This is a genomic window from Streptomyces sp. Y2F8-2 (assembly GCF_014905555.1).
GTDB classification, from domain to species: Bacteria; Actinomycetota; Actinomycetes; order Streptomycetales; family Streptomycetaceae; genus Streptomyces; species Streptomyces cynarae.
This window is the reverse complement of the sequence record NZ_BNGS01000012.1, coordinates 169554-227224: the sequence shown is the minus strand read 5'-3', so window position 1 is coordinate 227224 and position 57671 is coordinate 169554. Positions and strand designations below refer to the sequence as shown.

Annotated in this window: 42 protein-coding genes, 1 tRNA gene and 2 pseudogenes (1 of these 45 only partly in view); 20 read left to right on the top strand and 25 right to left on the bottom strand. The window is 72.8% G+C overall.

Annotated elements, in window-relative coordinates:
- The 3 genes from SY2F82_RS33405 to SY2F82_RS33395 form a co-directional block, all read right to left on the bottom strand.
- Positions 1 to 1870: the 5' portion of an AAA family ATPase gene (locus SY2F82_RS33405; RefSeq protein ID WP_200422814.1), read on the bottom strand. It extends 1049 nt beyond the left edge of the window; only the first 1870 of its 2919 coding nucleotides appear in the window; it begins with the start codon at positions 1868 to 1870; the stop codon falls past the left edge of the window.
- 237 nt (positions 1871 to 2107) lie between these two features.
- Positions 2108 to 3112: a (-)-alpha-amorphene synthase gene (locus SY2F82_RS33400; RefSeq protein WP_200422813.1), complete on the bottom strand. Its 1005-nt coding sequence runs from the start codon at positions 3110 to 3112 to the stop codon at positions 2108 to 2110.
- On the bottom strand, positions 3096 to 4661 hold the full coding sequence (locus tag SY2F82_RS33395; RefSeq protein WP_200422812.1) for a cytochrome P450: 1566 nt from the start codon (positions 4659 to 4661) through the stop codon (positions 3096 to 3098). Before SY2F82_RS33395 ends, SY2F82_RS33400 begins: the two co-directional genes overlap by 17 nt.
- 323 nt (positions 4662 to 4984) lie before the next feature.
- On the opposite strand from SY2F82_RS33395, the gene ftsH reads away from it, so the two are divergent.
- Positions 4985 to 7090, top strand: a complete 2106-nt coding sequence (ftsH, locus tag SY2F82_RS33390; protein WP_236041930.1) for an ATP-dependent zinc metalloprotease FtsH — start codon at positions 4985 to 4987, stop codon at positions 7088 to 7090.
- A 4-nt stretch (positions 7091 to 7094) separates the two neighbouring features.
- Here ftsH and SY2F82_RS33385 read toward each other — a convergent pair whose 3' ends face one another.
- The 3 genes from SY2F82_RS33385 to SY2F82_RS33375 form a co-directional block, all read right to left on the bottom strand.
- Positions 7095 to 7976 (bottom strand): universal stress protein, encoded by an 882-nt coding sequence (locus tag SY2F82_RS33385; protein ID WP_200422811.1) that lies wholly within the window; start codon positions 7974 to 7976, stop codon positions 7095 to 7097.
- 62 nt (positions 7977 to 8038) lie between these two features.
- Entirely contained in the window at positions 8039 to 9190 is a 1152-nt protein-coding gene (locus tag SY2F82_RS33380; RefSeq protein ID WP_200422810.1) for a glutathione-independent formaldehyde dehydrogenase, read from the bottom strand.
- 195 nt (positions 9191 to 9385) lie between these two features.
- Positions 9386 to 9796, bottom strand: a complete 411-nt coding sequence (locus SY2F82_RS33375; RefSeq protein WP_200422809.1) for a hypothetical protein — start codon at positions 9794 to 9796, stop codon at positions 9386 to 9388.
- A gap of 147 nt (positions 9797 to 9943) precedes the next feature.
- Here SY2F82_RS33375 and SY2F82_RS33370 point away from each other — a divergent pair, with 147 nt between their 5' ends.
- Positions 9944 to 10084, top strand: a complete 141-nt coding sequence (locus tag SY2F82_RS33370) for a hypothetical protein (RefSeq protein ID WP_200422808.1) — start codon at positions 9944 to 9946, stop codon at positions 10082 to 10084.
- A 25-nt stretch (positions 10085 to 10109) separates the two neighbouring features.
- Here SY2F82_RS33370 and SY2F82_RS39585 read toward each other — a convergent pair whose 3' ends face one another.
- Together SY2F82_RS39585 and SY2F82_RS33360 are read right to left on the bottom strand one after the other, a co-directional pair.
- Positions 10110 to 14675, bottom strand: coding sequence for a cation-translocating P-type ATPase (locus tag SY2F82_RS39585; protein ID WP_200422807.1), 4566 nt, complete (start codon positions 14673 to 14675; stop codon positions 10110 to 10112).
- 231 nt (positions 14676 to 14906) lie between these two features.
- A complete protein-coding gene (locus tag SY2F82_RS33360) occupies positions 14907 to 15302 on the bottom strand; it encodes a hypothetical protein (RefSeq protein WP_200422806.1) in 396 nt (131 codons plus the stop codon).
- Between the two features lie 103 nt (positions 15303 to 15405).
- Between SY2F82_RS33360 and SY2F82_RS33355 the strand changes: the two genes are divergently transcribed.
- From SY2F82_RS33355 to SY2F82_RS33345, 3 genes are all read left to right on the top strand, one after another.
- Positions 15406 to 15693, top strand: a complete 288-nt coding sequence (locus SY2F82_RS33355) for a hypothetical protein (protein ID WP_200422805.1) — start codon at positions 15406 to 15408, stop codon at positions 15691 to 15693.
- Positions 15694 to 15895: 202 nt separating this feature from the next.
- The gene (locus SY2F82_RS33350) at positions 15896 to 16891 is read left to right on the top strand and encodes a lysylphosphatidylglycerol synthase transmembrane domain-containing protein (protein ID WP_236041928.1); all 996 of its coding nucleotides are present in this window, start codon (positions 15896 to 15898) and stop codon (positions 16889 to 16891) included.
- 159 nt (positions 16892 to 17050) lie between these two features.
- Entirely contained in the window at positions 17051 to 17812 is a 762-nt protein-coding gene (locus SY2F82_RS33345) for a ribonuclease BN (RefSeq protein ID WP_200422888.1), read from the top strand.
- Positions 17813 to 17839: 27 nt separating this feature from the next.
- Here the strand turns inward: SY2F82_RS33345 and SY2F82_RS33340 are convergent, their stop codons facing one another.
- Positions 17840 to 19012, bottom strand: a complete 1173-nt coding sequence (locus tag SY2F82_RS33340) for an enolase C-terminal domain-like protein (RefSeq protein WP_200422803.1) — start codon at positions 19010 to 19012, stop codon at positions 17840 to 17842.
- Between the two features lie 133 nt (positions 19013 to 19145).
- Entirely contained in the window at positions 19146 to 20165 is a 1020-nt protein-coding gene (locus tag SY2F82_RS33335) for a YihY/virulence factor BrkB family protein (protein ID WP_200422802.1), read from the bottom strand.
- A 210-nt stretch (positions 20166 to 20375) separates the two neighbouring features.
- Between SY2F82_RS33335 and ctaD the strand changes: the two genes are divergently transcribed.
- The 3 genes from ctaD (at position 20376) to SY2F82_RS33320 (ending at position 23328) form a co-directional block, all read left to right on the top strand.
- Positions 20376 to 22088, top strand: coding sequence for a cytochrome c oxidase subunit I (ctaD, locus tag SY2F82_RS33330; RefSeq protein WP_200422801.1), 1713 nt, complete (start codon positions 20376 to 20378; stop codon positions 22086 to 22088).
- Complete coding sequence (locus tag SY2F82_RS33325; RefSeq protein ID WP_200422800.1) at positions 22085 to 22456, top strand: hypothetical protein; 372 nt, start codon at positions 22085 to 22087, stop codon at positions 22454 to 22456. The genes ctaD and SY2F82_RS33325 overlap by 4 nt, the downstream gene beginning before the upstream one ends.
- 131 nt (positions 22457 to 22587) lie before the next feature.
- Positions 22588 to 23328 (top strand): DUF4142 domain-containing protein, encoded by a 741-nt coding sequence (locus tag SY2F82_RS33320; protein ID WP_200422799.1) that lies wholly within the window; start codon positions 22588 to 22590, stop codon positions 23326 to 23328.
- Between the two features lie 85 nt (positions 23329 to 23413).
- Here SY2F82_RS33320 and SY2F82_RS33315 read toward each other — a convergent pair.
- Positions 23414 to 23572 (bottom strand): annotated as a pseudogene (locus tag SY2F82_RS33315) (MarR family transcriptional regulator); the annotation flags it as partial.
- Positions 23573 to 23743: 171 nt separating this feature from the next.
- Between SY2F82_RS33315 and SY2F82_RS33310 the strand changes: the two are divergent.
- The 4 genes from SY2F82_RS33310 to fdh all read left to right on the top strand — a co-directional run bounded on the left by SY2F82_RS33310 (position 23744) and on the right by fdh (position 29973).
- Complete coding sequence (locus tag SY2F82_RS33310) at positions 23744 to 24790, top strand: 4Fe-4S dicluster domain-containing protein (protein ID WP_200422798.1); 1047 nt, start codon at positions 23744 to 23746, stop codon at positions 24788 to 24790.
- The gene (nrfD, locus tag SY2F82_RS33305; RefSeq protein WP_200422797.1) at positions 24787 to 25806 is read left to right on the top strand and encodes an NrfD/PsrC family molybdoenzyme membrane anchor subunit; all 1020 of its coding nucleotides are present in this window, start codon (positions 24787 to 24789) and stop codon (positions 25804 to 25806) included. Before SY2F82_RS33310 ends, nrfD begins: the two co-directional genes overlap by 4 nt.
- A gap of 85 nt (positions 25807 to 25891) precedes the next feature.
- Positions 25892 to 26707, top strand: a complete 816-nt coding sequence (locus SY2F82_RS33300; RefSeq protein WP_200422796.1) for a hemerythrin domain-containing protein — start codon at positions 25892 to 25894, stop codon at positions 26705 to 26707.
- A gap of 5 nt (positions 26708 to 26712) precedes the next feature.
- Entirely contained in the window at positions 26713 to 29973 is a 3261-nt protein-coding gene (gene fdh / locus SY2F82_RS33295) for a formate dehydrogenase (protein WP_200422795.1), read from the top strand.
- A gap of 16 nt (positions 29974 to 29989) precedes the next feature.
- Here the strand turns inward: fdh and selD are convergent, their stop codons facing one another.
- A complete protein-coding gene (gene selD, locus SY2F82_RS33290) occupies positions 29990 to 30997 on the bottom strand; it encodes a selenide, water dikinase SelD (protein ID WP_200422794.1) in 1008 nt (335 codons plus the stop codon).
- Between the two features lie 34 nt (positions 30998 to 31031).
- Here selD and SY2F82_RS33285 point away from each other — a divergent pair.
- A tRNA-Sec gene (locus SY2F82_RS33285) sits at positions 31032 to 31124 on the top strand.
- Between the two features lie 35 nt (positions 31125 to 31159).
- On the opposite strand, the pseudogene SY2F82_RS33280 reads toward SY2F82_RS33285, so the two are convergent.
- Both SY2F82_RS33280 and selA read right to left on the bottom strand, forming a co-directional pair.
- A pseudogene (locus tag SY2F82_RS33280) lies at positions 31160 to 32908 on the bottom strand (SelB C-terminal domain-containing protein); the annotation flags it as partial.
- Between the two features lie 5 nt (positions 32909 to 32913).
- On the bottom strand, positions 32914 to 34296 hold the full coding sequence (selA, locus tag SY2F82_RS33275) for an L-seryl-tRNA(Sec) selenium transferase (protein ID WP_200422793.1): 1383 nt from the start codon (positions 34294 to 34296) through the stop codon (positions 32914 to 32916).
- 167 nt (positions 34297 to 34463) lie between these two features.
- On the opposite strand from selA, the gene SY2F82_RS33270 reads away from it, so the two are divergent.
- From SY2F82_RS33270 to SY2F82_RS33260, 3 genes are all read left to right on the top strand, one after another.
- Positions 34464 to 34682 (top strand): hypothetical protein, encoded by a 219-nt coding sequence (locus SY2F82_RS33270; protein WP_200422792.1) that lies wholly within the window; start codon positions 34464 to 34466, stop codon positions 34680 to 34682.
- 51 nt (positions 34683 to 34733) lie between these two features.
- Positions 34734 to 37535, top strand: a complete 2802-nt coding sequence (locus SY2F82_RS33265; protein WP_200422791.1) for a SpoIIE family protein phosphatase/ATP-binding protein — start codon at positions 34734 to 34736, stop codon at positions 37533 to 37535.
- 83 nt (positions 37536 to 37618) lie between these two features.
- Complete coding sequence (locus SY2F82_RS33260; protein WP_200422790.1) at positions 37619 to 38539, top strand: MBL fold metallo-hydrolase; 921 nt, start codon at positions 37619 to 37621, stop codon at positions 38537 to 38539.
- Between the two features lie 13 nt (positions 38540 to 38552).
- On the opposite strand, the gene SY2F82_RS33255 is transcribed toward SY2F82_RS33260, so the two are convergent.
- From SY2F82_RS33255 to SY2F82_RS33240, 4 genes are all read right to left on the bottom strand, one after another.
- Entirely contained in the window at positions 38553 to 39455 is a 903-nt protein-coding gene (locus SY2F82_RS33255) for a DMT family transporter (RefSeq protein WP_200422789.1), read from the bottom strand.
- Between the two features lie 290 nt (positions 39456 to 39745).
- Positions 39746 to 41125, bottom strand: coding sequence for a M1 family metallopeptidase (locus SY2F82_RS33250; RefSeq protein WP_236041926.1), 1380 nt, complete (start codon positions 41123 to 41125; stop codon positions 39746 to 39748).
- A gap of 68 nt (positions 41126 to 41193) precedes the next feature.
- Complete coding sequence (locus SY2F82_RS33245; RefSeq protein ID WP_200422787.1) at positions 41194 to 45078, bottom strand: Pls/PosA family non-ribosomal peptide synthetase; 3885 nt, start codon at positions 45076 to 45078, stop codon at positions 41194 to 41196.
- A gap of 339 nt (positions 45079 to 45417) precedes the next feature.
- Positions 45418 to 47019, bottom strand: a complete 1602-nt coding sequence (locus SY2F82_RS33240; RefSeq protein WP_200422786.1) for a phosphodiester glycosidase family protein — start codon at positions 47017 to 47019, stop codon at positions 45418 to 45420.
- A gap of 308 nt (positions 47020 to 47327) precedes the next feature.
- On the opposite strand from SY2F82_RS33240, the gene SY2F82_RS33235 reads away from it, so the two are divergent.
- Positions 47328 to 47489, top strand: a complete 162-nt coding sequence (locus SY2F82_RS33235; RefSeq protein ID WP_200422785.1) for a hypothetical protein — start codon at positions 47328 to 47330, stop codon at positions 47487 to 47489.
- A 25-nt stretch (positions 47490 to 47514) separates the two neighbouring features.
- On the opposite strand, the gene SY2F82_RS33230 is transcribed toward SY2F82_RS33235, so the two are convergent.
- The 3 genes from SY2F82_RS33230 to SY2F82_RS33220 all read right to left on the bottom strand — a co-directional run bounded on the left by SY2F82_RS33230 (position 47515) and on the right by SY2F82_RS33220 (position 49793).
- Positions 47515 to 48186, bottom strand: a complete 672-nt coding sequence (locus tag SY2F82_RS33230) for a hypothetical protein (protein ID WP_374707226.1) — start codon at positions 48184 to 48186, stop codon at positions 47515 to 47517.
- 3 nt (positions 48187 to 48189) lie between these two features.
- Complete coding sequence (locus SY2F82_RS33225) at positions 48190 to 48564, bottom strand: hypothetical protein (protein WP_200422784.1); 375 nt, start codon at positions 48562 to 48564, stop codon at positions 48190 to 48192.
- Between the two features lie 185 nt (positions 48565 to 48749).
- Positions 48750 to 49793: a DNA topoisomerase IB gene (locus tag SY2F82_RS33220; RefSeq protein WP_200422783.1), complete on the bottom strand. Its 1044-nt coding sequence runs from the start codon at positions 49791 to 49793 to the stop codon at positions 48750 to 48752.
- A 200-nt stretch (positions 49794 to 49993) separates the two neighbouring features.
- Between SY2F82_RS33220 and SY2F82_RS33215 the strand changes: the two genes are divergently transcribed.
- Positions 49994 to 50809 carry a maleylpyruvate isomerase family mycothiol-dependent enzyme gene (locus tag SY2F82_RS33215; protein ID WP_200422782.1) on the top strand — a complete coding sequence of 272 codons (816 nt, stop codon included), beginning with the start codon at positions 49994 to 49996 and terminating at the stop codon, positions 50807 to 50809.
- Positions 50810 to 50914: 105 nt separating this feature from the next.
- Here SY2F82_RS33215 and SY2F82_RS33210 read toward each other — a convergent pair whose 3' ends face one another.
- On the bottom strand, positions 50915 to 52309 hold the full coding sequence (locus SY2F82_RS33210) for a PepSY domain-containing protein (RefSeq protein ID WP_200422781.1): 1395 nt from the start codon (positions 52307 to 52309) through the stop codon (positions 50915 to 50917).
- 135 nt (positions 52310 to 52444) lie between these two features.
- On the opposite strand from SY2F82_RS33210, the gene SY2F82_RS33205 reads away from it, so the two are divergent.
- The gene (locus SY2F82_RS33205) at positions 52445 to 53092 is read left to right on the top strand and encodes a peptide deformylase (protein ID WP_200422780.1); all 648 of its coding nucleotides are present in this window, start codon (positions 52445 to 52447) and stop codon (positions 53090 to 53092) included.
- Between the two features lie 11 nt (positions 53093 to 53103).
- Here SY2F82_RS33205 and SY2F82_RS33200 read toward each other — a convergent pair whose 3' ends face one another.
- Entirely contained in the window at positions 53104 to 54534 is a 1431-nt protein-coding gene (locus SY2F82_RS33200; protein ID WP_200422779.1) for an NAD(P)/FAD-dependent oxidoreductase, read from the bottom strand.
- Positions 54535 to 54607: 73 nt separating this feature from the next.
- On the opposite strand from SY2F82_RS33200, the gene trxA reads away from it, so the two are divergent.
- Complete coding sequence (gene trxA, locus SY2F82_RS33195; RefSeq protein ID WP_374707225.1) at positions 54608 to 55039, top strand: thioredoxin; 432 nt, start codon at positions 54608 to 54610, stop codon at positions 55037 to 55039.
- 18 nt (positions 55040 to 55057) lie between these two features.
- Here the strand turns inward: trxA and SY2F82_RS33190 are convergent, their stop codons facing one another.
- Together SY2F82_RS33190 and SY2F82_RS33185 are read right to left on the bottom strand one after the other, a co-directional pair.
- Positions 55058 to 56491 (bottom strand): benzaldehyde dehydrogenase, encoded by a 1434-nt coding sequence (locus SY2F82_RS33190; RefSeq protein WP_200422777.1) that lies wholly within the window; start codon positions 56489 to 56491, stop codon positions 55058 to 55060.
- A gap of 65 nt (positions 56492 to 56556) precedes the next feature.
- Entirely contained in the window at positions 56557 to 57591 is a 1035-nt protein-coding gene (locus SY2F82_RS33185; RefSeq protein ID WP_200422776.1) for a LacI family DNA-binding transcriptional regulator, read from the bottom strand.
- Between the last annotated feature and the right edge of the window lie 80 nt (positions 57592 to 57671).

Sequence of the window (57671 nt, the reverse complement as noted above, 5' to 3'; positions counted from 1 at the left end):
ACATGTACGTGAGCGCGACCGATACGGGCACCTCGAAGCCGCGGTCCTCCTCGGTCCAGCTCAGTCCGCCACGCAGGGCCTTCTCGGCGTACTCCAGGACCGTGCTGCGCGGCTCGCCGCACAGGAGGGCGTCCCAGGCCCTCAGCCCGAGGATGCAGCGTTCCTCCAGGCTCCGGCCGGGCAGCCGGGCCGCCAGCCGGGCCAGTCGGCGGGAGCGGGCCCGTGGATCGGGTTCGTCGGTGCGGCAGGAACTCCACTGGAAGTGGTCGGCCCGCATCCTCAGGCGGGTGCGCGAGTGCGTGGCCCGGCGCGCCTCTTCGGCGGCCACGGCCGCGGCCTGAGCGACCTGGTCGGTGTGCGCGAGCGCCTGTGTCAGCCGGTAGACGATACGGGCGCGCAGCTCGTCGTCGATCACGGGCTCGGCGAGCGCCGCACGCAGATGGCCGACGGTCGCCACCGGGTCGATCAGGAACGTCGCACCGGCGAGTTCGTGGAGCAGCGCCGCACGCTCCTCCTCGGCGGGCGGTTCGCGCAGCGCCCGGGTCAGGAGGCGCCGGGCGGCCTCGGGGGCCCCGGCGCGCAGGTGCTCACGGGCGGCCTCGCGCAGGCACTCGACCGCGTCGGCGTTGCCCTCGCAGGGGACCTCCAGCAGATGCCGGGCGGCCGCGACGGCGCCGAGTCCGGCCGTGCGGACGGCCTCCGCGGCCGCGTTGTGCAGCCCGACCCGCACGCCCGGCGGGATCGCCCGGTAGACGGTGGTGGCGATCAGCGGGTGAACGAACTCCAGGGCGCCCTCGGGGCCCTCACCCTCGGGGCCCTCGCCCTCGGCCAGGATGCGGGCGGAGCGCAGCGTCTCGACCGCCTCGGCGGCCTGCTCGGTGCCGACCACCGCGATCGCGGCCGCGAGGTCCCGCGAGATGGAGCTGCCGAGCACGGCCGCGGCCCAGGCGAAGCGGACGGTGGGCGTACCGAGTTGCCGCAGGCGTGCGAGCAGTCCGGGACCCTTGACCGCGGAGGCCAGCTCCCGCATCACGGGAAGCTCCTGACGGGTGCCCTTCACCTGGCGCCGGCCGAGCCGGATCGCGAGCTCGACGGTCTCGAACGGGCTGCCACCGGTGATCTGCCGGCATTCGTCGCGGAACGCGTCCTCGGCTTCCTGTCCCAGTTCGTCCCGCAGGATTCGCGCGACGCCGTCACCGGTGAGCGGCGCCAGGGTGTAGGGACGTCCCCCGTGGCGTCCGGTGAGGGAGCCGAACGCGGTCGCTCCGGAGGGCAGTTCCTCCGGCCGGTAGGCGACGACGATGAGCAACGGCAGGTCGTGGGCCCGCGGCGCGAAGGAGACGAGCCAGCTCAGCGACTCGTCGTCGGCCCAGTGCATGTCGTCCAGGAGCAGGACGACGGGCGCCTTGAGCACCGTCAGGCGGGTCATGACCCAGTCCAGGCCGTCACGGACCACGGTCGGGTCCGGCACCGGCGCGGCGCACTCCGCCTCCAGACCGAGGGCGGCGGCGACAACGTCGTACCAACTGCCCAGCAGTTCCCGGCGGTTCGTGTCGTCCATCGTCGCGAGGACGGGCTGCAGGAGTTGCCGGACCACGCGGAACGCCAGGCCCTGTTCGTTCTCGCCGCCCTTGCCGGAGAGCACGGTGCATCCGTGGGTCACGGCGCGGGAGCGGACTTCCGCGAGGAGGGTGGTCTTGCCCATGCCGGCCGATCCGGTGAAGGCGAGCAGTCCGCACCGCCGGGCGGGCGGGGCGCCGTCGGCCGCGTCGCACAGATCCGCCAACTCGGAGTCGATCGCCTTCAGTTCCCGGTTCCGCTCGAGCAAGTGCCGGTGGCCGGTGATCGGTTGCCGTGGTCCGTGTGCCATGTGCCCCGCCGCTTCCTGCCGTCAGCTGTCGGAAGACAGCGCTGAGCGTACGCCCTGGTGGGCGCGGTCAGAGGGCTTTCGAGGGGTACGGCGTATGGAAAGAATGAATCATGAACGACGGCGGTTTGCCCGTCCTCACCTCGGGTATTGCCGCGAACTGGGCTCCTTGCGGGAGCCCAGTGGGCGGTGCCCGTCGAGGCGCCGCCGTCACGCGGGGCGGCGCTTGCCCGTCGTACGTCAGCCCACGGGGACGGTCGCGGTGTCCGCGTAGCGCGGCACGTCGCGGGACCAGTAGTAGCAGCCGCGGATCCAGCCGGCCATGCCGTCCACATAGCCGAGGGCGGCGGGACTCGACCGGGGCCTGATCTGCTCGGAGAGCCGCTGGAACTCCCTGATGGTGCGATTGATCCTTCCGATGGCGAGCCGGACGGCCTGCGGCAGGGTGCAGTGGTGCTCCCTGGCGTAGGCCAGGGCCAGGTTGATCACGCCGCCCTCCCGCTGCTCCTTCATGGCGGAGAACAGGTCGGGTATCCACACCGCGGCGTCGGCCGACAGTCTGCGCAGTCGGCGCATGGCCGGGTGCCAGAGCTCGTCGGGGGACAGTTGGTGGGGCTGTGCGGCCTCGCACAGCGGGTAGAAGGGTTCGACGCCCGCGGTGAGGGACCGTATCGAGCCGCACAGACCGATCCGTACACGGGGAGGGTCGGTCTGGGCCACCGCCTCGTACAGCAGGCCGTGCACGTACTCGCGGCCGTGCCATGCCCAGCGGGCCGCCTGGTCCGGGGTGCAGCGCTCTTCGACCTGCCGGTGCAGGTCGGCCAGGGCGGCCCCGAGAGGCGTGGTCGGCGGCCGGCCGTCGCGCAGGATGCCGATGCTCTCGCACAGCATGGGCAGCAGCCTGCTCGGCCGGCGCCGGCCGAGCTCTTCCGCCTGGTCGTCGAAGACGAACTGGTAGGCGATCTGGTTCGCCACGATCCGTAGGATGCCGGCGTCCATGGTCGGGCTGTTGTGGGAGGCCAGTTCCGCGGGACGGGTCCGGGCGATCATCGCCGCGACTGCGGGGTCGTCGGTCAGTCCCCAGCTCCGCAACCATTCCTCGACGCCGGCCGCGGCCTCGGATTCGTGCGGATTGCGCAGTGGGGGAAACGGCATGTAGAGCTCGGACTCGATCAGTTCCTTGAGGTTTCCCGACGGATTTCCGGCATGCGGTCGGGCTGTGATGTCCTCATGCTCCACCGACATGTTCGTCACCTTCCCTTCGGCGGTTCCGCGGCGAGGATGTCGCCGTTCCGTTTGCGGGGAATTCCTGGGGGGATCGCGTGGCGGTGCCGGGCGGAATGCGTCCGACCTCTGCCGGAGGCTCAAAGGGCTGCGCACCGTCTTTGTCCGGGGTGTCGGACGCTTGCGCCGGCGGTTTCCCCGACGGCGTCTGCGACCGGGATTCGCAGATCATCTCCAGCGCCCTCGGTCCGAGGGTCGCGGCGGGGCGCGGCTGCTCGACGTGCCCGGGCAGCGGCCGCAGACGCCAGCGGCGGGCGACCGTCGCCACTGCCAGGGTGGCCTCCGCCATGGCGAAGGTGTCCCCGACGCATTTGCGGCTGCCGGCGGCGAAGGGCAACAGGGCGCCGTTGCGTACGGCCGCGGACCGCCCGGGCAGCCAGCGCTCGGGCAGGAACCGGTCGGGGTCGGGGAACGACGCGGGATCATGGTGCAGGACGTAGGGGCTGTACAGCACGGTCGTCCCCCTGGGGAGCCGGACGCCTGCGAGGTCGGTCTCCTTGGTGGTGGTCCGGGTGAAGAGCCAGCCCGGCGGATACACCCGCAGCGTCTCCGTCACCACGCCGCGGGTGTACACCAGGCGCGTCAGGTCCTCCGGGCCGGGCGGCCGCCCCTCGGCGAGCACCTCGTCGACCTCCGCGTGCAGCCGGCGCTCGGCCTCCGGATGGCGGGGCAGCAGGGCGAACAGCGAGCCGAGGCACATCGCCGTGCTCTCGACGCCGGTGAGCAGGAGCGTGATCAGCTGGTCGTGGATCTCCCGACCGGTGACCGCCGCTCCCCCACGGCCGCGCTCGGCCTTCAGCAGGCTGCCCAGCAGATCGTCGCGGGGACGGCCCCGCCGCCGTTCGTCGATGACGGAGTCGACGATCGCGTGCAGGCGGTCGAAGGCACGGCGGTAGCGGCGGTTGGCGGGCGTGGGGATCCGGAACAGGGGGGCGAGCGGCACGACCGTACGGACGAACAGGCCCCGGACGAGGGCCGCGAGGCAGTCCCGCAGCTCGGCGACGGTCGCGGCGTCCAGGGCGTCGGAAAGCAGGAAGCGGCTGGTCACCCGGGTGGTCAGGGCCAGCATCGCCCCGCTCACGTCGACCTGCTCGCCGGGCCGCCACTTGCCTAGGACGGACTCGGCCTCCTCACCCATCACCCACGCGTAGTCGGCGACGCGGGCCGCGTGGAAGGCGGGCTGGATCAGCTTGCGCTGCCGTCGGTGGTCCTCGTGGGCGCAGGTGACCAGGCCGTCGCCCATCAGCGGCCGCAGCCTGTCGTACTGCGGACCGCCCTTGTCGAAGGTACGGGCGTCCATGAGGACCCGGTGCACCAGCTCCGGGTGGCACACCAGCCAGGCGCGCTGGGGACCGAGGCGTATCTCGACCAGATCCCCGTAACTGGAAACGGAATTCAGAAAGGGCAGTGGGTTCCGGAACAGGGTGATACCGTGACCGACGAATGGGAATATGCCCGGCGCAGTCGCCACCGTCCACACTCGCCGGGTCTCGGGCAGGGAACCGCTCATCGAATACCACCTTCCGCGGTCGACACAGGAAATCGGTGAACGTTCCTCGGACGTGGAGCATGAGTTCTGTCCTGCCCAGTCCAACCCGCCGCCCGCTTCCCGCGCGCTTTTCCCGGGGGGCGCACAGGAGCACGAAGGCGCATGGGACCGGCCACTGTTGATGCCGACTACACCGACCGGCAATTCCTGCTTCTCCGGATTCGCCGCCGACTTACCCCGGCCGGGCGCCGTTCCGGGGCTGGGCGAGAGACCATGAGAAGTGACCCGGGAATGCCCCGCCGCCGGGCGCCGGGTGACATCGCACTGGTGGGAGGAGGCGGTGGGTGGTGATCACGCGAGTGCGGATGCCGCACCGGCATCTCACGCCACCGGCCAAGTCCGGGCCGCCCCGGGACGCGCCGAGGCCGCCCGGGAACCAGCGGCCCACGCCGGGGGGTCGGCAGTGGTGGATCGTTCCGCTGCTGTGGGTGGCCTTCCTGGTCGTCATCATGCTGGTGCGCGCCCCGTCGGGGACCGCGCCGGCCCACCTGACGTACAGCGACTTCACCGCCAAGGTCGGTGCCGGGCAGGTCAAGACGGTCGACATCAACGACAAGGGGGCGGTCAGCGGCAGCCTGAAGAACGGCACCAAGTTCACCACCCAGCTGCCCACCGCGCTGGGGACCGGGTCGCTGCAGCAGCAGCTCCAGGCGAAGCACGTGCAGATCACCGCCTCGCAGAGCAAGAGCGGTGGCAACCCGTTCCTGTCGTTCTTCGTCGCCTTCCTCCCGCTGCTGCTCCTGGTCGGCGCCTTCTGGTGGTTCGGGCGCCGTGCCGCGCGCTCCGTCACCGGTGGGCTCAGCGCCATCGGCCGCTCCCGGGCGAAGATCATCGAGGCGGAGCGGCCCACCACCCGGTTCGACGACGTGGCCGGATACGACGGGGTCAAGCAGGAGATCAGCGAGGTCGTCGACTTCCTGCGCAACCCCATGCGCTATGCGGCGGCCGGCGCCAAGGGACCCCGCGGCGTGATCATGGTGGGCCCCCCCGGCACCGGCAAGACGCTCTTCGCGCGTGCCGTCGCCGGTGAGGCGGACGTGCCGTTCCTGTCGGTGACCGGGTCCGCGTTCGTCGAGATGTTCGTCGGCGTGGGCGCCTCCCGGGTGCGGGACCTGTTCGACGAGGCCCGCAAGCGCGCGCCGTCGATCATCTTCATCGACGAGCTGGACGCCGTGGGCGCGCGCCGCTCGGCCAGCGGCCACATCGGCGGCAACGACGAACGCGAGCAGACCCTCAACCAGCTGCTGGCCGAGATGGACGGCTTCGACCAGTCCACCGGCATCGTCGTGCTCGCCGCCACCAACCGGCCGGAGGCGCTGGACCCGGCCCTGTTGCGCCCGGGCAGGTTCGACCGGCAGGTCACCGTCCCCCTGCCCAACCAGGCCGAGCGCGCCGCGATCCTCACCGTCCACGCCCGGGGCAAGATCCTGTCGTCCGACGTCGACCTCGACACGGTGGCCCGAGCCACACCCGGCTTCTCCGGCGCCGACCTCGCCAACCTGGTCAACGAGGCCGCCATCAACGCCGTACGGGCCGACCGCGTGCTGATCGAGCCGCACGACCTGGACGCCGCCCGCGACCGGGTCCTGCTGGGCCGTCGCGAGGCGTCCAACGCCCTGCTGCCCGAGGAGCGCCACTCGGTCGCCGTCCACGAGTCGGGGCATGCCCTGGTCGCCGCGCTGTGCGAGCACGCCGACCCCGTCGCGAAGGTCACCGTCCTGCCGTCGGGCATGACGCTGGGGGTCACCGAGCAGCTTCCGGAGGCCGAACGCCATCTGTACAGCGAGGCTTATCTGACGGATCTGCTCACGGTGCGGCTCGGCGGCCGGTCGGCCGAGCTGGTGGTCTTCGGCGAGGGCTCCAGCGGCGCCGCCAACGACCTGGCCGGGGCCACCCAGATCGCCACCCGCATGGTGCGGGACTTCGGCCTGTCCCCGGCGCTCGGCCCGGTCGGTTACGCCGCCGCGAGCCCGCACTACCTGGGTGAGACCCCGGAGGAATCGATCCGGCAGCCGTACTCGGAACAGACCCAGCGGATCATCGACCAGGAGGCCGCACGCCTGCTGCGCGAGGCCGAGGAGCGGGCGACGGGGCTGCTGCGGGAGCACCGCCGTGCCCTGGACCGGCTCGCCGGCCTGCTCGTCACCCGCGAGACCATCGACGGCTCGGCCGTCCTGGACGTCCTGAGGCAGGAGCGTGAGCAGCGGCGGGAGGCGGACGGAAGCCTTCCGGAGAGCGCGGTCGAGGATCTGCGGGCCGCGACGCCACCGGTCCGCGTGCCCGGAGAGGTTCCGGGGCGGGAAGATCAGGGCAGCACGACCGGGACCGGTGCCACCACCGGCACAGGCACAGGCACAGGCACAGGCACAGGCACCGGAGCAGGCTCCTGACGGCTCATGCGTGGAGGTCGTGCGGCACGACGATGACGGGGCAGTGCGTGTGGTGCAGCACGCCCTGGCTCACCGAGCCGAGCAGCATGCCGGTGAAGCCGCCGTGCCCGCGGGTGCCCACCACCAGACCGAGCGCGTGGGCGGAGGCCTCGGTCAGCACCTTCACGGGATGACCGCCGACCAGCTCCTGATGCAGAGCGACGTCCGGGTATGCGGCGCCGCGGTCGGCCACCGTCTCGTGCAGCAGCCGCCGGCAGTCCTGACGGGCCGCGTGCTCGTCCAGCACCCCGAGCAGCCCCGGCTGCCAGACGTAGAGCGCGCGCAGCCCGGCCCCGCGCAGGGCGGCCTCCTGGAAGGCCACGTCGACGGCGGCAGCGGAACGCGCGCTGCCGTCCACGCCGACGACGACGTACGCATCCTGATGGACGGTGTCCTGCGGTTCGGGCACGACGACCACGGGGCAGCGGGCGTGCGCCATGACGTTCAGGACGACCGAGGCGGAGAAGACGTCACGGACCCGGCTCAGATGCCACGACCCGAGGACGACGGCCGCCGCGTCGTGTCCCTGCTCCCGCAGGACCCACGCCGGATCGCCCTCGGCCGGCAGGCCGGACACCTCGATCCCCGGCTGCCGGGCCTCCACGAACGACACCGCCGCCTTGAGCACCTGCTCCCCCGCCTCCCGCAGCGCCCGGGCGCAGGCCTCCCACGAGGGCGGCGGCTCCCATCTCCTGATCCCGGCGGTGGGCAGCGTCTCCGCGTGCACCAGACGCAGGGGCACCCGGCGCAGGGCGGCCTCGTCCGCCGCCCAGGCGAGCGCCCACCGCTTGGCGGGATCGGGGTCGACACCGGCCACGATCGGCCGGTGATCATCCGGTCGGGCCATCGTCGTCTCCGGCAACCAGAACCGACGGGGTCCGGGCGCCCGTTCGCGCCCGGACCCGTCGCTCAGGCCGCGAGGGCGTGACCGGGGTGCAGCACCACCTTGGTGTAGCCCTCGATCCTCTTGTCGAACTTCTCGTACGCCTGCGGCGCCTGGTCCAGCGGCAGTTCATGGGAGACCACGAAGCTGGGCTTGGCCCGCCCCGCGATGATCAGGTCGCGCAGCTGGCGGTTGTACCGCTTGACGTTGCACTGGCCGGTGCCCATCTGCTGACCCTTCTCGAACATCCGGCCGATGGAGACCAGCAACTGGCCCCGCTTGGCGTGCTCGTCGGGTCCGCCGGGGTCGGAGGGCACGTACAGGCCCGGTACACCGAGCATGCCGGTGGGCCGCACCGTCTCCACGAGCTCGTTGAGGACGATGGCGGGTTCCTCGTGGCTGGCGTCGTGCGCCTGGGCCTGGTAGCCGACGGCGTCCACGCCCTTGTCGGTGCCCTCTCCGTTGGTCTGTTCCTTGATCTGCTCGGCAGGGTCGCCCTTGGTGAAGTCGATGGGGATGGCCCCGATCTCCTCCGCCTTGGCGAGCCGCTCGGGCACCCGGTCGACGGAGAAAACCTTCGACGCCCCGCGCAGCAAGGCCGAGTAGGCGGCCATCAGACCCACCGGGCCGGCACCGTAGACGGCCACGCTCTCCCCGGGGGACACCTGGGCGAGTTCGCATCCGTGGTAACCGGTCGGGAAGATGTCGGCGAGCAGGACGAAATCGGTCTCGAACTCCTCACCGGGTGGCAGTTTCAGGCAGTTGAAATCGGCGTAGGGCACCCGCAGCCGCTCCGCCTGACCACCGATGAACGGGCCCATCGCCACATATCCATAGGCGCCGCCGGCGAATCCGGGATTCACCGTGAGGCAGAACCCGGTCTTTCCGACGAGGCAGTTCTTGCAGAATCCGCAGGCGACGTTGAAGGGCATCACGACCCGGTCGCCCTCGGACAGGGAGGTCACGCCGCTGCCGACCTCCTCGATGATGCCGAGGTTCTCGTGTCCGAAGACGATGCCCGACTCGGCCGCCGTGCGGCCCTCGTACATGTGCAGGTCCGAACCGCAGATCGCGGTCGACGTGACCCGTACGAGCACATCGTTCGGGTGCTCGATCCGGGGATCCTGGACATCCCTCACAGCCACGCTGAAGGGCTTTTCGTAGACGACGGCTTTCACCTGCGTCACCTCCGCGTCTAACGCCGGCTGACGGCGGCGGGACGGAGCCGCTACCGGGGGAGGCACTACAGGCGTGGGCCCTCGGGCTGTGCCGTGGCCCCGTTCGCGCTCTTTCACCGCCGGTCACTTCCAGAAAACGCCCGTACGACAGGGGCCGCAACCCACGTCGGCGCGGTCCGCCGCGGGGCCCTGCGGTCAGCTCTCCCCGGCGACGGGGACCGCTTCCCGCGCGCGGGTGGAGGAGTCGATCCCGGGTGCGAGCCGGCGCAGTCGTCGCGCCGTGGCCTCGGCGCCGTCCGGCACCGAGACGGCGAGGAGGCGGAAGGGGGCGCCGGGCCGCAGGGCGACGCACACGACGGGCGCGCCGGGCCGCACCACCACGAAGTCCTCTCCGCCGGGATGGCCCCGCGTCCCGATGCACAGCGTCCCGGGGATCCACAGCCCCCGCCGGTGGTCTCCCCGCAGAGCACGCCACCAGTCCGGTTCGACGGTCACCCGGCGTACCGCGTGGAGCGGCACCCGTACGTCGCCCCGGCGGGCGGCCGCCCTTTCCCGCCACCTCAGGCGTACGACGAGTTCTTCGCCGTCGACGAGTATTCGTGCCATAACGCTTCCTCCCTTCCATTGTGACGTCCGGGAGGAATCCGCACGTTTCTCGAAACGTCTCACCATGCGAACGCTCTCTTACTCCCCATCGCGGCATCTCGTTCAATGGCTTTTCCGTCGGCTTCCGTCAGCGAGAGGAGACGCGCCGTGGGTGAACATGTTCACGTGCGCATCGGACACGGTCTGAGTGTGAGCGAGAACGGCGAACTCATCGAGTCGTCACGCTGCCGCTGTGGCGCCACCTGGACCAAGACGTACCGGGTGGACGAGGACGCGCCCGAGGAGTGACGGGAACGCGGGACCGGTTCGTCGCTCACGCGACGACAGTGCCCGTCCCGGGTACCGGCAGGCCCAGGCGGGACAGCGCACCGCTCAGCCAGGCCGTCAGGGCGGCGGCCGCCGGCACGGGCACGGCCTCCCCGGGCGCCTCGGCCCCGGCGTCCTCGCCCCCGGCGGGCAGCCATCCCGCACCGGCCAGGCGCTGCGACAGGGGCTTGAGCGTCCCGTGGAGGAGCGTCGCGGTCGCGATGGACGCCACAGTGGTGGCCCAGCCGACGGGGCCGAGCGGAGTGGAACCGAAGAACCTGCTGATGCCCGGGGTCTGGACGATCCCGACGAGCACGGCGGCCGAACCGACGGTGGCGGCGAGCACCTGGAGGTCCGCGCCGCCGCTGGTGAGGGTCTGGGCGAGCTGGGTGCCGACCACCGCGACCAGCGCCACCGTGGCGGCGCGGCGGCGCGTGCCGGTGAACCGGGCGGCCGTCCAGGCCAGGCCCGCGCCGAGCGCCGTGGTGAGCCCGCGCTGCACCATCTCCTCGGTGAGCGAGGTGCCCAGCGAGTGGTGCGGTCCTTCCCGGAGCAGGTGCTCCCCGGTGCTCTCGGCCGGCGTGCGGACGGCGATGGACAGTGCCGGGGCGAGGTCGGTGAGAAGGTTCACCAGCATGATCTGACGGGCACTGAGCGGTGAGCTGCCCGCCATGGCCGAGGCGAGCACGCTGAAGGTGACCTCGCCGAGGTTGCCGCCGATCAGGATGGCCAGCGCGGTTCTGACCGAGGTCCACATCGCCCGGCCCTCGGTGAGCGCGGTGACGATCGTCTCCAGACGGTCGTCACCGATGACGAGATCGGCGGCGGCCGTCGCCGCGGGCGTGCCGAGCCGCCCCAGGGCGATGCCGACGTCGGCGAGCCGGATGGCCGGAGCGTCGTTGGCGCCGTCGCCGGTCATCGCCACCACGCGGCCGAGCCGCTGGAACGCCTCGACGATACGGACCTTGTGGTGCGGGGTGCACCGCGCGATCACGTCCACCGTGGGCAGCAGCGCGTCGAGTTCGTCGTCGTCGAGCGCGTCCAACTCCGGCCCGGTGCAGACCTTCTGGTGCGGCTCGCCGGTGACGGAGGCCGCGATGGCCTCCGCGGTGGCGGCGTGGTCCCCGGTGAGCAGGACGGTGTGCACGCCCGCCGCGCGCAGCCGGGCGGTGGCCGGCGCGGCTGAACGGCGTACCGGGTCGGCGAGGACGACGAAGCCCACGAAGACCAGGTCCCGCACCGCGTCGTCGGTCAGTTCCTCGCCCTGCCCCAGGGTGCGTTCGGCCACGGCGAGGACGCGGCGGCCCGCGCCGGCGAGCTCCTCCGTGGCCCGGGCGAGTGCCCTGCGCCCGGCGTCGTCGAGCGCGCTCTCGGCACCGTTCCGGCGTCTGTGCGAGCAGCGGGCCAGTACGGTCTCCGGGGCGCCCTTGACGCTCAGCAGAGTGGAGCCGGCGGTGCGGCCCACCGTGGCGTGGTAGGCCCGGGACGGGTCGAAGGGCAGGGTGCCGGTGCGCCGCCAGCCGGGCGCGCCGCGGCCCACCGACACCCGCGCCCGGCGGGCCCCGGTGTCCACCGCCCGGTCGGTCCGGTGGGCCATCGGCTCGGACTGCCGGACGGCGGGGGTGGCCCGGAGCGCCGCGGACAGGATCGCCTTGTGCCGCGGGCCCAGCCGGTCGACGGACACGTTCGACTCTCCGTCGCTGACCGCGACGAGCTGGAGGTTGCCCTCGGTGAGGGTGCCGGTCTTGTCGAAGCAGAGCACATCGGCCCGGCCGAGTGCCTCGATGGTGCGCGGGTTGCGGACGAGGGCGCCCTGCTCGGCCAGGCGGCGCGCGGAGGCCAGTTGGGCGGCGTTGACGAGGAACGGCAGCCCTTCGGGGACCGAGGCGACGGCCAGGTTCACCGCGGAGGCGAGGCTCTGTGCGAGCGGGCGCCCGTGCAGCAGTCCCGCCCCGGCCACCGCCACCGCGGACGCCGTCGCCACGGGGAGGCTGGCCTTGGTCAGCGACGACAGCCGCGCCTCGACGCCGGTGACCGGTGCGGCCTCCCGTGCGGTGGCCATGGTGCGCCCCACCTCGGTGGCCGCGCCGGTGGCCACCACCACGGCGACCGCCTCGCCGGCGGAGACGGTGCTGCCCTCGTAGAGCATCGAGGAGCGCTCGGTGAGCTGCGCGGCGACCACGGGGGCCGGGGTCTTGGCGACGGGCAGGGACTCGCCGGTCAGCGACGACTCGTCGACCTCCAGGCCCTCGGCGTGCAGCAGCCGGCAGTCGGCGGGCACCACGTCCTCGGGCCTCAGCACGACGACGTCCCCCGGCACCAGCTCTTCGGCGGTGACCAGCCGCTCCACGCCACCGCGCCGCACCCGTGCCCCGACCGCGGAGCGGGCGGTCAGCTCGGCGAGGGCACGCTCGGTGCGGACCCGCTGCACACCACCGACCAGCGCCGAGGTGGCGGTGACCGCGGCGACCAGTGCGGCGTCCGCCCTGGACCCGACGGCGGCGGCCAGGGCGGCCCCGCCCGCGAGCACCGGAGTCAGCGGGTTGGCCAGTTCCTCGACGAACGCGGACAGCAGGGTGGTGTGCGGCGCGGCACCTGTCCCCGAGGGGCCTTTGGCCCGCGCGGCGGCCTCCTGCGGGGAGAGCCCGTCGGCGGACGACCGCAGCCTCTGAAGGACCCGCGCGGGCGGCATCAGATGCCAGGGCACGGTCGCCACGGAGGGGGTGACGGGGCGGGAGCAGAGTTGCCGGGCACGCCAGACGCCCAGGCTGAAGGCGATCGCCCCGGCCGTGTTGCACGCCGCCTGCCCGCGCGAGCACGCCTCGGCGGCCGGTGCCCGCAACGCCGCCACCGCGCCGATGCCGCTGCCGCCGCTGGACAGCACGGCGCTGTCCCGGTCGACCCGGCGGGCCACGCCCACGCCGGACAGGATCAGCGCGACGGACTCCAGATCGGTGCCGACCAGCAGGTCGGCGCCCCAGGCCGGCGGCTCACCGTCCCGGTGCACGCCGATGCCGCAGTCCGACGCCGCGAGCGCACGGCGGTTGCCCGACACCAGCAGCACCACCGCGCCGTCCGCCTGCAGGGCCCGCACCGACGCCACCAAGTGGCGCCCCGAGGGCACCGTCGCGTCGACGAAGCCGAGCCGCGGGTCGGTCCGGTCTCCGGCGAGGACCACCCGGATCTGGGAACGCCGGGCGGCCGCGGCCAGGGCCTGCGCGCCCGGGAGGGTCTGCGTCGCCACGCCCGCGACGGCCATCAGGCGGCGCCGCCGGGCGAGTCCCAGCACCCGTTCGCTGCCCCGGGACCGCAGCCGCTCGGCGGCCGGGCGCCCGGTGCGGCCGGTCAGCTCCAGGTCCTCCAGCGGGCCGATCACCCAGCCTTCGCCGTCGCGCCGGACCCGTGTCGGCGCGGCCGGGTCGAACAGGGCGAAGAGCCGGTCGGAGCACTGTTCGGTGTCGGCGCCGTCGAGCGGCACCAGGTCGGTCAGCTCGTAGCGCCCACCGCGCAGCACGTCCACGTCCAGCACCACGGTGTCCACCTGGCCCAGGCGACGCAGCGCACCGCGGTCCATGGCCACGACGCCGCGCAGTGCGAGGACCCTGCCGAGGCTGGTGGCGAAGCCCTCCCGCCCGGCCTCGGGAGCCTTCGGCATGCCGGCCAGCGCCACCGCGAGCGCGCGCCGCGGTCCCGCGTACGGCGCGGTCAGGGCGCCCACGGCGACGCCCGCCCCCATGGCCCGTTCGGCGTAACGTGCCGTCACGTCACGGTGGACCCGCGGCCGTTCCACGACGAGGGGCTCGGCCTGCGCATGCTCCGGTCCCGGCACCAGCCGCGGCTCCGCGTCGGCCCACGCCTCGAGGGTCGCGTTCGCCTCCCGCCACTGCGCGATGCGCTGCGCGGCGTCGAGCATCAGTCCTCCGCCGCGAGTGGCCAGGCCCTGGACGAGCGCGTTGAGCGTCGGAACCACCGATTCGGGGCGTTCCAGTTCCGTGAGGCCCGAGGTGACCAGTCTGCGCAGCCAGGGATGGCACTGGACGGCGGTGACCAGCGCCCCCGCCTCGGCCGGCAGCGGCGTCCACGGCGACAGGCGGGTGGCGATCGTGAGGAGCAGGCCCGCGACGTCCGCGGCGAGGACCGGGAGTGCGGGCCGGCTGCGCGGCGCCTCACAGGGGTGGTGCGGTTCGGGGCACCATTCGTCGTACGCGCCGGGCTCCGCGGTGGCGGCGGCCCCGTGGGCCTCGGCATGGGCGACGATCCGGAGCAGCTCCTGCCGCGACGGCGGCGGCGAGGCCAGTTCCACGACGACCCGTTCCGCCGGTGCGTTCACGCGGGCCCACAGCACCCCGGGGTGCTCCTCCAGAGCGCGCTCCACGATCCGGCCGATCCGGATGCCGCGGGGGCCGTGCACGCCACGGACCTGGATGTGGCAGCGACCCGGACGGGACCACACGTCCCGCCGGCCGAGGCCGAGCAGCGTCACGGCCGCCTCCGCGGCACCCCGGGCTCCGGCGGCCAGGCCGTCGGCCAGCGGGCCCGGCAATGGCAGGCGCGTCCCTGACAGCAGCGACATCCGTGCCACCTCCCGAGCGGGCCGGTCCTCGTACGGATCCGATCATCGCGCGCTCCCGAAGCGCCCGCCCGGCGGGCTGATCCGAACGGCTTCCCGGCTCGCAGGCCCCTTTCCCCGCCGGTACCGTCTGCCTCGGTGGGGGGCGATGTCCCGGACCCACGAACGGATGTGAACCGTGACCACGCCGAAGACCGCGCGAAAGTCCACGCAGAAGCGCTCGGTGAAGACCGCTCAGAGACGCACGGCGACGAGCACCACGAAGGTGGGGCAGCCCGCCGCCGCGCGCACGAGGCAGCGCTCCGACGCCTCGTCGGCCGCCCGTCGTCCGGTCGCCGGCCGGCCGAACGCGACGCAAACGACCACCAGACAGCCGACCACCGGACAGTCGGCGACAAGACAGTCGGCGACAAGGCCGGCGACGACAGGACAGGCGGCCGCGACACCGCCGAAGACGAGACAGACGACGAGCCGGGCGACGAGCCGGGCGACGACGAGACAGTCGTCCGCGACGCGGTCGGTCGCGCGACAGTCGTCCGCTCGACAGTCGTCCGCGACGCGGTCGGTCGCTCGACAGTCGTCCGCGACGCGGTCGGTCGCTCGACAGTCGTCCGCGAAACGGCCGACCACGAGGCAGGCGACCACGAGGCAGGCGGCTGCGAGACAGGTGACCACGAGACAGGCGACAGTGAGGCAGGCCGTCACGACTCGGCCGGTCGTGCGGCAGTCGGCCGTGAGACGGCCGGAGAGGAAACCGCCCGCCGCCTCCGGTGGGCGGACGATCACGCTGACCGTCCCCTCGTTCGGCGAGGCCGCCACCTGGGCTGTCAACGCCGTCGCGGTTCCTGTGGCCGCCGCGCGCCGGGTCCTGCCCGGCGCGCACGGCCTGCCCCTGTACGTGGGTATCGGCGCGCTGGCCGTCGCGGGCGCTCTCGAGGCGCCGGTGGCCCTGGGGCTCGGCATCGGCTACGCCCTGCTCCGGCACAAGGGCCCGCTCGCCCGGTCCTCCGGCTCGAAGTGACGGCGGACGTCGCGGACGCGGCACGGCGGGCCATCGGCCGGTTGTCCGCCCGCCGATGGCCGGTCGTCCGCCCGCCGACGGACCTTCGCCTCCCGGACACCGTGCCGTCACACCGGGCGGGAACGTTGCTCGCGTCCGCCTGCCTCGCCTTGCGTCCGTCCGCCGCGTAGCCGCGGGAGTGATGGGAAGGACGATGTGCGCCGTGTCCCTGCTCCCGCTCGACGACCTCTCCCGAACACTCCCCGCCCCCGCCCGCTCCCCTTCGTACGCGCCCCTGGCCCGCCGCGCCCTGAGCCTGGTCCCGCTCCTGCTGATCGGGGCGTGGGCGGCGGCCGACTGGCGTGCCGTGCGCGACGGCACGGCACGGTTGGTCTCCGCCGACCCCTGGTGGCTGCTGGCCGGGGTCTTCTTCACCTGCCTGGGCTGGGTGACCGCGGCGTGCGTCCGCCAGGGCGCCGTACCGGAGCGGCTTCCGCCGCTGCCGCTGCTCGCGTCCCAGTTCGCCGCCGGGGCGGCCAACCACGTGCTGCCGGCGAGCATCGGCGCCCACGCCGTCACCCTGCGGTTCCTGCAGGCCCGCGGCATCCCCCTCGCCCGGGCCACCGCTTCCCTCGCCCTGTACTCACTGGTCAAACCGATCGCGAAAACGCTGGTGCTCCTGGTCTTCGTCCTGGCGTTCCCCAAGATGCTGAGGCTCGGCCGACTCGTCCCGGACGAGGGGACGTTGCTCCTGGTGACCGCAGGGGCGACCCTCGGTGTCGGCGCGGCCGCAGTGCTCCTGACGGCCCTGCGTCCGCTGCGCCGGGCGACGCTCGGCTTCGCCCGCACCGCCCTGACCGACGCGCGGCTGCTGCACACGCGGCCCAGCCGGGTCCTGGCCCTGTGGGGCGGTTCGGCCGCCGCCCCGGTGCTCCAGGCGAGTGTGGTGGCCTCGGTCGGTGCGTCGCTCGGCCTGCCCGTGTCCTGGCCGCAGATGATCTTCGCCTTCCTTGCCGCGAGCACGGCGGCCGGGGCCGTCCCCGCACCGGGCGGCATCGGCCCGGTCGACGCGGCGTTGGTGGTCACCCTGGTCGCGTACGGCGCACCGGTGGACCTGGCCACCGCCACCGTGATCGGCTACCGGGTCCTGACGGTCTGGCTGCCGCTGCTCCCGGGCGCCTTGGCCCTCGCGGCCCTGGTGCAGCGCAAGGTGCTGTGATCCGGGGGAGAGCCGTCAGGGCGCAGCGGGTCCCCCCGTGCCGTCCCACGTTTGTCCCCCCGCCCCCCGATCACCCGTCATGCATCGGCGGGGCACCCAAGGAGCGGGAGGATGATCGCGGAGCAGGCCGTGAAACTGATCCGGCAGGCCGTGCACCACATGTGGGACCGGCTCAAGACGTACGACCTGGTCCGGCGCGGCCGTGAACTGGAGCTGATGCACCGCGCCCTCGGCTTCGCCACTCTGGCCCTGGTGACGCTGGCGCCCCTGCTCATCGTGGTGGCGGCCGCCGACCCCCTGGCACACGGGGGCTTCACGACGTGGCTGGTCGACGGCATGGGGTTGTCCGGCCGGTCCGCGCACGTGGTCACCGACATCACCACCGCGCCGCGCAAGGTGATCAGCGCGACCAGCGTGTGGGGCGGGATTCTGCTCGCCGTGTTCGGGGTGTCCTTCGGCGGGAGCGTCCAGAACGGGTACGAGCGGATCTGGAACCTGCCTCCCGGCCCGTGGCACCGCATCTGGCGCCAGGCCACCTGGCTGATCGTGCTCACCGCCTACCTCTACCAGGAGGTGCAGACACGTCTGGCGTTGCACGGATGGCTGCGGGTCGTGGCGTCCCTGGCGACCGGCGTGCTGTTCTTCTGGTGGGGCCAGCGCTTCCTCCTGGGCGGTCAGGTCCGCTGGCGACAGCTGCTGCCGGGCGCGCTCGCCACCATGGTCGGGCTGATCGGTCTGCGGGTCTTCTCCTATCTCGTCTTCACACCGCTCATCGTCAGCAACGCGGTCAGCTACGGACCTCTCGGAGTCGTCCTCGTACTGGAGTCCTGGCTGACCGGTGTCGGGTTCGTGGTCTTCGGCGGTGCGCTGTTCGGCCGCTGGTTCTGCGAACACCACTGGCGGCCGCACATCACGCACTGATCGGTCCGTCACCGCACCTGCCGCGGTTCAACCCGGCAGCACCCCGTACACGCGGTACGGCTCGGCGTCGGCCCACTTGACGTCCAGTCCGAGCCCCGGGCGTCCGGTGTCCGGTCGCAGGGCGCCGTCCGCGGGCGACAGGGTGCCGTCGAACAGCAGGTTCTCGACCCGTACGTGGTCGTGGAAGTACTCCAGGTGCCGCAGCCGTCGTACGGCGCAGAAGGCGTGCGCGGACACCGCCGGGGCGCAGTGCGCCGACAGGTCGAGGTCATGGGCCGCCGAGAGGCCCGCCACCTCCAGGACGCCGGTGATGCCGCCGCAGCGGGTGACGTCCGCCTGGAGGCAGTCCACGGCTGGACGCTCCACCAGGTTGACGAAGTCCCGCATCGTGTAGGCGTACTCGCCCGCGGCGATCTCCAGTCGCTCCGGGCCGCGCTCGCGCAGCAGGCGCAGTCCTTCCAGGTCGGCGGAGCTGACGGGTTCCTCGAACCAGCGGACGTCCCACTCGTCGTGGAAGCGGCGCGCCCAGTGGAGCGCCTCCTTGCGGCCGAGCGCTCCGTTGGCATCGGTGAACAGCTCGGGCTCGTCACCGATCGCCTTGCGCACCGCGGTCAGCCGCAGCGGGTCGCGCTCGGGGTCCCGCGAGGTCTTCAGTTTGACGCGGGGGATGCCCTGGTCCACCCATCCGGTGAGCTGGTCGGTGAGCCGGGCCGGCGGGTAGTTGGTGAAGCCACCGCTGCCGTAGACGGGCACGCGGTCGTGGTAGGCCGGGAGCAGCCGGACCAGGGGGAGCCCCAGCAGCCTCGCCTTGAGGTCCCACAGCGCCACGTCGACGGCGGACACCGCCATGGCTCCGACGCCCGGACGCCCGGCGTTGCGGATCCGCACACCCATCCGCTGCCACAGGGCCGGCGGCGAGGTCACGTCCTGGCCCTTGATCGCCGGCGCCAGCTTGGAGTCGACGAACGAGGCGGCCGACACGTCCCCGTAGGTGTACCCCAGTCCGGTCCGCCCGCCGGCGTGGACCCGGACCAGGACGACCGTGGTGGACTCCCAGTCCAGCGTTCCGTCCTGCTCCTTGCCGTCCGGGCCGTCGGTGGGCACCTCGAAGGCGTGCACGTCGACCGCGTCGATGCGGAACTCGGCCGGCGCCGGGCCGTGGGTCCCGTGGTCAGTCCCCGTGGTGGCGTCCAACGTCATGTCTGCTCCCTCGCCACGCACCTCTGCCGACACGATGAGTGACCCTCTCGGGGGACGCGTAAACGGCACGGGCGACACGGCCACCCTCACGTCGCAGGCGCCACAACCCGCACGCACGGCCGCCGCCCGGCGGTCAGCCTGCTGTCTCGGGAGGGTCGTCGGAGTCCGAGGGCGGGCGCGGGGGCGAACCGAAGCGGACCCTGATCTTCTGGAAGCCCTTGAAGGCCTCGGTGGCCGCGTACGACTGGTAGGCCCGCCGGTCGGCCGGAGTGAGCTGCACCCGGTCGGTGAACGGGGTCAGCAGGCTGCGCGGCCACAGCCGCATGATCCGGACCACGCTGACCTCGGCCGTCATGAGGAAGATCAGTGCACCGAGGTAGAGCCAGGCCAGCAGACCGAGGACGATGCCGAACAGGCCGTAGGTGGCCGTGGCGCCGCGCAGCACCTGGCTGACGTAGTAGGAGCCGCCCCACTGCAGCAGTTGCCAGGCGAAGGCGCCCCCGAGGACGGCGCCGAACAGACGGCGCAGCGGCAGCCGGCGCCGGATCAGCGTCCGGTAGACGAGCAGCAGCAGAGCCGCGTTGAGGACGATGGCCGCGGCCGCGGCGGCGACTCTGACGCCGGTCTCCAGCCGGGCGCCGAACACGCTCGCCCGCGACTCCGCGAAGGACAGCCCCGTGGTCAGGCACAGCCCGAGCGCGAGGATCGAGAGGAACAGCAGGCCCCGCAGGCGTGACCGGAACGGATCGGGGCGCGCGTGCCGTGGCACGGCCCAGATCTTGTTCAGCGCGTGCTGCGCGGCCTGTGCCACGCCCAGGGCGCCGTAGAGGCTGCCCAGCACGCCCACCACGAGGGCGACGCCGCTGCCGTGGAAGGAGTGGATGTTCTCGCCGAGCTGGTCGCCGATGACGGGGAACTCGCCGAGCGCGGAGTTCAGCACGCGTTCCCGCAGCTGGGGGTTGCCGCTGAGCAGGGTGCCGAGGACGGAGACGAGGATCAGCAGCAGCGGGAACAGCGACAGGAACGAGTAGTAGGTGAGCACCGCGGCGAGATAGGTCGCCTGGTCGTCGTAGAACTTGTACAGCACGGCGAGCGGCAGCCCCGCCCAGCGGTGGCGCCGCTGGTACGCGTCCACGCGGGCCACGACTCCCATGGTCTGCCTCGTGCGCTCCGCCGGGCACCCGCCGGCACCTCACGTCGTCCTGCTCGTGAGGATAGGTCTGGTGGCATGCACCCGCCACCGGGCGGGTGTCCGACACGACGAGCCATTCAGCCGCATGCGCGTGCGCGGCAAGCGCCGTTACGGGATCTTTGACCGCGTAATTTCCATTCGCGGCTTTTTCCCGTATCTGGAGTTGTTGCGATGACCGCACAGACGGAGCCGGCCACGCTCGTACCGGTCGAGGGGCGTCGCCACCCGGGGCGCGTGGTGGTGTCCTGGGTGACGACGACGGATCACAAGAAGATCGGGCATCTGTATCTGATCACGTCGTTCGCCTTCTTCCTGATCGGCGGGGTGATGGCGCTGCTGATCCGGGCGGAGCTGGCGCGCCCGGGCCTGCAGATCGTGTCCAAGGAGCAGTACAACCAGCTCTTCACGATGCACGGCACGATCATGCTGCTGCTGTTCGCCACCCCGACCTTCGCCGGCTTCGCCAACGCGGTCATGCCGCTGCAGATCGGCTCGCCCGACGTGGCCTTCCCGCGGCTGAACATGCTGTCGTACTGGCTGTTCCTGTTCGGCGCGCTGATCGTGATGGGCAGCTTCCTCACCCCCAACGGGGCGGCGGACTTCGGCTGGACGGCCTACACCCCGCTCAGCGGCCCCGAACGCACCGTCCAGCTCGGTGGCGACCTGTGGATCATGGGGCTGGCACTGGCGGGGTTCGGGACCATCCTGGGTGCGGTCAACTTCCTCACCACGATCGTGTGCATGCGCGCCCCCGGCATGACGATGTTCCGGATGCCGATCTTCACCTGGAACGTGCTGCTGACCTCGGTCCTGGTCCTGTTCGCCTTCCCCGTGCTGGCCGCCGCCCTCTTCGCGTTGGAGGCCGACCGCCGCTTCGGCGCCCATGTCTTCGATCCGGCCAACGGCGGGTCGGTCCTGTGGCAGCACCTGTTCTGGTTCTTCGGGCATCCCGAGGTCTACATCCTCGCCCTGCCGTTCTTCGGCGTGATCACCGAGATCATCCCCGTCTTCGCCCGCAAACCGATCTTCGGCTACATGGGCCTGGTCGGTGCGACGATCTCGATCGCCGGCCTGTCGGTCACGGTATGGGCCCACCACATGTTCGCCACCCAGGCCGTGCTGCTGCCGTTCTTCTCCTTGCTGACCTACCTCATCGCCGTGCCGACCGGTGTGAAGTTCTTCAACTGGATCGGCACCATGTGGAAGGGCTCGCTGTCCTTCGAGCCGCCGATGCTCTGGGCGGCCGGCTTCCTCGTCACCTTCCTCTTCGGCGGGCTGACCGGCGTGATTCTGGGCTCGCCGCCACTCGACTGGGAAGTCACCGACAGCTACTTCGTGATCGCGCACTTCCACTACGTGCTCTTCGGCACCATCGTGTTCGCCATGTTCGGCGGATTCAGCTTCTGGTGGCCGAAGATGACCGGCACCATGCTCAACCACCGCCTGGAGTACATCCACTTCTGGACGCTGTTCGTCGGCTTCCACACCACGTTCCTGGTCCAGCACTGGCTCGGCGCCGAGGGCATGCCCCGCCGCTACGCCGACTACCTGGCTGCCGACGGCTTCACCTGGCTGAACACCGTCTCCAGCATCGGCGCCTTCCTGCTGGGCCTGTCCACCCTGCCGTTCCTGTACAACGTGTGGAGGACCGCGCAGTACGGCGAGCGCGTCCAGGTCGACGACCCCTGGGGTTACGGCCGCTCGCTGGAGTGGGCGACCTCCTGCCCACCGCCCCGCCACAACTTCACCACCCTGCCCCGGATCCGCTCCGAGTCCCCCGCCTTCGACCTCCACCACCCCGACCTGGCCGAGGTCGACTACGCGACCTACACCGGCAAGCGCGACGTCATCGAGGCACCGGGACACCAGGAACCCCCGCGGTGAGCGCGGCACCGGACGACAGGGCACCGCACGCCGAGGGCCCCGCGCTCGCCGCCGAAGTCGAGGGTTACCTGCTCGCCCACGCCGAGTACGACAGGGCGCACCGCGAAGCCGAGGCCCTGTGCGCCCGGCTCCCCTGGCTGACGACCGCACAGGCCGAGGACCTGGTAGGCCACTACGTCAGCCAGCGTCTCGACATCACCCGTCAGACGCTGGCCACCATCGCCCGGCGCGCCCGGGAGCTGCGGGACGAGTACGAGGCCCGCTACACCGCACTGCGGCGCGCTCTGTTCAAGGCCCATGCGGCGTGCGCCTGCGCGCTCCTCGGCATCACAGGCCTGATCACGGCCCTGTGCCCCCTGACACGGTGAGCACATCTCCCGCCCCCTCCCCCTGTGACGCACGACACAGGGGGGTGAACAAGTTTTTCCCAAAGCAATGATCGATGCGGCTGGCGCCTACGTACCTCCTGCTGTACAAGCCGCTCGTGCATGGAGGCAGCATGCCCATATCCCGCAACATCGCAGGAACCCTCTTCGTGGCCGGGGCGCTGGGCCTGACTCTCACCGCTCTCGCCTACCCCGCGATGCTCGGGGTCCAGACCACGTCCAGCTCTCCGGACCGGATCATCGCCAACACCCAGTACGGCCCACTGACCGAGGCCGACCGCGACTTCGTGGTCAAGGTGCGTTCCGCGGGGCTGTGGGAGTACCCCCTGGGCGAGATCTCGTTGAGGAAGGGCTCGTCGCCGGAGATGCGGGAAGCCGGCAAGCACCTGATCGTCGGGCACGCCGGACTCGACGAGATGTGCCGCAAGATCGCCCCGGAACTGGGCATCACCCTGCCCAACCGGGCGACGCCGCAACAGCAGCAGTTCGTGGCGACCGCGGATGCGGCCAACGGCAAGGAGTTCGACTCCACCGCCGCGAACATCATGCGTGTGACCCACGGCCAGATCTTCCCTGTGATCGCCAAGATCCGTGCCACCACCAAGAACACGCTGGTGCGTCAGCTCGCCGACCTGGCCAACGACACCGTCCTGGACCACCTGACCATGATGGAGAAGACGGGCACGGTCAACTTCGACCAGGCCAACTTCCAGCAGACCACCCCGCCCAAGCTCCCCAAGGACCAGCTCACCCCTCCGCCGCCCCAGCCCGGAGAGCCGATGGTCGTCCTCACTCCGCGCCCGGACCTGAACATCAACACGGCCTCCCCCACGCCCAGCCCGTCGGCCAACTGACCTCCGCCCACGCGGCGCCGGGGGGATCGGGCCGTCAGGCGAGCGAGTGCGGCTCCCTCTCGTCCTCCGCGGGTGCCGACGGCTCTACCACCAGCATCCGGAACTGCGGCAGGGTCACCGGCTCCTCGACCTGCGCGAGCGAACGGGCGGCGATTCCCATCAGCAGCCGGGACGCGGTCATGACGGCGCGGGTCACCGCATCGACGTCGTCCACGGCCCGCCCGGAGCTCTCACGCTGCGGCATACGCCCCTTCTACCGGGCGGCAGCCGCCACCCACCCACGCGACGCCGCCTGAACGGAGTCCCCCGAGAGCGTTTCCAGCGAGCGCGCCCGGGGGACTCGTGCCAGGCTCGAACAGCGAGTGAGCGCCGAGTCGACGGGTGCCGATGACCACAGGGCCTAGGAGGTCGGGGCATGACGCGTGACAGCGCCGCGGCGGCAGGCGGGGCAGGCGAGGAGGCGGTGCGCGCCAACCTGCTCTTCGGTCCGCAACCCGACGTGGCGAAGGCGGCCGGGTACACCAACGCCCCGCCGCGCATGGGTTTCTTCACGGACACCTCCGTGTGCATCGGCTGCAAGGCGTGCGAGGTGGCGTGCAAGGAGTGGAACTCCGTACCCGAGGACGGCCTGGAACTGACCGGCATGTCCTACGACAACACCCAGGGGCTGGGCGCGGACACCTGGCGCCACGTGGCGTTCATCGAGCAGCGCAAACCGCTGGGCGGTCAGGAGCCCGGTGCCGGTCACCAGGCCGTGGACGTCTTCGACGCCGCCCGGAGCCTCGGCACCTCCGCCTCCTCCCCGGGCCCGGGAGCCACGGCCCCCACGCCCGGCTCCGCACCCGCCGACGCACCCGCCGGGGAGATCTCGCCCGTGTCCCCGGACGGACGCACCGAGCTCCGCTGGCTGATGTCCTCGGACGTCTGCAAGCACTGCACGCACGCCGCCTGTCTCGACGTGTGCCCGACCGGCTCGCTGTTCCGGACGGAGTTCGGCACGGTGGTGGTCCAGGAGGACATCTGCAACGGCTGCGGGTACTGCGTGCCCGCCTGCCCGTACGGCGTCATCGACCAGCGTCCCCACGACGGGCGGGTGTGGAAGTGCACCCTGTGCTACGACCGGCTCGGCGTCGGGATGGAACCGGCGTGCGCCAAGTCCTGCCCCACCGACTCCATCCAGTTCGGCCCGCTCGACGAGCTGCGCGAACGCGCCGCCGCCCGGGTCGCCCGGCTCCACGCCGCCGGCGTCACCGATGCCCGGCTGTACGGCGAGAACCCCGAGGACGGTGTCGGCGGCGACGGCGCGTTCTTCCTGCTGCTGGACGAGCCGGAGGTCTACGGTCTGCCGCCCGACCCGGTCGTCACCACCCGGGACCTGCCCTCGATGTGGCGGCACGCCGCGGCGGCCGCCGCATCGCTCGCGGCGCTGGCCGCCGTCAGCTTCGCCAGGAGGCCGCGATGACCGGCTCTGACGTCACCCGCGACGGCGTGGAGGGGGCCCGCCCCGGACGCGAGGCCCTCACCGGCGCGCACACCGGACGCCGACGGCGACGCCGCGGACGCGGCGAGCGGTCCATGGTGCCCGAGGCGCGGTTCTCCTCGTACTACGGCAAACCGATCCTCAACAAGCCGGTCTGGAAGCCCCTCGACATCGCGGGCTACCTCTACCTCGGCGGCCTCGCGGGTGCGTCGTCGCTTCTCGCCGCCGGGGGCCAGGCCACCGGGCGGCCCGTACTGGCCCGTACCGCGAAGCTGGGCGCCGCGAGCGCGGTCTCGCTCTCGCTGGCCGCGCTCGTGCACGACCTGGGGCGCCCGGCCCGCTTCGTCAACATGCTCCGCGTCCTCAAGCCGACCTCACCGATGAGCGTCGGCTCCTGGCTGCTCGCCGGTTACGCGCCGCTGACGGTGGCCGCCGCTGCCGCCGACGTGGCGGGCCGCTACCGCATGGCCGGGGCCGCCGCCACGGCGGGCGCGGCCGTCCTGGGACCGGCGGTCGCCACCTACACCGCCGTGCTGATCTCCGACACGGCGGTGCCCACCTGGCACGAGGGCTACCGCGAGATGCCGTTCGTGTTCGCGGGGTCCGCCGCGAGCGCGGCGGCCGGACTGGGCCTGGTCGGCGCCCCGGCGGCGCAGGCGGGGCCCGCGCGCCGTATGGCGGTGCTGGGTGCCGCCCTGGAGCTGGGCGCCTTCCGGCTGATGCAGCGGCGCATGGGCCTGGCGGCGGAACCGTACGAGCAGGGCAGGCCCCGTACGCTGCTGCGCGCCGCGGAGGCGCTCACGGCGGGCGGCGCCGCGCTGGCGGCCCTCGCGGGCCGGCGTCCGGACCGCCGTCTGCCGGCGGCGGCCGGCGCGGCACTGCTGGCCGGCTCGGCGGCCCTGCGGTTCGCCGTGTTCCACGCCGGGGTGGTGTCCGCCGAGGACCCCAAGTACACGGTCGTACCGCAACGGGAACGGCTGGACGCCCGCGGTCGCTGACGGTCCGGCGCCACGGCAATGCGGCCGTTTCGCCGGCCGCGCGGCGGGTACCCAGGACCAGCCGGGCCGGAAGGAGATGGACGTCATGCCCACCCGGAGCCAGGTGGTGGACCTGCTCTCGGCCGGCCTCGACTACGCGGAGGCCGGCCGGCGGCTCGGCATACCCGCGGGGCAGGCCTTCCTGATCGCGACGGGGCTGCCCGCGGACGGCGGCGACTCCCTCACCACCGCGGAGCAGCACCGTCCCGGCATGCCCCGGGAGTCCACCCAGCACCTGTCCGACCCGCCGTCCGAGAACCCCACCGGCAAGGACGCGGTGCGCCGGTGGGTCAAGCACCGCGCCGCTGCGGACAGCCAGATGCGGCGGGCCGCCGAGCAGTGGGATCTCCGCCCGGAGGGCGAGCGGGCCCCCGGTGAGGTGCACGAGCTGACCACGGTGCTGACGCGCGACCACGACCGGGTGACGGCCCTGCTGAAGCAGGTGCAGGCTCTGCCGGGCGCCAAGAAGGGCGGCTCGAAGTCCCAGCGGTCGCGCAGGGGATCCCTCGTCGGCCTGATCACCGAGGCGTTGCAGAGTCATGAGCCGGCCGAGCAGCGCCGCCTCTGGCCGGCCGTACGGGACGTGCTCGAGGACGGGGACCATCTGGCGGACCAGGGACTACGGCAGGAGCGGGAGGGTGCCGGCACCCTCGCGGCCCTGAGCGAGGCCTCCCCCGACACCGAGGAGTTCGACGAACTGGTCGAGCAACTCGTGGACCGACTGCGCCGGCACGTGGCGTTCGAGGATGCCGTGTTCGCCCTCCTGCGCGAGAATCTGCCGCAGGAGGACCGGGAACGTCTGGGGTCCGGCGTTGTACGTGCCTGGGAGGCCGCACGACGAGGAACCGAGCGGGAGGAGTAGCAGACATGGGCGTGCGCACATGGATCGACTCCTGGCCGGTCTACCGCCAGCTCAAGGGAACCGACCCGCTGGGCCGCGGGGCCGCGGCCAAGAGCGGGACCAGCGCGCGGCTCACGCCCCGGGTCGCCACCGCCGACCGGGTGGTCAAGTCGGTGTGCCCGTACTGCGCCGTGGGCTGCGGCCAGAACGTCTACGTCGAGGACGAGCGGGTCACGCAGATCGAGGGCGACCCCGACTCCCCCATCTCCCGCGGCCGTCTGTGCCCCAAGGGCGCGGCGAGCCTCCAGCTGACCACCGGCGACGCGCGCGAGCACCACGTCCTGTACCGGCGCCCCTACGGCACCGACTGGGAACGTCTCGACCTCGACACGGCGATGGACATGATCGCCGACCGGGTGATCGCGGCGCGCCGGGCCGGCTGGCAGTGGGAGGTCGACGGGACCCGCACCCGGCGCACGCTCGGCATCGCGAGCCTCGGCGGGGCGACCCTCGACAATGAAGAGAACTACCTGATCAAGAAGCTGTTCACCGCCCTGGGAGCGATTCAGATCGAGAACCAGGCGCGTGTTTGACACTCCTCCACCGTTCCCGGTCTGGGAACCTCGTTCGGCCGCGGCGGCGCGACCACCTTCCAGCAGGACCTGCAGAACTCCGACTGCATCGTCATCCAGGGCTCGAACATGGCCGAGTGCCATCCGGTCGGGTTCCAGTGGGTGATGGAGGCCAAGGCCCGCGGGGCGAAGGTGATCCACGTCGACCCGCGGTTCACCCGCACCAGCGCGCTGGCCGACCTCCATGTGCCGCTGCGCGCGGGCTCGGACATCGCCTTCCTCGGCGGGATCGTCAACTACGTCCTGAGCAACGAGAAGTACTTCCGCGACTACATCGTGGCGTACACCAACGCGCCGGTGGTGCTGCGGGAGGACTTCCGGGACACCGAGGACCTCGACGGCGTCTTCTCGGGTCTGGACGCCGACAGCCGCAGCTACGACAACAGCAGCTGGCAGTACGAGGGCACGGAGATCCAGGCGGCCTCCGGCGAGCGCGACCAGGAGTACGAGAAGCGCACCCGTGGCGGCCGCTCGGTGTCGGAGGCGGCGCGCGGTGAGGCCCACGGTGCGGGCGGCGCCGCGATCCCGGAGGGCGAGCCCGAACGCGACGAGACACTGACCCACCCGCGCTGTGTCTTCCAGGTGCTCAAGCGCCACTATGCCCGCTACACACCGGAGATGGTGGAGCGGATCTGCGGGGTGCCGCAGGACCTGTTCCGCCAGGTGTGCGAACTGGTGACGGAGAACTCCGGACGCGAGCGGACCACCGCCTTCGCCTACGCGGTCGGCTGGACACAGCACACCGTGGGTGTGCAGTACATCCGCACGGCCGCCGTGCTGCAGAGCCTGCTCGGCAACATCGGCCGTCCGGGTGGAGGCATCCTCGCCCTGCGCGGACACGCCTCCATCCAGGGTTCGACCGACATCCCCACCCTGTTCAATCTGCTGCCCGGCTACATCCCGATGCCGCACGCGCACCACAACCAGGACCTCGACGCCTTCATCGAGGCGGAGGCGGCGCACAAGGGCTACTGGGGCAACATGCGCTCGTACCTGGTGAGCCTGCTCAAGGCCTACTGGGGCGACGCCGCGACGCCCGACAACGACTTCTGCTTCGACTACCTGCCGCGCCTGACGGGCTCCCACTCGACCTACGAGACGGTGATGGCCCAGCTGGAGGGAACCTGCAAGGGCTACTTCCTGATGGGCGAGAACCCGGCGGTCGGCTCGGCGAACTCCAAGATGCAGCGCCTCGGCATGGCCAACCTCGACTGGCTCGTCGTACGCGACTTCTCCCTCATCGAGTCGGCCACCTGGTGGAAGGACGGCCCCGAGATCGAGACGGGCGAGTTGCGCACGGAGGACATCCGCACCGAGGTGTTCTTCCTTCCCGCCGCCGCGCACACCGAGAAGGACGGAACCTTCACCAACACCCAGCGCCTGCTGCAGTGGCACCACCAGGCCGTAGAGCCGCCCGGCGAGGCGCGCAGCGACCTGTGGTTCACCTACCACCTCGGCCGCATCATCCGGGAGAAGCTCGCCGGGTCGGCCGACGGGATGGACCGCCCCGTGCTGGACCTGACCTGGGACTACCCCACCAAGGGCGCCAACGCCGAACCCGAGGCGGAGGCGGTCCTCGCGGAGATCAACGGCTACGACGCCGAGGGCGACCCCCTGGCCTCCTACGAGCAACTCAACGACGACGGCTCCACCGCCTGCGGCTGCTGGATCTACTGCGGGGTCTACGCCGACGGTGTGAACCAGGCGGCCCGCCGCAAGCCGGGCAAGCAGCAGAACTGGGTGGCGAACGAGTGGGGCTGGGCCTGGCCGGCCAACCGCCGCATCCTGTACAACCGGGCCTCCGCCGACCCGGACGGCAAGCCGTGGAGCGAGCGCAAGGCGCTGGTGTGGTGGGACGAGGAGAAGGCGCTGTGGGTGGGTCACGACATCCCCGACTTCGCGAACAACAAGTCCCCTCATCACCAGCCCCCGCCGGACGCCACGGGCGCCGAGGCGCTGTCGGGCACCGACGCGTTCATCATGCAGGCCGACGGAAAGGCCTGGCTGTTCGTGCCCTCCGGGCTCACCGACGGGCCGCTTCCCACGCACTACGAGCCGCAGGACTCGCCCTTCACCAACCTGCTGTACCCCCAGCAGCGCAATCCCGTGCGGCAGTTGATGCCGACGCACCCGGACAACCGCTACCAGCCCAGCGGCGACGAGCCGGGCACGGAGGTGTTCCCGTACGTCGCCACCACATACCGGCTCACCGAGCACCACACCGCGGGCGGCATGTCCCGCTGGCAGCCCTACCTGGCCGAGTTGCAGCCGGAGTTCTTCTGCGAGGTGTCACCCGAACTCGCCGCCGAGCGCGGCCTGGAGCACACCGGTTGGGCGACGATCGTCAGCGCCCGGAACGTCATCGAGGCGCGGGTGCTGGTGACCGACCGGGTGCCGCCGCTGACCGTGCACGGCCGCACCCTGCACCAGGTCGGTCTGCCCTACCACTGGGGGCCGAACGGCTACACCACGGGCGACGCGGCCAACGAGCTGGTGCACATGTCCCTCGACCCCAACACCCATATCCAGGAGACGAAGGCGTTCGCCGTCGACATCCGGCCCGGCCGCCGTCCCAGGGGTCCCGCGGCCGTCGAGCTGGTGCGCGCCTACCGGGCCCGGGCCGGTATCGACGACCACACCGGTACGGAGGTCTGAACCACCGTCGCGGAGCTCACTTCAGTACCACCGAGTGCGAGCCGCGCGGCACGAGTTCCCCGACCACGGGCGCGCCGGGCACCTCCCCGGCGACGAGCAGGCCGCCGGAGGTCTGCGCGTCGGCCAGCAGCAGGCGGGTGTCGGCGTCCGTGTCCCCGAAGTCGGTGTGCGGGGCGACCCATTCGAGGTTGCGCCGGGTGCCGCCGCTGACGTAACCGTCCCGTACGGCTTCCCGGGCGCCGTCCAGGTAGGGCACGGCGGCGGTGTCGACCACGGCGGTGACGCCGGAGGCGCGGGCCAGCTTGTGCAGATGCCCGAGGAACCCGAAGCCGGTGACGTCGGTGGCACAGGTGACTCCGGCGGCGAGGGCGGCCCGGGATGCGTCCCGGTTGAGGGCGGCCATCGTGGCGACGGCCTGCTCGAACCGTTCGCCGGTGGCCTTGTGCCGGTTGTTGAGCACTCCGATGCCCAGGGGCTTGGTCAGCGACAGCGGCAGTCCCGGCCGGCCGGCGTCGTTGCGCAGCAGCCGCTCGGGGTCGGCGACACCGGTGACGGCCATGCCGTACTTCGGTTCCGGGTCGTCCACGCTGTGCCCGCCGCCCACGTGGCAGCCCGCCTCGGTGGCGACGTCCAGTCCACCGCGCAGCACCTCGCGGGCCAGGTCGAACGGGAGCCGGTCGCGCGGCCAGGCCAGCAGGTTCACGGCCAGCACGGGCCGGCCGCCCATCGCGTACACGTCGGACAGGGCGTTGGCGGCGGCGATGCGCCCCCAGTCGTAGGGGTCGTCCACGACCGGGGTGAAGAAGTCGGCCGTGCAGACGATCGCCGTCCCCCGGTGGGTGACCACGGCCGCGTCGTCGCCGGTGGCGAGGCCGACCAGCAGTGGGGTGTCGCCCCCGGCGAGCGGTGGCACGGTCAGCCCGGCGACCACCTCCTCCAGCTCTCCGGGCGGGATCTTGCAGGCGCAGCCGCCGCCATGGGCGAACTGCGTGAGGCGGACGGTCTCTTGGCGGGTCGGTGTCATACCTGTCTCCTGGGGCACTAGCCTGGCGAGCGGTGGAGGCGTGTGGGTGCCTGGTGGCCCTCCCGGTCTTCAAAACCGAGGTGTCCGAGGATCTCGGGCAGGCGGGTTCGATTCCCGTCCGCCTCCGCTACCCGGCTCGGGCCGGCAGCGCCGGCGCTGGTCGTCCACCCGCTCGGTGTGTCCCTGCGCGTCCAGCAGTTCCAGGAGCGGCACGGCCACCCTGCGCGTGGTGTCCAGGGCCCGGCGGGCCTCGCTGAGTGTGAACGGCTGGGGCAGCCGGCGCAGGACGTCGGCGGCCCGGGCGTCCGCTCCCGGCAGCAGCACGATGCCGTCGGCCACCGCCAGCAGCGCGCCTGCCGAGACCGCGGCGGCCACCGCCTTGCGGGTGAGCCCGAGTTCCTTCAGGCGGTCGGCCTCCGGTGCGCGGAACGGCGTCCGCGTCAGCTCGCGCCGTACGGCGTCGACGGCGGCCTGGAGGGGCGGTGGCAGTGTCGGCCGGAGGCTGCCGGGACCGTACAACCGGCCTTGCCGGTGCAGCAGTCGGGCCGGGCCCGGTGTCTCGGCGAGCGCGTCCACCAACGTCCGGTCGGGCAGGCCGAGCAGGCGCCGGGCCGCCTCGGTCGGCAGGCCCAGTTCCAGGGGGTGCTCCTCGGCGTACCGCTTCACCTCGGCGGCCAGGCGCTCCCGCAGTGCGGCCCAGTGGGCCTCGTCGACCAGCCATTCCCCGGCGACGGGCGCGGTGGGCGGCGGCACTCCCATCGCCAGCAGCTCCGAGCGGCGGACGAGCCGTCGGCGCCGCAGCTCCGCGGCACCGTCCGGGCGGCCGGTCATGGCCGCCAGTTCCGCCGCCCGTGTACGTCCCGCGCCCCGCCGGGCCAGTCGCGGCGGGCGTGCGTCGAGCACGGTCACCCCGCGCGGCATGCGCTGCCCGCCCGGCTCCCGCAGCACGGCCCGGTCCCCGACACGCAGGGGCAGGGCCCGGTTCAGGGTCAGCCGCGCGGTGTCCTCCCCCAGTGGGCGGACCGTCGCACGGACGGCGGCCGTACCGATGTGGAGGGTGACCGTGCGGGGCAGGTCGGCGACCGGTTCACCGGTGACACGCACGTCCACGAGGTCGGTGAGCAGCCAGCGGTCCGGTGTCAGCAGCACCTGCCCCCGTCGCAGGGCACCGTCCACGGAGCCGTGCACGTTGACCGCCACCCGTGCCACGCCGCTGACGGCGGACCGGTCCTCGTGCAGGCACTGCAGTGCGCGCACCTTCAGCAGGGTCGAGCCGTCGCCCGTCACCAGCCGGTCACCGGCGCGCAGGGTGCCCGCGCCGAGCGTGCCGGTCACCACGGTGCCGTGGCCGCGTACGGTGAAGGCGCGGTCCAGCCACAGTCGCACGTCCGCGTCCGCGGGCGGCACCGGCAGCGATCGTGCCAACCGGGCCAGCTGCGCGCGCAGTTCGTCCAGTCCGGCGCCGGTCACCGCGCTGACCGCCACGGACGGCACCGTGCCGAGCGAGGTGGCGGCCAGGCGCTCCACGGCGTCGGCGCGCACGGGCTCGGGGTCCGCCAGGTCGCTGCGGGTCACCGCGAGCACGGCGTGCCGTACGCCGAGCGCGTCGAGGATCGCCAGGTGTTCCTCGGACTGGGGTTGCCAGCCCTGGTCGGCGGCCACGACGAACAGCACGGCGGGCACGGGTCCGACCCCGGCCAGCATGGTGGCGACGAACCGCTCGTGTCCCGGCACGTCCACGAAGGCCAGATGCTCCCCGTCCGCCCCCAGCCGGGTCCACACGAAACCGAGGTCGAGGGTGAGCCCCCTGCGCCGCTCCTCCTCGAAGCGGTCGGGTTCCATCCCGGTCAGCGCCCGCACCAGGGCGGACTTGCCGTGGTCGACGTGCCCGGCGGTGGCCAGCACCCGCATGACGCCTACCTCCCCGCCGCCGACCGCACGGCCCCGGCCAGCCGCTCGTCGTCCTCCGGCGGCACCGTCCGCAGGTCGAGCAGGCAGCGCCCCGCCTCCAGACGCCCGACGACGGGGACGGCGCCGGTGCGCAGCGCGGCGGCGCAGGACTCGGGCAGGGACAGGGCGGCGCTGGGCAGCGTCACCCCGGGCGCGCCGCCGCCTCCCACGGTCGCCGCGCTGTCGACGGCGTGTACGTCGACGCCGTCGGCGCTCAGCGCCTTGGCGAGCTCCTCGGCACGGGCCATCAGCTGTTCGGGGTCGGCGGCGAGGGCGGCGGCCGTCGGGGTCCGCGGGCCGGTGAGCGTGGCTTCCAGGGCGGCCAGGGTCAGCTTGTCCACGCGCAGGGCGCGGGCCAGGGGGTGCCGGGAGACGGTGCGGACCAACTCCTCGTCGCCGAGGAGCAGTCCGCACTGCGGGCCCCCGAGCAGTTTGTCGCCGCTGGCGGTGACGAGTGAGGCGCCTGACCGCAACTGGGTCTCGGCGTCGGGTTCCTCGGGCAGCAGGCGGTGGGGGGCGAGCAGCCCGGAGCCGATGTCGGAGACGACCGGGACGCCCAGCGGCGCCAGTTCCCCCACATCGGCGGCGCGGGTGAACCCGGTGACGCGGAAGTTGGAGGGGTGCACCTTCAGCACGAATCCCGTCTCCGGCCCGATCGCGGCGGCGTAGTCCGCGGCGGTCGTGCGGTTGGTGGTGCCGACCTCGCGGAGCCGGGCCCCGGTGGAGACCAGGAGGTCCGGCAGTCGGAAACCGTCGCCGATCTCCACCATCTCCCCCCGGCTGATGACGATCTCCTTTCCGGCGGCGAGCGCGGTCGCGACCAGGACCAGCGCGGCGGCTCCGTTGTTGACGACGTGCGCCGCGGCGGCGGAGGGCACCCGGTCGCACAGCGCCTTCAGAGCCGTGCGCCCGCGGCGGGCCCGGACGCCGGTGCGCAGATCCAACTCGACGTCCGTGGGCCCGGCGGCCTCCAGCACCGCCTGCCGGGCTGCGTCCGACAGGGACGCCCGGCCGAGGTTGGTGTGCAGCACCACGCCGGTGGCGTTGATCACCGGCCGCAGCCCGCCTGCGGTGCCCGGGAGCAGGGCGAGGGCCGCGTCCCGCACCCGCTCGGGCGCGATGCTGCCGTCGCGTGCCTGCTCCTGCGCCCGCCGCACGGCCGCCTTCACCACGCGGGGCCCCAGCCGGCCCACGGCCTCCGCCAGGCGCGGATCGCTCAGCAGGGTGTCGGTGCGGGGAATGCGCCGTCGCGTGTCGACGGCGTCGCTTCCCCGGGGCGCGCGTCCGACGCCGGACGCGGCCGCCCCGGTCCCGTCACCGACTCCCTCCGGTGTGACCCCCTGCTCCATGCGGCCCCTGCCTCTCCGGCCCCGGCCCGGCTGTCCGGGGAAAGGGAAAACCCATCGTCTCCCAGTGCCCCCGCCCGCCCGCTCGACACGCCGGAGCGACAGGGTCCGGGGCTGTGCGCGGAGTAGCCCGGCATGCGGGCCCGGCCCCCGGGGGCGAGGCTGGAGCCATGGCCGAGCGTCGAGTGATCGTGTATCCGCCGAGCGAGAGCGGCGGCCGGCGCGTGCGCGCGGACGGTGAGATCCTCGGCACCGCCTATTCACTGCATGACTTGACGGTCTTCCTGCAGCACGCCGGGCTGGAGGGCGTGGACGAGGTGGACGTGGCCGAGTCGCCCTTGATCGAGTGGCACGGCGGTGGCCCCGAGGTGTGGGAGAGGGAACGCTGACGGCTTCAGATCGGTCGGCCCTGGCGCGCTCAGCGGTGCTAAGAAGGGAACATGAGGGTACGTTTCGGACGAGACCGGACCCAGGCGCGGCCCCCGCCCACTGGACGCGCGCGTGAGCGTCGCGGTTCTGTGCTGAACCCTCACAGCGTGGCCGGGCAGGTGTTCCTCCTCCAGATCGTGATCGTGGTGCTGCTGGTCCTGGCCGCGGTGGCGAGCGTGATGCTCCAGGCGGCGCGGGACGCGCTGGAGCAGGGCCGCCGCGTGTCGGTCGTCACGGCCCAGTCGTTCGCGAACGCGCCCGGAGTGGCCGAGGCGCTGCACAGCCGGGACCCGTCGGCGGTCCTGCAGCCGCGGGCCGAAGCGGCGCGCAAGAAGGCGGGCGTGGATTTCGTGGTCGTCACGGACACGAAGGGAATGCGTTACACGTACCCCTACCCGAAGGAGATCGGGAAGAAGTTCGTCGGCGACATCAAGCCGGCGCTGGAAGGCCGTACCGTCATCGAGCAGGCCGGTGGGCCGCCCCTTCCCGCCGGCAAGGGCACGGCCGTGCAGGCGGTGGTCCCGGTGAACGACTCGCACGGCACGGTCGTCGGCCTCGTTTCGGCGGGGATCACGGTCAAGAACGTGTCGCGCCTGTGGATGCCGCAGCTGCCGATCATCGTCGGTTCCGGCGCGGCGGCGCTGGCACTGGCCGCGACCGGGACCACACTGGCGTCCCGGCGGCTGCTGCGGCAGACGCGCGGCCTGGCCCCGGTGGAGCTGGCGCGACTCTACGAACACCACGAGGCGGTCCTGCACGCGGTGCGGGAAGGGGTGCTCATCACCACCCCCGACGGTCGGCTGCTGCTGGCCAACGACGAGGCGCGGCGGCTGCTGGGCCTGCCGGCCGACGCGCACGGGCGCCCGGTGCGGGAACTGGGGCTGCCGGAGCAGATCACACGGTTGCTGATCTCGCCGGACGCGGTGACCGACGAGGTGCACCTTGCGGACGACCGGCTGCTGGCGGTGAACAAGCGGCCCACGTTCCCGCACGGTGGCCCGGGAGGCAGCGTGGTGACGCTGCGGGACACCACGGAGCTGGCGGCGGTCTCGGGACGGGCCGAGGTGGCGCGGGAGCGGCTGAAGCTCCTCTACGAGGCCGGGTTGCGCATCGGGACGACGCTCGATGTGGGGCGTACGGCGCAGGAGCTGGCGGACGTGACGGTGCCGCAGTTCGCCGACCTCGTCACCGTCGATCTGCTGGATGCCGTGCTGCGCGGTTGGGAACCGACGGCGGAGGGATGGCGGCATCTGCGGCGTACGGCGATCAGCGGGGACCGGCAGGTGATGCCGGTGTATCCGGTGGGTGAGATGATCACGTTCTCGCCGGGAGCCCCGCAGATGCACGCGCTCCAGGAGGGCCGGGGGATGGTGGAGCCGGACCTGCGGCAGGCGCACGGCTGGCGGGAGCAGGATCCGGAACGCGCCCGCAAGGCGCTGGAACTCGGGCTGCATTCGCTGGTGACCATGCCGTTGCAGGCTCGGAACGTGCCGCTCGGTGTCGTCAACTTCTACCGGATGACGGACTCCCCCCCGTTCGAGCCGGACGACCTGTACTTCGCGGAGGAGCTGGCCGCGCGGGCGGCGGTGGCCATCGACAACGCCCGGCGGTTCACGCGGGAGCACGAGATGGCGGTGACGTTGCAGCGCAGTCTGCTGCCGCGGGGGCAACCGGAGCAGGACGCGCTCGAGGTGGCCTGGCGGTATCTGCCGGCTGCGACGGGGGTGGGCGGGGACTGGTTCGACGTCATCCCGCTGCCGGGCGCACGTGTGGCGCTGGCGATGGGCGACGTCGTCGGTCACGGACTGCACGCGGCGGCGACGATGGGGCGACTGCGCACCGCGGTGCACAACTTCTCCACGCTGGACCTCCCCGTGGACGAGGTGCTCGGGAACCTGGACGACCTGGTCGCCCGCATGGACAACGAGGAGGACGCCGCCGAGACCGCCGACGGCCACGAGGGCGAGGCGGTGACGGGAGCGAGCTGTCTGTACGCGATCTACGACCCGGTGACGGGGGCCTGCACGATGGCCCGCGCCGGGCACCCCGAACCGGTGGTGGTGCGTCCGGACGGAACCGTCACCTGTCCCGGCGTACCCGCGTCGGTACCGCTCGGCCTGGGCGGCTACCCCTTCGAAACCGCCGAGCTGCGTTTGAGCGAGGGTTCCCAACTGGTGCTCTACACCGACGGTCTGGTGGAGGAACGCGCCCGTGACATCGACGTCGGCCTGGATCGGCTGCGCCGGGCGTTGGGCGCGGCCGGGAGGCGCAGTCCGGAGGAGGCGTGCCAGGCGGTGATCGATGCGGTGGGGCCGGCGCGACCCGCCGACGACATCGCCCTGCTGGTGGCGCGGACCCGGCTGTTCCCGCGCTCGTGCGTGGCCGAGTGGGGCGTGCCGCCGGACCCGGCGGTCGTGCCCTCGGTCCGGACACGGTGCAGGGACAAGTTGCGGGAGTGGGGGCTGGAGGAGATCGGGTTCACCACGGAGCTGATCGTCAGCGAGTTGGTCACGAACGCGATCCGGCACGGCTCGCCACCGGTGTCCGTGCGGCTGCTGTACGGGCGCTGCCTGATCTGCGAGGTGGCGGACGGCAGCAGCACCTCGCCGCGGCTGCGGCGGGCGGCGACCACGGACGAGGGCGGCCGGGGGCTGTTCCTGGTGGCGCAGTTCGCCCAGCGGTGGGGGACCCGCTACACGGCCCAGGGCAAGGTGATCTGGGCGGAGCAGACCCTCCACGACGGCACGTCCGCCGCGACGGACCCCACGCCGGTCGACGTCCTCCTGGAACAGTTCGGCGACCCCGCCATGTGAGAGCGGATGTCGCCCGGGCGTCTTGCCCGACCGCAGTGACAGCGGGGTTGGCACCGGGGCAGCAGACGTCCGAGGATGACCGGGTGAGGACACCGATCAGCCGACCCGGTCTGCGGCCCTATCTGCCGTACGTGCAGCGTGCCGCGCTCCCGCACGACGGACTGACCGCCCACTTCCTCGGCACCAGCTCCGTCCTGCTGTCGGACGGTGAGACCCGTCTCCTCATGGACGGGTTCGTCACCCGGCCCGGCCTGCTGCGCGTGGCCATGGGCCGCATCGCGCCCGACCGCAGGCTGGTCCGCGCGGCCGTCGAGCGACTGGGCGTGGACGCCCTCGCCGCCGTGGTGTGCGCCCATTCCCACTACGACCACGCCCTCGACGCCCCGCTGTGGGCGCTGGAAACCGGTGCCGAGCTGGTCGGCTCGCGGTCCACCGCGAACGTCGGACGCGGTCAGGGGGTCCCTGCACGGTCGCTGCGGGTCGTCGAGGACGGCGACACCCTCACCTACGGCGGTTTCGACCTGACCTTCCTCACCTCCCTGCACAGCCCCGGCGACCACTACCCGGGCAGCATCGACCGGCCCCTGGTCCCGCCGGCCCACGCCCGGGCCTGGAAGACCGGCACCGTCTACTCCGTGCTGGTCGCGCATCCCCGCGGCCGTCTGCTGCTGCACGCCAGCGCCAACCACCGGCCGGGCGCCCTGCGCGGTCACCGGGCCGACGTCGTCTATCTGGGCATCGGGAACCTGGGCAAGCAGCCCGCCGCGTTCCTCCAGGCGTACTGGGACGAGGTCGTCAGCGCCACCGGAGCGCGGCGCGTCGTCCTCGTCCACTGGGACGACTTCTTCACCGACCTCGGGCGCCCGTTGCGCCCGCTGCCCTATCTGTTCGACGACCTCGACACGACCATGAGCCGACTGCTGCCCCTGGCGCGCCGTGACGGCGTCGACGTCGTCCTGCCCGTCGCCTGGCAGCCGACCGATCCCTTCGCCGGCCTCGGATGAGAGCTGGGGGACGCTATTCCGTCTCCGCGTCGGCCCCGTCGCGGGGCTGTCCCTCTTCTCCGCGACCGGTCTGGCCGGCGAGCAGGGGGGAGCGGGTGAGCAGCGTCACGGCGACGGCCACGACGAGTGCCCCCACGACCGACAAGATGGTGTAGACGCCGCCCCGCACCGCTTCACCGAAGACGAAGACGCCCCACAGGATGGCGACGACCGGGTCGGACATCGTCAGGCCGGGCTGGCTGGCGAGCAGCCGTCCGGCGTGCATCGCCGACTGGAGCAGGAACATCGCGCCCGCGCCGGCCACGATCATGGCGTAGAGCTGCCAGCTGCTGAACACCGCGCCGATGCCGTGGCTGAACGCGTCCGTCACGCCCTTGATCAACGCGGCGGTGAACCCGAAGGCGCATCCCGTCGCCACGCCCAGGAGGGCCGCCTTGCGGGCCCCGGCACCGGCGAGACGGGCCCACATCACCATGGCGGCGACCAGCAGCACGTTCACTCCCGAGGCGAACGCCCACCTCAGAGCGGTGGCGTGGGCGGCCGAGCCCTGCGAGGGGGACAGGGAGAACAGCAGCCCCGCCAGACCGGCGGCCATCATCACCGAGGCGCCCCATTCCCGGACGCCCAGTCGGCTACTGAACACCAGCGATGCCAGCAGCAGGGTGGCGGGCAGTTCCAGCACCAGCATCGGCTGCACCAGTGAGATCTGGCCGTTGCCCAGCGCTGCGGCCTGCAGCAGGAATCCGACGATGACCGAGAGGACGCCGGCGAACCACACCGGCCGGTGCAACAGGTGCCGTACGAGCCGCCAGCTCAGGCTCTCGCTCTCCGGGCGGTCCCGTGCCGCCTTGCGCTGCAGCACGGAGGCCAGGGCGTTCGCGATCGCCGCCAGGACGGCGAGCAGCACGCTCAGCACGGCGCGCCGCCCCCGGGTGCCACCGCCCCCGCAGCGACGATCATGTCTCCTCCACACCAGGCCGGCAGGGCTGCGGGCGCCCCACGCACTCAAGTCCACGGCGTCGAGCGGTGCCCCGCAACCGCGGAACCGCCGTCCGGGACGGGCGGCCCGGTGATCGGCGACCGCCCACCGGTCCGTGCCGCCGGCCGGGTTGACCGAGAGGGCAAGGAGTTGAACACGGCGACAACGGTTCCGCCGTCCCGGACGTCGTCCGCCTCGACGGCTGAAGGACCGGCGACCGCCCTGCCTCAGACGGAGCCGGCGTTGCTCGGCGGGTAGGACGGACGCATCGGCACCCGGTGTTCGGGGGTCGGCAGCGGCGGCAGCGCCGCCTCCTGCACCCACGCACGGAACAGGTCGTCCAGGGGCCGGGACGCGAACCGTGCGGCGTGGGCGGTGAACGCGCCGGTCGTCACGGTCCCGCCCCGGTGCACACCGGCCCAGCCGCGCAGCATCCGGAAGAACGCCTCGTCCCCCAGCACGCAGCGCACCGCGTGCAGCACCAGGCCGCCGCGTTCGTAGAGGCGGTCGTCGAACATCCGCTTGCGGCCCGGGTCGGCGAGTCGCAGGTCCTGGGGCAGCGAGGACAGCTTCCGGTGCGCCGTCGCTGCCAGTTGAGCGGCCGTGGGTCCTCCGGACCGCTCCGCCCAGAGCCATTCCGCGTATTTCGCGAAGCCCTCGTTGAGCCAGATGTGCCGCCAGTCGGCGACGGTCACGCTGTTGCCGAACCACTGGTGCGCCAGCTCGTGCGCCACCAGCCGCTCGGAACCGCGGGCGCCGTCCACGTGGTTGGCGCCGAACAGCGACAACCCCTGTGCCTCGACGGGGACGTCGAGTTCCTCCTCGGTCACCACCACGGCGTACTCGCCGAACGGGTAGGGACCGAACAGCTCCTGGAACAGGGTCATCATGGCCGGCTGGCGCGCGAAGTCCCGGGAGAAGCGCGGAAGCAGGTGCGCGGGGATGTGCGCATGCTGTGGCACACCGTCCTCGCCCGGATCGCCGAGCAGCACGGTCTGGTACCTGCCGATCGACATCCCGACGAGATAGCTGGAGGTCGGCGCGGGCTGGTCGTACACCCAGGTCGTCGTCGACGCCTTCGTCGTGCGGGTCAGCAGACGCCCGCCGGTCACCACCGAGTACGCCGACGGCGTGGTGACCGAGATCTGGTAGGACGCCTTGTCCGCCGGGCGGTCGTTGCACGGGTACCACGAGGGTGCCCCGACCGGCTGGCTCGCCACCAGCGCACCGTCCTGCAGCTCCTCCCAGCCGACACCGCCCCAGGGGGTGTTGACGGGCTTGGGATTGCCGGACCAGTGCACTTCGACGGTGAAGGCGGCACCCGCCCGGACGGGTTTGGACGGGCGGACGCGCAGCCGACCGGCGCGGTGCGTGTAGTGCGCCGCCCGGCCGTCGACCTTGACCCGGCCGACGCGGAAGTCGGCCAGGTTGAGCTGGAACTCGGTGAGCGGGGCCCGGCCCGCTATGGCGTTCAGACGCGCCGCCCCGGCGAGCCGGTTGGGGCCGGGGCGGTAGTCCAGCGTGAGCTCGTAGCGGTGAACCCGGTAGCGGGGGTCGCCGTTGTCGGGGAAGTACGGGTCTGCTTCCGCCTTCTGCTGAGGGCTCACTGGTGCGTCTGCTCCCTGCGCTGTGCTCGTACGTCGTGCCGGTGCCCCGTCCTTGGGCCCGATACAGGTCACGTCGCTCGCTTCCGGGGACGCCATGCCTCGATCGGGTTGCCCAGCCAGCGGGTGTCGTCGGGCACGGACTCCGCCGCCATCACCAGGGAGGCGGGACCCAGCGTGGTACGGGCCCCGACCGTGCTGCCGGGCAGGACGATTCCGCCAGGACCCAGCGTGGCGCCCTCACGGAGGACCACAGTATCCGTCCGCAAGATCCGGTCGTGGAAGAGGTGGGTCTGCAGGACGCAGCCCCGGTTGACCGTGGCCCCCTCCCCGAGGGTCACCAGGTCCGTCTCGGGCAGCCAGTGGCTCTCCAGCCACACTCCCCTGCCGATCCGGGCGCCGAGCCCGCGCAGCCACAGCGTCATCAACGGCGTACCCGGCACCGATCCGGCGAACCACGGCACGGCCACGACCTCGACGAAGGTGTCCGCCAGTTCGTTGCGCCAGACGAACGAGCTCCACAGAGGGTGCTCCCCTGCCCGGTGGCGGCCCACGAGCAGCCACTTCGCCACGACGGACACGGCACCGGCCACCAGCCCGGCGCACAGCAGCACCACCCCGCACAGCAGCCAGGCCCAGCCGCCCAGCGCGCTGAGCGCCGCGGCCGTCAGCACGGCGAGCCCCGCCGAGCAGATCACGGGCACGATCCTGCACAGCTCCACCAGCCCGCGCGCCCACAGCAGCCGCGTCGGCGGTTCGTAGGTGCGGCTCCGGTCGCCGTCGGACACCGCGCGCGGCAGCTTCACCGGCGGCAGACCCAGGTAGGAGCTGCCCTTCTTGGCCTTCTTCGGCGTCGCCGACAGCACACCGACCAGCCCACCGTCCGGCACGCTGCGGCCCGGTGCGGTCATCCCGGAGTTCCCGAGGAACGCCCGCCGCCCGATCTCCGCACGCCCGATCCGCACCCAGCCGCCGCCCAGCTCGTACGGCGCGGTCAGCGTGTCGTCCGCGAGGAACGCCCCGTCGCCGACCGTGGTCAGACTCGGCAGCGCCAGGACGGTCGACACCTCGGCGCCCCGCCCGATCCGCATCCCGAGCAGCCGCAGCCACACCGGAGTGACCAGCCCGGCGTACAGCGGGAACAGCATCTCGCGCGAGCGGTCCATCAACTGGGTGACCGTCCAGGCCTGCCAGCCGGTCCGGCTGTGTGTCGGATGTGTGCCCTCGCACAGCCCGAGACTCGTCAGCCGTACGGCGACCAGAAGCGACAGCGCGTACGTCAGACCGAAGGCGAGCGTCGCGGGCACCAGTGCCACGGCGGCGCCCCGCAGGACCGCGCCGAGACCGGCGGCCGGGTCGACGAAGACATGCGCCACCAGGAGCGCGGCCAGCCCCGCCGGCACCGGCAGGGCCGTCAACGCGAGGCCGGTGACGCCGTACACCGCCCGCCATCCCGTACCGCGGTGCGGACGCTCCTCGGGCCAGTTGTGCTTGGCCCTGCCGAGCTTGACGGCGGGCGCGCCCGCCCAGCGCTGACCGGTCGGGATCTGCCCGGCGACGGCCGACCCGGGCGCGACCTCGGCGCGCTTGCCGACGCGCGCGCCCGGGAAGAGCACGCTGCGCGTGCCGACCACGGCGTTCGCCCCCACCTTGACCGGCCCGATCTCCAGTACGTCGCCGTCCAGCCAGTGGCCCGCCAGGTCCACCTCGGACTCCACGGCCGCACCCCTGCCCAGCTTGAGCATGCCGGTCACCGGCGGCAGCGAGTGCAGGTCCACGTCCGCCCCGACCTTGGCTCCCAGGGCCCGGGCGTACCGCTCCAGCCACGAGCCCGTCAGCGAGGTGGCCCCGCTGAACTCGGCGAGCCGTTCGGCCGCCCACAGCCGCAGGTGCACTCCCCCGCCGCGGGCGTACCGGCCGGGCTCGACGCCCCGCAGCAGCAGCCGGGCGCCGCCCGCGGCGATCGCGAGCCGCCCCGGCGGGCTGAAGAACAGCAGCGCGCCGGCCCCCACGGCCCACCAGGAGGTGGTCGGCGCCCACGGATACGGGCCGAACCAGTGCAGGACGTTGCCGAGCGCGGTCAGCGCCACGGTCCAGCGCAGTCCCAGCACGGTGAACAGGGGGATCAGCAGGAGGAGTTGGAGTGCTCCGGCCCGCGCGGGAACGGGAGCGATCGCGCGCTGCGCCCCGTCGTCCTGCGCCGACTCCTCCAGGTGGCGGGCCAGGTCGCGCAGCCTGGGCTGCTGGTAGACGTCGAGGACGGCAGCGCTGGGGTAGCGGGTGCGCAGCCGGGTGGTGAGCTGGGCGGCGGCCAGGCTGCCGCCGCCGATCGCGAAGAAGTCGTCGGATGCGGCGGTCACCGGGATGCCGAGGACCTCGGTCCACTGCTCGGCGAGCCAGGCCTCCGTGCCGTACAGCTGGGCGGCGGGGCCCTCCAGGCCCTCCAACGGCCAGGGCAGCGCGCCCCGGTCGACCTTGCCGGAGGTGCGGGTGGGCAGGTCGTCGACGGGCGCGAGCAACGGGACGAGCGCGGCGGGCAGTTCGGCACGCAGCTTCTCGACGGCCGCCGCGTGGTCCCAGCCGTCCTGGGTGACGACGTAGCCGACGAGGAGCTGGTTGCCGCTGCGCGCGGTTCGTACGGCCGCGGCGGCGCCGGCCACCCCGGGCAGGGCCTGCAAGGCCGCGTCCACCTCGCCGAGTTCGATCCGCCGCCCGCCGAGCTTGATCTGCTCGTCGGCGCGCCCGAGGAAGATCAGGCCTTCCGGCTCGGCGCGGACGAGGTCCCCGCTGCGGTAGGCGCGTTCCCAGCCGAGGGGGACAACAGGTGCGTACTTCTCGGCGTCCTTCTCGGCGTCGAGGTACCGAGCGAGGCCGACACCGCCGATCACCAACTGGCCGCTCTCCCCCATCGCCACCGGCTGCCCGGCGTCGTCCACGACGGCCAGCTCCCAGCCGTTCAGGGGCAGTCCGATCCGGATCGGCTCCTCGCCGGTGAGCAGTGAGGCACAGGCCACCACGGTCGCCTCGGTCGGCCCGTAGGTGTTCCAGACCTCGCGTCCCTCGGTGACCAGACGCTGTGCCAGCTCGGGCGGGCAGGCCTCGCCGCCGAAGATCAGCAGGCGGACGTCGTTCAGGGCCTCCGGCTCCCAGAGCGCGGCCAGCGTCGGCACCGTCGAGACGACGGTGATCTCCTGCTCGGCCAGCCAGGGGCCGAGGTCCGCGCCGCTGCGCACCTGCGCGCGCGGTACGGGCACCAGACAGGCCCCGTAGCGCCAGGCCAGCCACATCTCCTCGCAGGAGGCGTCGAAGGCCACGGAGAGGCCCGCCATGACCCGGTCGCCGGGCCCGATCGGTTCCTTCGTCAGGAAGAGGTCGGCCTCGGCGTCCACGAACGCGGCGGCACTGCGGTGACTGACGGCGACGCCCTTGGGTTTCCCGGTCGAGCCCGAGGTGAAGATGATCCAGGCATCGTGCTCGACGCCGGGGCGGGCGGCGGGGATGTCGGACGTGCCGCCGACGGTGATCCGGTGCCCGGCGCCCACGACCGCGCGCACCTGCGCCTCACCGAACACCAACTCGGCCCGCTCGTCCGGGTCCTCCGCGTCCACGGGCACGTAGGCGGCACCCGCGGCGAGTACGGCGAGGATCGCCACGTACAGGTCGTTGGTGCCGGACGGGACGCGCACGCCGACCCGGTCGCCGAGACCGACCCCGGCGTCCGCGAGGCGCCGCCGGAGCTTGTCGACCTCGACGGCGAGGGAGCGGTAGGTCAGGCAGCGGCGGCCGTCGTCGAGGGCCGGCTCGTCGGGGTACGCGCGTACGGAGACGTCGAGGATGTCCATGAGCGTCCGCGGCGCGGCGGCGGGCGCGGCGCGGAAGCGGGCGCGGTCGCCGAACCGGGCGTGCATCTCGTCGTCTGACGGGGCGACTGCGGGGCCTTGCCGGAGGGCTGCCATCGGGTCCTCACGTGTCGTTCCCGGAGTGCTCCGGGCGCTGGTGGGCCCGCAGGGATGCCTGGGGATCTTCCGGTCCAGCTCCAAACAAGCGGTCAACTTTAGTACGTCACCGCTGAGACCAGGACGTTCCGCTGTGCAGCGGACCGGCCGGAGCCGCTCGGAATCACTTATTCCGGCGCGCCGACATGGGGATGTGTCATCGTGACGAGATATCCCCCACATCTGTCCGTGACCCGGCTGAGGACCGCGCCCGCGAGGACCGCGACCTCGCGGGCGCGGCCCTCACTCATCCAGTACGTCCGAAGGGACGTGACGTGGCGCCGTGTCGCCCGCCGGGTCTCAGTGGCGGCCGGCCGGCAGTACCTGGACCGTGTCCCCGACCGCCCGCTCACCGGTGGCGTCCGAGGGGCGGTTGACGAGGGCGCCGTTCACGGCCATCGCGGTGGACCCGCCGCCGTCGAGGTTGAGGGCCTGGACAGCGCCGAGTGACCGCATGAACTCCGCGGCCTCCCGCAGGGTGAAGCCCTCGCTGCCACCGGTCAGCCGCCCGTCCACGGTGACCAGCAGAAGCCGTCCCCGGGCGTCCACACCTGCCATGGTGCGCGGCTGGCGTACGTCGGCCCACGCGTAGCCGAAGGAGACATCCTGCGGGTCGACGGTGCCTTCCGTGGCGGCGTCGATGTCCACCCGGCCGTCCTTCACCAGCGTCGGCGCCGCGCTGACGATGCTGTCGCCGTGGCCGAGCGGGACGCGCCTGCCGCCGCTGTCGCGGACGGTCTCGTCGACGCCGATCCGCTGCCCCGGCCGGGCGTGGGCGGTGAGCCAGTCCGCGGCGGAGCCGATGCCCTGGAGCACCGTGCCGTGGGCGGGGACCCGGCCGCCGCGGGCACCCACCGAGACCACGCGTCCCTTGCCGTCGAGCACCGCCTGGACGCCTGCCCCGGTGGGCAGGCCGGTGCCGAAGGCAGGGGTGAAGAGGACGAGGTCGTCGGTCTCGTGGCAGGTGACGTCCTGCCAGGGTAGGCCGCTGGGGGTGGCACCGGGCCGTCCGCAGTCCCTGACGATGCCGGGCACCCGGTTGATGCCCTGGACGGCGTACGCGGAGCCGTCGGCCCGGGCGGTGACGGTGCTCGTCAGATCGGCGACACGGACGTGCCGGCCGCCGTCGCCGAGGACCAGGGCCGCCCGCGCGCCGGAGGCCATCGACTCCAACTGCCCGTCGTAGGCCGCGATGCCGGACTGGGTGCCCTGTACTCCGTCCGCGTCCGACGTGACGAAGAAGCCGCCGTTGACCCCGACGAGGGAGCCCAGCTTCGCGGCGACCGACGAAGTGGTCTCGCGTTGCGCCACATCGCCGTCGTGGGTGGCCTCCACGGTGCCGGTGAAGGCACGCGGGTCGATCACGGCGACGTGGATGTTCTCCACGTCGGCGGGCTGCTCCGCGTCGTACCCCGTCCAGGCGGCCGCGGCGTGGAAGCCGGCCGCCGCCACCGCGTTCGCGGCACTCTGCGCCTGCGCCTGGGTGGCGTAGGAGCCGACCCGCACGCGCAGGCCCATGGTGCCCTGCGGTGTGTCGGCATACGCCGGCCACCGGACGGTCTCCACACGCGGCTGGAAGCCGGCCTCACGCAGCCGCGCGGCGGTGGCGTCCGCCCAGGACGGCGGGCCGACCTCGGCGTCAACCGGGGCGCCGGTCAGCCGGCTGGTGACCGGACGTCTGACGGCCACGGTCCACGACGGCGCCGCACCGGCGTTCCGCAGGGTTCCGGTGCGCACCTCCACGCCCGGGGCGACCGCCTGTGTCGTCCACTCCCCGGCGGCTGGGGCGGGAGCATCGGCGTGTGCCGCGGAGCCGACGCCGAGTGGTGCGACGGCGGCCACCACGGCCAGCGTGGCGCGCAGAGTGCGGACTCGGGCGGAGGTGCGTCGTATGCCGGGCATGGGACCTCGTTCGATACGTCCGGGATGTGATGGCCAGATCCCACCCCTTCGACGCGACGGCGGGGCGACGCAGCCATGAACGGTTGCCCAAGGCGATGCGGACGTCCAGGCCCGGCAGGCGCCGCGACGCCGTTTCCGCCTGTGCCCCCGGGAGAACCCGAGGGGATTTCGGGACGACCCGGGAGACCGACCGGAGGCACGGACATGAGTGATCGCAAGGACCACCGCGGCAGCGGGTACGCGCGGGGCGTGACCCTGGCGAGCCGGGCGCCCACTCGGGCGCGGAGAGCCAGGCGCACGAGCGCACGGTGCCGGGTACGGCGAGCGCCGAGGAGGGCTACCGGACCGAGCGCGGCACCACCGCGGGCAAGCCCCTCGAAGGTGTCGAGAAGGAGGAACCAGCACGGCGGGAGCCGGACACCGGCACCCCCGACGAGCGCGGGACGGGCGGCGGCGCCACCGGCACCTGACCCGGTGGGGCGGCTCTCGGCCGGGTCACCGTACGGGAACCGCCTGCCGGCTCTCCTCCACGGCCACCGTGGTGGTGACGCTCACCAGGCACGGCCTGCGGGGCGTGGAGCCGAACCCGAACCGCACCGGCGGTTCGACCGGTGCGAGCGAACCGAGATCCTCCCCGTCGTAGACGGCCCGGACCTCGATGACAGGACGCAGATCCTTCGCCCCGTACCACTCGTACCGGCCGCCGCCCGCGCTGCCGTGGGTCCGCACCCCCAGCAACGCCCTGGCCGCCGGAGCCACCAGTACGGCCCAGGACGGGCGGGCGGCGAGCGGACCGGGCACGGCTCCGAGCAGCAGGCCCATCGGCCCTCTGCGGCCGGTGACGAAACGGAGGTCGAGCGGCGGGGCCGCGACCGTGCATTGCCCGCGGCCGGCCTCCACCCCGACCGGTACGACCCGAACCTCGTCGAAGAGGTAGGTGCCGGCGACGAAGCGCGCGGTCTGTTCGGAGGGGGCCAGAAGGACGCGGTGTCCGTCCTTCCGCTCGATCATCACATCGGTGAACGGGCCGAACGGCGACCGCACCCAGTGACCGAGCACCACCCGCATCCCCGACGACGTGCCGATCCCCGCGATCCACCCGTCGAACCGCAGCCGTACGCGCCCGTCGCGCCCCCGGCCGATGTGTGGCGCGGTCGCGCCCGGCACGCGTCACCGCTCCTTCCCGGGATGACCGTTCAGACGGCCGCACCGCCACCAGGCCGCCAGCCACCCGGCCTGCATCGCCGCATCCAGCAGATAGGTGGGGCGGATCCGGCCCCGCGGCACGTAGACGAGGTCGACGGCCAGCAGCGTCACGGCCGTGCCCACGCCCGTACGGCGTGCCTGGGCCGCGCCGCCCGGCACAGCGGGGGTGCGCAGCAGCGCCCAGCCGCTGGTGGCGAGGAGACCCGCGGTCGTCCGTTGCAGCCAGTGCTCGGTCTTGGGACCGAAGACCCACTCGAAGCTGCGCAGGTGAAGCAGGGGCCAGCCGCCACCGAAGAGATCGAACAAGCCCTGGGCCCGGGCCACGCACAGCGGATTCATCGGGACTCCTCCCGTCCGGCGGTGCGCCGGGGCAGAGGGACGCACTGCTCCCGGCCCTTCGACACCCTCGGGCCGCAGTACCCGGGCACCACCTGACAAAACACATGAGCGGACGACGGGAAACGGGCCGGGCCGGGCGCGACCGGACCGGGGCGCGACCGGGGGCGAGCGTACCGCTGTCTAGATCAGGTCCGTCCCACTGCCGCGGGAGGGCGCCCGGTTCTGATCATGTGAACGACGGCCTTCTCGATCGCGCCTTGCGTCGCCGGGACACCGAAGGCGGCCCCGTCCCCCAGCCGGTCCAGGGACGGGGCGACGGTGACGCCTTCCTCGAAGAGTTCGATCACGCGCGGGTTGATGTAGGAGGCGCGGCAGACCGCCGGCGTATTGCCCAGGTAGTCGGCGACCTCCCTGACGGCCCGGGCGATCGCCCGGCGTCGCCCGGTCTCACTGCGGGCCGCGGGCTGTGAGACCCCGAGGGCGACGGAGGCCAGGACGGTGGCGTGCCAGGTGCGGAAGTCCTTCGCGGTGACGGCCACGCCGCTGACCTCCCTCAGGTAGGTGTTGAGGTCGTCGCCCGAGACCTCGTGCCAGCTGGGCGGCTGCCAGTAGGCCAACAGCCGGTCGCCTCCCCCTCGCCGCCGCAGCAGGGAGGTGAGCGCACGGAGTATGGCGTCGTCCCCCACGGCCTGTACCAGCTCCTTGCCGTGTTTGGCCGGGTAGCTGAAGACGATGCGTCCCCCCGAGGCCCTGGCGTGCCGACGCAACAGCGTGGTCAGGCCGTAGGAGTTGTTCATGTCCGCGTAACGCTCGCTTCCTATGCGGAAGAAGCCGAGGTCGAGCAGGCGCGCGCCGGTGGCGAGGACGCGGTCCCGGGTCAGTCCGCGGAGGCTGAGGTGGGCTTCCACGGTTTCCCGCAGGCGCGGCAGCGCGTCGGCGACCTCCAGGACGTGCTCGTGTTTGCTCTCCTCCTGCTGGGCCCGGAACCTGGGGTGGTAGAGGTACTGGCGGCGTCCTGCGGCATCGGTGCCGACGGCCTGGAGGTGGCCGTGGGGATGACGGCAGATCCATACGTCCTTCCAGGCGGGGGGAATGACGAGCCCCTTGATCCGCTCGATTTCCGACGCGTCCGTCAGAACGTTCCCGGAGGCGTCGAGATACTGGAACCCCCGACCGCGGCGCCTGCGCGTGTAGCCCGGATCGCAGGGACGACTGTGACGCAGACGCACCTCATCACCCTCCACACGGCTCAATCGGCAGGCGATGGCCTCCTGACGTCCGGCCGCCGACTTCTGACGGCGTGACCGGTACCCTCATCCGGACCCGTCAGTCGCTCGCCCGGGCACCGCGCGGATTTGCCTTCGAGTGGACTTCAACCGACACACTGATCACTGCGGAATCCGACTGCGGACGGGAAAGGCGGCAGCACATGGGGACGGCGAGCCCGGCAGGGCACCCACTGCCGTACGACATCTACCGGCAGGCGATCGAGCGGGAGACGCTGCGCTTCGCCGAGGTGGTGAGAGGTGCGGACCCCGGGACCGCCGTGCCTTCGTGCCCGGACTGGACCCTGGCCGAACTCGCCCGGCACGTCGGGGCGTTGCAACGCTGGTTCAGCACACTGCTGACCCGGCTGGTGCAGGAGCCTCCGCGCAGCCGCGACCTGGAACTCGGGCTGCCGGAACACGCGCAGGAGTATGCCGACTGGGTGGCGGCGGGCGTACCCGCGGTGGCCGAGGTGCTGCGGGCCACGGATCCTCAGGCGGGGATGTGGGCCTGGGGCGTGGACCAGCATGCGCGGTTCTGGGCCCGCCGGATGCTGTGCGAGACGCTGGTGCACCGGGTGGACGCGGAGCGGGCCGTCGGCCGGGAGTCGGAGATCGACCCCGTGCTGGCGGCGGACGGGGTGGACGAGTTCCTCGTCAACCTGCCCTACGCGGGTCTCTTCGCGCCTGCGGTGACCAAGTTGCACGGCACCGGCGAGGTCATCGCCTTCCGGTGCGCGGACTCGGCCGGCGGTACCGGCGAGGAGTGGCGGGTGCGACTGGATCCGGACGGTTTCCGCCTGCTGGCACCGGCGGCAGCCGATGCGGCGCCGACCGGGGCGGTGACGGCGGGGGTCCGGGGGGAGGCGGCGGACCTCCTGCTCCTGCTCTACGGGCGGCGGTCGTACCGGGACTCCGCCTTCGACGTCTCGGGAGAGGTCGCGGTACTGGACCGCTGGTTCGCCCACACGGCGTTCTGAGCCACGCCGACGGTCCGGGCTGACCCCCATACAGGTCCAGCGAACAAACAAGGCCAATCAAGAAACAACAGGTTCCGAGTCGGGGGTCCACGGCCGCGCGTGGGATCACGCCGCGCGGCCGCCGGACGTGCGCCTGCCGCGCCGGTGGGCGATCTCGCCCAGCACGGCGTCCACCGCGATGAACGCCGCGAGCGGTATGCCGAGCAGAGGCACGAAGTAGCCGAGGACCGCGATCGCCGCCATGCAGGGCACGAGGATCTGTGGCGGCACGTGCTGCCAGGCGCCGCGCGGGATCGGCCGCCCGGACGCCCCCGCCCGGCCGCGCTGCCACCACATGCGGTATCCCCAGACGATCAGCAGGACCAGGCAGAGCGCGAGGGCCATCAGGGCGATCTGGTTGACGATCCCGAAGAGGACGCCGGTGTGCAGGTCGATGCCCCAGCGGGTCAGCTTGGCGAGGACCGGGTAGTCCGCGAAGCGCACGACGTCGGTGACGTCGCCGGTGGCCGGATCGACGGCGACCGAGTCCTGCTTCTCGGGCCAGCTGCGCTGCACCTGCTTCACCACGTACGCGGAGGTCGCGTCGGCGGGCGGGACGATCTCCACCGGGTCGCTCAGCCCCTTCCCGCGTGCCGCCGCCAGCACCGCGTCGAGGCCCACGCCGTGCTCGCCGCCGCCGGTGGCCGCCGCCGAGCCGTGGCCCGTGTGCTCGCCGCTCACGGTCGCCGAGACCGACGGGGTGGCCTGGCCGAGCGAGGTGCGCAGTTCGTCGACGTTGGCCCCCGCGTAGGTGGACCAGGTCAGGCCCGTCGCCGAGAGGAAGAAGAACCCGGCGGCGGCCCACACGCCGACCGTGCCGTGCAGACCGAGGGTGCGGCGGCGGCCGCTCGTGCCGCGCACCACGCGCTGTGAACGCCGGCGCGCGAACCACAGCGCGAGCCCCCCACCGGCTGTCACCCACAGCCAGCTGGCGGCGAGTTCGCTGTAGAGCCGCCCGTTCTCGCCGAGGTGCAGATCGCGGTGGAACTCGTCGATCCAGGTGCGCAGCGGCAGGGCTCCGGTGGAGCCGTACTGCTCCAGGGCGCCGCGCACCTTCCCGGTGTACGGGTCGACGAACACCGCGAGTGTGTGGTCCTCGGCGACGCCGGGGACGCCGGACAGCAGCACCCTGGTGGCGGCGTCCTTCGCCGGGGAGGGGCGTACGGCGGACAGCGCGCCCTCGGGGTGGGCCCTGCGGGCGGCGGCGACCTGCTCGCTGATCGGCAGCTTGCCACCGCCGACCGGGACGGTCAGTTCGTCGGCGTAGACCATCTTCTCCACCTGGAACGAGGCCGCGTACAGGAATCCCGTCAGGGCGGCTGCCAGCAGGAACGGGGCGACGAGAAGGCCGGCGTAGAAGTGCAGGCGCAGCACCAGGGGGCGCAAGGGCGCCCATCGCGAAGGTGAGGGGGTGACGGACTGCGGGGACTCGTCCGTCGTCGGCGAGGGAGCGGTGGGCATCGGCGGGCCTCTCCGGGGGCTCGTTTCTCAGCGGTGGCGGTCCAGAGGTCGGAGCGGGACAGGGCCGAGTTCCACCAGGTGCACGTGGCGTGCGTCACACGTCAGGCGCCGACGGGGCCGTGGCATGCTGGCGCGATGGGATCTCCGCGTGACCACAAGCCCCTGGCCGAGCAGGTCGAGGAACTGCTCGCCGCCGGTGGCCCGTTGCCGATCGTCGCCGCCGGTCATCCGGTGCTGCGCTCCGGCGCCGAGCCGTTCGACGGGCAGTTGGGGCCCGCGCTGCTGGCCCGCTTCGTCGAGGCCCTGCGCGTGACGATGCACTCCGCGCCGGGCGTGGGTCTCGCCGCACCCCAGGTCGGGGTGGGGTTGCGGATCGCGGTGATCGAGGACCCGGCGCCGGTCCCCGAGGAGGTCCGGGTGGTGCGCGGGCGGGTGCCGCAGCCGTTCCGCGTGCTGGTCAACCCCTCGTACGAGGCGGTCGGCACCCAGCGCGCCGCGTTCTTCGAGGGCTGTCTGAGCGTGCCCGGCTGGCAGGCCGTGGTGGCCCGGCACGCCCGGGTGCGGCTGCGGGCGCTGGACGAGCACGGGGCCGCCGTGGACGAGGAGTTCACGGGCTGGCCGGCACGCATCGTCCAGCACGAGACGGACCATCTGGACGGCACGCTCTACCTGGACCGCGCCGAGCTGCGCTCGTTGTCGTCGAACGAGGCGGTCGCGGCGCGCTGGGGCGGGCCGACGCCGGAACGGGCAGCGCGAGAACTGGGATTCACGCTGCCCGACTGAGGCTTCCGGTGTCAGCCCCGGTACGCCTCCAGCAGCCGCAGCCACACCTCGCTGATCGTCGGGAACGACGGCACCGCGTGCCACAGACGCTCGATGGGCACCTCGCCGGCGACGGCGATGCTCGCGGAGTGGATGAGTTCACCGACGCCGGGGCCGACGAACGTGACGCCGAGCAGGGTCTCGCTGTCCAGGTCGACGACCATGCGGGCGCGGCCGCGGTAGCCGTCGGCGAACAGGTTCGCCCCCGCCACCGACGAGAACTCGACGTCCACGGCGCGCACCCGGCGGCCCGCCTGCTCCGCCTCGGCCAGTGACAGGCCCACGGCCGCCGCTTCCGGGTCGGTGAAGACCACCTGCGGGACGGCCGCGTGGTCGGCGGTCGCGGAGTGGGCGCCCCAGCGGTCCGTCTCCAGCAGCGGGACGTGCGCCGCGCGGGCCGCGATCGCCGCGCCCGCGATGCGTGCCTGGTACTTGCCCTGGTGGGTGAGGAGGGCGCGGTGGTTGACGTCGCCGACCGCGTACAGCCACTCGCTGCCCGCCACCCGCAGGGTGTCGTCGACCGGCAGCCAGGAGCCGGGCTCCAGGCCGACCGTGTCGAGGCCGATGTCGCCGGTGCGCGGGACCCGGCCGGTGGCGAAGAGGATCTCGTCGGCCTCGAAGCGGTCGCCGGCGTCCGTGACGACCACGACGGTGTCGCCCTCGCGCCGTACCGACTCCACCGAGGTGCCGGTGCGCACGTCCGAGCCCGCCTCGGTGAGCGCCTCGGCGACCAGTTCCCCGGCGAACGGCTCCATGCGCGGCAGCAGGCCCTTGCTGCGGACCAGCACGGTGACTTGGGAACCGAGGGCCTGCCAGGCGGTGGCCATCTCGGAGGCCACCACACCGCCGCCGACGACGATCAGCCGGCCGGGCACGGACTGGGCGCTGGTCGCCTCACGGCTGGTCCACGGGTTGACCTCGGCGATCCCTGGCAGGTCGGGCAGCTGGGCGTCGCTGCCGGTGCACACGGCCACCGCGTGCCGGGCGGTCAGCACGTGCCGCTCGCCGTCCGGGCCGGTCACCGTGACCCTGCGCGGCCCGTCCAGCCGTCCGTGGCCGCGGTAGAGGTCGGCCCCGATGCCGTCCAGCCAGGAGACCTGCCCGTCGTCCGTCCAGTTCCCGACCTCGTAGTCCCGGTGGGCGAGGACCGCGGCGGCGTCGAGGGGGCCCTGTGCGAGGCGGGCGAGGCCGGGGACGCGGCGGGCGTCGGCGCGGGCGATCACCGGGCGGAGCAGTGCCTTGCTGGGGATGCACGCCCAGTAGGAGCATTCGCCGCCGACCAGCTCGCTCTCCACGACCGCGGTGGACAGGCCGGCCGCACGGGTGCGGTCGGCGACGTTCTCCCCCACGGGCCCGGCTCCGAGCACCACGACGTCGTACGCGATGGATTCCGTTTCCGTCATGGGGACAGTCTGGTGGGTGGTGTGCCGGGGGGCCACACGGGTAGGGCGCGGAATACGTGACCAACTGTGACAGTTGACGACAGCGGCTCGGCCCCGACATCAGGAAGAGGGATACGCCATGAGCAACACCGTGGAGCTCACCAAGGAGAACTTCGACCAGACGGTCCAGGACAACGACTTCATCCTGATCGACTTCTGGGCGTCCTGGTGCGGGCCGTGCCAACAGTTCGCGCCGGTGTACGAGAAGGCCGCCGAGGAGAACCCCGACCTGGTGTTCGGCAAGGTGGACACCGAGGCGCAGCCCGAGCTCGCGGCGGCGTTCGGCATCCAGTCGATCCCGACGCTGATGATCGTCCGTGACCGCGTCGCCGTGTTCGCGCAGCCGGGCGCGCTGCCGCAGGCCGCTCTGGACGACGTGATCGGGCAGGCCCGCAGGCTGGACATGGACGAGGTCCGCAAGGCGGTGGCCGAGCAGCAGGCCAAGGCCGAACAGAACGGAGAGTGACGGCTCCCGGCCGGGCGGTCAGAAGGGGTACGTGGCCACGTCCCCGCGCACCGTGGTCCAGCGCAGGTCGGTGAAGGCGTCCAGATTGGCCTCGCCGCCGAAGCGCGCGCCGGTGCCGGAGGCGGCGAGGCCGCCGAAGGGTGCGACGGCCTCGTCGCCCACGGTCTGGTCGTTGATGTGGGCCATGCCCGTAGGGATCCGCTCGGCCAGGTCGAGGCCGCGCGCGGCGTCCCGTGTGACGATGCCCAGGGAGAGGCCGTACGGCCCCGCGGAGGCGAGGCCGACGGCCTCTTCCGTTGTCGTGAAGGGGCGTACGGGTGCGACCGGCCCGAAGACCTCCTCCGTGTAGGCGGGTGTCGTGTCGTCGGCTCCGGCCAGCACCGTCGGCCGGTAGAACAGGCCGCGGTGCGTGCCCCCCGCCACGAGCTTCGCACCGCGGGCGGTGCTGGCCACCACCAGCCCGTGGATCCGGGCGAGTTGGCTCGCGTCGATGACGGGGCCGAGGTGCACCTTCTCGCGGTACGGGTCGCCCACGGTGAGCGTGTCGGCCTTGGCGGCGAGCCGCTCGACGTAGTCCTCGTACAGGGACGCGTGGACGAGGTGACGGCCGGTCGTCATGCAGATCTGGCCCTGGTGGAAGAAGGACCCCCAGGCCGCGCTGGAGACGACGGCGTCGAGGTCGGCGTCCTCGAGGACGATCAGCGCGGAGTTGCCGCCGAGCTCCAGGTGGACCCGTTTCAGGTGGTGTCCGCCGGCCTCGGCGATCGCGCGGCCGGCGGCGGTCGAACCGGTGAAGGAGATCACCGGGACGTGCGGGTCGGCGACCAGTTCCTGACCCACGTCGGGTCCGCCGGGAAGGACGTGCAGCAGGCCCTCGGGCAGTCCCGCCTCGGCGAACACGGCGGCCACGGCGAGGCCGCCGCAGACGGCGGTGCGCGGGTCGGGTTTGAGCACGACGGCGTTGCCGAGGGCGAGGGCCGGTGCAACGGAGCGGACCGCGAGGATCAGCGGGGCGTTGAACGGGGCGATCACGCCCACCACGCCGACGGGGACACGGTGCGTGTACGACAGCCGGGGTGCCTCCGAGGGCAGGACCTGCCCCGTCGGGTGCGACGCGAGGGCCGCCGCCTCGTAGCACTCCTGCGCGGCGACGTGCAGCTCCAAGCCGGCCTTGGCCGGGACGGAGCCGGACTCGCGGACGAGCCAGTCGCGCAGTTCGCCGGTGTGCGCGGCGAGCAGGTCGCCGGCCCTGCGGAGCACGGCGGCGCGCCCGCTGTAGGGGGTTTTCGCCCAGGCGCCCTGGGCGGTGACGGCGGCCCGGACGGCGGTCTCGACGTCCTGTTCGGAGGCGAGCGTGACGGTGCCGAGCGACTCGCCGGTGGCGGGCTCGGTGACGGTGTACTCGGCGCCCGTCAGCGGCTGCGGCTGCCAGGTCTGCGTGTCGAGCAGCATGACGGCTCTCCGATCCGGCACCGGGCGGGGCGCACGGTGCGCGTGGAGGTCCCCGTCCCGCGTGCTCAGCTCGATTCGCGGTGCACGATCCGTGCCCCGAACACCTCGTGCACCTCCGGCTCACCTCCAGGATCGCGCACCGCGCGGTCGACCAGCTCGGCGAGGTCGCGTCCGGACGGCAGTTCGATGTGGACGGTGCTCAGCCGCGGGCGCAACAGCCGGCCGAGCATCAGGTCGTCGGCGCCGACCACGGCCGTCTCACGAGGGATGTCCACGCCCTCGTCCTGGAGGGCGCGCATCAGGAGCATCGCGTACTCGTCGTTGTACGCGAAGACGGAGTCCAGGCCCAGGGAGCGCCAACGCCCGGCCAGCCGGGCGGCGGAGTCCTCCTCGTAGGCGAGCGGCAGCTCGGTGACGGTCGCGTCGGTGCCCTCCAGGGCGCGCCGCACGCCTTCGAGCCGGGGCCTGGAGAAGAACTCCAGACCGGGCTCCTCGGGCATGACCACACCCACGCGGCGGCGGCCGCGGGCCAGCAGATGGGCCCCGGCGCTGTGCCCCACCCCGTCCTGGTCCAGAAGCAGCGCGTGCGCGCCCCGGACGCGTTCGGAGCCGAGGGTGACGACGGCGCGGGCGCCGGAGCGCTTGAGGACGTGGACGCCCTCGGCGCCGAGGCCGCCGCCGGGCACGATGACCGCGACCGGCCGCAGTTCCGCCCAGGCCCGGGCCGCCTCGTCGCGGTCGAGGCCGATGCCGCCGTACTGCACGACCGTGTAGTCGAGTCGGCTGAGCGCCCACTGCAGTTCGCTCAGGAACCGGCTGTACAGCGGTCCCGCCGGCACGTTCGGCGAGGGCATGAGCACCATGCGGCTGTGTCCGGCGCGCAGGCTGCGGGCGGCCGCGTGCGGGACGTACCCCAGTTCCTTGGCGGCCTCGTGGACGCGGCGGCGGGTGGGTTCGCTGATGCGTACGGCACTGGTGTTGTTGAGGACGTAGGAGACGGTCGCGCGCGAGACACCGGCCAGGCGTGCCACATCGGCACTCGTCGGCACGGCGGGTGGTGCGGGCGACGAAGGGACGGGCTGTTTCGGTATCTGCACCATGACGTACCGCATCTTCGCAGAACGCTCACACCGCGCGTTCCCGGGGTGCGCATGTGGTCGTAACCACCCCTCCCACAAGG

What these genes read in the sequence shown, in the direction of transcription:
- SY2F82_RS33215 (WP_200422782.1), top strand. Translation starts at nt 49,994, where the DNA reads ATGGGGACGGCGAGCCCGGCAGGGCACCCACTGCCGTACGACATCTAC.
- SY2F82_RS33335 (WP_200422802.1), bottom strand. Translation starts at nt 20,165, where the DNA reads ATGGGAGTCGTGGCCCGCGTGGACGCGTACCAGCGGCGCCACCGCTGG.
- SY2F82_RS33240 (WP_200422786.1), bottom strand. Translation starts at nt 47,019, where the DNA reads ATGCCCGGCATACGACGCACCTCCGCCCGAGTCCGCACTCTGCGCGCC.
- SY2F82_RS33375 (WP_200422809.1), bottom strand. Translation starts at nt 9,796, where the DNA reads ATGGCACGAATACTCGTCGACGGCGAAGAACTCGTCGTACGCCTGAGG.
- SY2F82_RS33340 (WP_200422803.1), bottom strand. Translation starts at nt 19,012, where the DNA reads ATGACGTTGGACGCCACCACGGGGACTGACCACGGGACCCACGGCCCG.
- SY2F82_RS33185 (WP_200422776.1), bottom strand. Translation starts at nt 57,591, where the DNA reads ATGGTGCAGATACCGAAACAGCCCGTCCCTTCGTCGCCCGCACCACCC.
- SY2F82_RS33300 (WP_200422796.1), top strand. Translation starts at nt 25,892, where the DNA reads ATGCCCACCCGGAGCCAGGTGGTGGACCTGCTCTCGGCCGGCCTCGAC.
- SY2F82_RS33270 (WP_200422792.1), top strand. Translation starts at nt 34,464, where the DNA reads ATGGCCGAGCGTCGAGTGATCGTGTATCCGCCGAGCGAGAGCGGCGGC.
- selA (WP_200422793.1), bottom strand. Translation starts at nt 34,296, where the DNA reads ATGGAGCAGGGGGTCACACCGGAGGGAGTCGGTGACGGGACCGGGGCG.
- SY2F82_RS33385 (WP_200422811.1), bottom strand. Translation starts at nt 7,976, where the DNA reads ATGGCCCGACCGGATGATCACCGGCCGATCGTGGCCGGTGTCGACCCC.
- ctaD (WP_200422801.1), top strand. Translation starts at nt 20,376, where the DNA reads ATGACCGCACAGACGGAGCCGGCCACGCTCGTACCGGTCGAGGGGCGT.
- SY2F82_RS39585 (WP_200422807.1), bottom strand. Translation starts at nt 14,675, where the DNA reads ATGTCGCTGCTGTCAGGGACGCGCCTGCCATTGCCGGGCCCGCTGGCC.
- SY2F82_RS33205 (WP_200422780.1), top strand. Translation starts at nt 52,445, where the DNA reads ATGGGATCTCCGCGTGACCACAAGCCCCTGGCCGAGCAGGTCGAGGAA.
- SY2F82_RS33210 (WP_200422781.1), bottom strand. Translation starts at nt 52,309, where the DNA reads ATGCCCACCGCTCCCTCGCCGACGACGGACGAGTCCCCGCAGTCCGTC.
- SY2F82_RS33225 (WP_200422784.1), bottom strand. Translation starts at nt 48,564, where the DNA reads ATGAATCCGCTGTGCGTGGCCCGGGCCCAGGGCTTGTTCGATCTCTTC.
- selD (WP_200422794.1), bottom strand. Translation starts at nt 30,997, where the DNA reads ATGACACCGACCCGCCAAGAGACCGTCCGCCTCACGCAGTTCGCCCAT.
- SY2F82_RS33345 (WP_200422888.1), top strand. Translation starts at nt 17,051, where the DNA reads ATGTGGGACCGGCTCAAGACGTACGACCTGGTCCGGCGCGGCCGTGAA.
- SY2F82_RS33310 (WP_200422798.1), top strand. Translation starts at nt 23,744, where the DNA reads ATGACGCGTGACAGCGCCGCGGCGGCAGGCGGGGCAGGCGAGGAGGCG.
- SY2F82_RS33395 (WP_200422812.1), bottom strand. Translation starts at nt 4,661, where the DNA reads ATGAGCGGTTCCCTGCCCGAGACCCGGCGAGTGTGGACGGTGGCGACT.
- SY2F82_RS33265 (WP_200422791.1), top strand. Translation starts at nt 34,734, where the DNA reads ATGAGGGTACGTTTCGGACGAGACCGGACCCAGGCGCGGCCCCCGCCC.
- SY2F82_RS33200 (WP_200422779.1), bottom strand. Translation starts at nt 54,534, where the DNA reads ATGACGGAAACGGAATCCATCGCGTACGACGTCGTGGTGCTCGGAGCC.
- SY2F82_RS33400 (WP_200422813.1), bottom strand. Translation starts at nt 3,112, where the DNA reads ATGTCGGTGGAGCATGAGGACATCACAGCCCGACCGCATGCCGGAAAT.
- SY2F82_RS33320 (WP_200422799.1), top strand. Translation starts at nt 22,588, where the DNA reads ATGCCCATATCCCGCAACATCGCAGGAACCCTCTTCGTGGCCGGGGCG.
- SY2F82_RS33190 (WP_200422777.1), bottom strand. Translation starts at nt 56,491, where the DNA reads ATGCTGCTCGACACGCAGACCTGGCAGCCGCAGCCGCTGACGGGCGCC.
- SY2F82_RS33245 (WP_200422787.1), bottom strand. Translation starts at nt 45,078, where the DNA reads ATGGCAGCCCTCCGGCAAGGCCCCGCAGTCGCCCCGTCAGACGACGAG.
- nrfD (WP_200422797.1), top strand. Translation starts at nt 24,787, where the DNA reads ATGACCGGCTCTGACGTCACCCGCGACGGCGTGGAGGGGGCCCGCCCC.